This window comes from Pseudomonas sp. P8_241 (assembly GCF_034008315.1).
GTDB lineage: Bacteria > Pseudomonadota > Gammaproteobacteria > Pseudomonadales > Pseudomonadaceae > Aquipseudomonas.
In genome coordinates this window covers 692,059-749,729 of sequence record NZ_CP125377.1, presented here as the reverse complement: position 1 = coordinate 749,729, position 57,671 = coordinate 692,059, and the positions used below count along the sequence as shown (strand labels likewise).

Genomic DNA, 57,671 nt, shown 5'->3' with positions numbered 1-57,671 from the left:
TGGCCCTGACGTTCGAGTCGGGTAACCGGGGAATGATCGAATAATTGACCACCCAGGCCGATGGCCGCTTTGGCCAGCCCCGTGGTGTAGGCCATCGGGTTGAGCGTGCCGGCACGGCGATCGAGCAGCGCGGCGGCGATCTTTTTCGTGCCGGTGGCTTGCTCGCAGGCCTGGCCGGTGAGCAACTCTACCGGCGCACCGCGGCGTTTCCATTGTTCTTCACGACTGCGCAAGTCGGCTTCGCCACGGGCGTTATGCGCCATGTGCAGCGTGCCTTCGCGACGCAACTGGCAATCGATGTTGTACTTGTCCACAAGGCTGAACACCAGCGATGGCGCCGCGCCCAGCATGCGGTTGAGCTGGCTGCCCACCGCCTCGCCGAATCCGGCCTCGATCTCGTCCGGGGGAATCCACATCCCGGCGTTGACCAGTCCGACATTGCGTCCCGATCCGCCATGACCGGCGCGATGGGCTTCCAGCACACACACAGTCTTGCCCTGCTCCAGCAAATGCACTGCCGCCGACAGACCGGTGAACCCGGCGCCGATGACACAGACATCGGCGGTCACTTCACCTTTGAGCGCCGCGTTGTCAGGCCTTTGCGGCGTCAATTTTTCCCACAGACACTCTTCGCGTAACGGCATTGCCAGACTCCAACAGAATCCTAACTCACCTCGTGGTCGCCGCCAAAAGATCGCAGCCTGCGGCAGCTCCTACAAAATCGCAGCCAGTCACAGTCCCGTAGGAGCTGCCGCAGGCTGCGATCTTTCCAGCTTCACAATCAATACTTAATCGAACGTAATGCCCTGCGCCAACGGCAACTCCAGCGAGTAGTTCACGGTATTGGTCTGTCGACGCATGTAGCCGCGCCATGCATCAGAACCCGACTCTCGGCCACCACCGGTCTCTTTCTCACCACCAAATGCGCCACCGATTTCGGCACCGCTCGGGCCGATGTTGACGTTTGCGATCCCGCAATCGCTGCCCACCGCCGACATGAATTGCTCGGCTTCACGCACGTCGGTGGTGAAGATGCAGGAGGACAAGCCTTGAGGCACGGCGTTGTTCAAACGCAGGGCTTCCTGGAAATCGCTGTAACCGACCACGTACAAAATTGGTGCGAAGGTTTCGTGGCAGACCACTTCGCTCTGCTCCGGCATTTCGACGATGGCCGGCGATACGTAATAGGCGTTCGGGAATTTGTCTTCCAGCTGGCGCTTGCCACCGAACACTCGGCCGCCTTCGCTCAAGGCCTGTTCCAGAGCATCCTGCATGTTGTCGAAACTTTGCTTGTCGATCAGCGGGCCGATCAGGTTGCCTTCCAGCGGATGACCAATGCGCACTTTGGCGTATGCGGCCTTGAGGCGGGTGACGATTTCGTCCTTTACCGACTCATGGGCAATCAAACGGCGCAAGGTGGTGCAGCGTTGACCGGCGGTGCCAACGGCGCTGAACAGAATGGCGCGAACAGCCATGTCCAGATCGGCGCTTGGGCCGAGGATCATGGCGTTGTTGCCGCCCAGTTCGAGAATGCTGCGAGCGAAACGCGCGGCGATTTTCGGCGCCACTTCACGACCCATGCGGGTACTGCCCGTGGCGCTGACCAGCGCGACACGCGGATCGTCGACCAACGCCTCACCGGCATCGCGACCACCGATGATCACCTGACTCAGGTGTGGCGGCGCATCGCTGAAATTCTTCAGCACGCGGTCGAACAGCGCCTGGCAGGCCAGGGCGGTAAGCGGGGTTTTCTCCGACGGCTTCCAGATCACCGGGTTGCCGCAGACCAGCGCCAGCGTGGCGTTCCACGCCCAGACCGCGACCGGGAAATTGAACGCGCTGATCACGCCGACAACGCCCAGCGGATGCCAGGTTTCGCGCATGTGGTGACCAGGACGCTCGGAGGCAATGGTCAAGCCGTACAACTGGCGGGACAGGCCGACGGCGAAGTCGCAGATGTCGATCATTTCCTGAACTTCACCCAAGCCCTCCTGGGTGATTTTGCCGGCTTCCCACGACACCAGCTCGCCAAGGTCAGCCTTGTATTCACGCAGAATGTCCCCCAGTTGCCGGACCAGTTCGCCACGGCGCGGTGCCGGAACCTTGCGCCACAGCTCGAACGCATGATCTGCGCGACTGATGTGCTGCTCGACTTCAGCGGCGCCTTCCCAGTTCACGGCGGCGATCCTGCTGCCATCGATCGGCGAATGCACCGGCACTTTGCCGTTCTGGTACAGGGCCGGGTTCACACCAAGACGATCAAGCAATGCGGCAACCATGGGTCACTCCTCAAGCAAAAAACGGAACAGGTGCAGCCGGAATATCACGGCTGATCAGACCTGTAGTTTTAGCTCCCCGGAGGTTACTCAACAAACGACCTTTAAGAGAGATATCATTCCGTTTATTCATGCTGTGCATTGCTGGCAATAAAGAGACAAGAACAAAGGACCGCCCATGCTCAATAAACGCTACTTGCCATCGATCGCTGCGTTGCAGTGTTTCGAAGCCGTGACCCGGCATTTGAGCTTCACCCGGGCCGCCGAAGAACTGAACCTGACCCAGAGCGCTGTCAGCAAGCAGGTCGCGCAACTCGAAGAGCTGCTACAACACCTGCTGTTTCGCCGGGTACGCCGTCGCCTGCAAATGACTCCGGCCGGGGATTTGTATCTGGTTGAAGTACGAAAAATACTCACACAGGTCGAGATGTCGACCCATTACCTTCGCTCCTATGGCGGAGAGACCGAAGTCCTGCGTGTCTCGACGCCACCCACGTTCGGCGCACGGTGGCTGGTGCCGCGCTTGAAAGGCTGGCGCCTGCGTCATCCATCGATTCACCTGGACCTGTGCAGCGAGCAGGAAGCGGATGATCTGCTGCAAGGGCGCAGCGACCTGGCGTTCTACTTCGGTCAGGGTTCACGGCCGGGCACCGAATGCCTGAAACTGTTCGGCGAAGAGCTTGTTCCGGTATGCGCCCCGGGCAGCATGCCAACCCAACCGTTTACCGATCCGACGCAATTGGCCGACCTGGTACTGCTGCAGAACGCCTCCCGACCCCAGGCCTGGCACGACTGGTTCGAACATCAGGGCTACCACACCGAACACAGCTATCACGGTCCGCGCTTCGAAACCTTTTACATGTGCATCCGCGCCGCTCAGGTCGGCTGTGGCGTGGCGTTGCTGCCCCGCTTCCTGGTGGAAGAAGAACTCGCTGACGGCAAGTTAGTCATTCCCTGGCAGCATGCAATGCCCAGCAGCGACGCCTATTTCCTGGCGTATCCGGAGCACTCGGCGGAAGTGCCAAAGGTGCGCGATTTTGTGAAATGGATGCTGGAGCAGATCGATAGCCCGGAAGCAACCTGATGGGCGCCATCACCTTGTAAGAGCTGGCTTGCCAGCGAAGGCGGTCTTTCAATCGACATTCATATTGGATGTGCCTGCCTCTTCGCTGGCAAGCCAGCTCCTACAAGGGTCTGCGTTTGTCGAAAAAATGCTGGTAATCCCTGTCTGGGATATGCGCCACTAGCGCCACTGATCAATACCGCTGCAACGCTGGAGATTCCCGTTATGAGCGAGAGTGTATTTGCCGATCGCATCGTGCAGAACCTGCTCGACACCGACTTCTACAAATTGACGATGATGCAGGCGGTGCTGCACAACTACCCGAACGTGGAAGTCGAATGGGAGTTTCGTTGCCGTAACAGTGAGGATTTGCGTCCATACCTTGCGCAAATCCGTTTTCAGATCGAGCGCCTCGCCGAACTGAGCCTTAGCGCTGACCAGTTGAACTTTCTGGAGCGCATCAGCTTTCTCAAACCAGATTTCCTGCGCTTTCTCGGGCTGTTTCGCTTCAACCTGCGCTACATCCACACGGGCATCGAAAACGGTGAATTGTTCATCCGCCTGCGTGGCCCGTGGCTGCATGTAATCCTGTTCGAAGTACCACTGCTGGCGATCGTCAGCGAAGTGCGCAATCGCTATCGCTACCGTGAAATTGTCCTGGAGCAGGCTCGCGAACAGCTCTATCGCAAGTTCGACTGGCTGAACGCCAACGCCAGCAGCGATGAATTGGCGGAACTGCAGGTAGCCGACTTCGGTACGCGCCGTCGCTTTTCGTATCGCGTACAGGAAGAAGTGGTCAACGTGCTCAAGCACGACTTTCCCGGCCGCTTCGTCGGCACCAGCAACGTGCACCTGTCCCGGGAGCTGGACATGAAGCCGCTGGGGACCATGGCCCACGAATGGATCATGGCGCATCAGCAACTTGGCCCGCGTCTGATCGACAGCCAGATTGCCGCCCTCGATTGCTGGGTTCGCGAATACCGTGGCTTGCTGGGGATCGCTCTGACCGACTGCATCACCATGGATGCATTTCTCGGCGATTTCGATCTGTTTTTCGCCAAGCTTTTCGACGGTTTGCGCCATGACTCTGGTGATCCGGTGGTGTGGGCGGAAAAAGCCATCGCGCACTATCACAGGCTCGGCATCGAACCGATGAGCAAGACGCTGACTTTTTCCGACAGCCTGACTCTGCCCAAGGCGCTGGAGATATTCCGCGCGCTGCGTGGTCGCATCAATGTCAGCTTCGGCATCGGCACCAACCTGACGTGTGACATTCCGGGTGTCGAACCGATGAGCATCGTGCTTAAAATGGCCGCCTGCAATGGCCAACCGGTAGCGAAAATCTCCGACGAGCCCGGCAAGACTCACTGCAAGGACCCGAATTTCGTCGCTTACTTGCGACACGTTTTCCAGGTTCCTGCCGCCCTTTCCAGTCCATCAAGCAAGGAGTGAATTCATGCAAGCCGTACAGCGTGAGATTGCTGAACAGCTCAAGGTCCAGCCGCCGTTCGCCGATGAGGCCGCCCTTGAGGTCGAAATCGCTCGCCGAGTGACCTTTATCCAGGATTGTCTGGTCAATTCCGGATTGAAAACCATGGTGCTGGGCATCAGTGGCGGCGTCGACTCCCTGACCGCTGGCCTGCTGGCCCAACGTGCCATGCGCGAATTGCGCCAACGCACGGGCGAAGAAGGCTACAAGTTCATTGCCGTGCGCCTGCCCTACGAAACCCAGTTCGATGAACACGACGCCCAAGCTTCGGTGGATTTCATCAAGCCGGATGAGCGTCACACCGTGAACATCGGCCCGGCAGTCAAATCCCTGGCCAATGAAGTAGCGGCGTTTGAAGGCAAGCATGCCGTCTCGGTGGACTTCGTCCTCGGCAACACCAAGGCGCGGATGCGCATGGTTGCCCAATACACCATCGCTGGTGCGGCTCATGGCCTGGTGATCGGCACCGATCATGCGGCAGAAGCGGTGATGGGGTTCTTTACCAAGTTCGGTGATGGCGCTTGCGACTTGGCGCCACTGAGTGGCCTGGTGAAAAACCAGGTGCGGGCTATTGCTCGCAGCTTCGGTGCGCCTGAATCCCTGGTGGAGAAAATCCCGACGGCGGACCTTGAAGACCTGTCCCCCGGTAAACCGGACGAAGCGTCCCACGGCGTGACCTACACCGAGATCGATGCGTTCCTGCACGGCGAAACGGTGCGTGAGGAAGCATTCAGGATCATCGTCGACACGTACAACAAGACGCACCACAAGCGTGTGATGCCGTTTGCGCCTTGAGGCGTGAATGAATGAAAAAGCCCGCTGAAGTGTTGAGCTTCAGCGGGCTTTTTCTTTGGCCAAAACATGCGTTGATGCTTTTGGCCCATTCGCTGGCGAGCCAGCTCCTACAGTGACTTGTGTCGTTCACAAAACCTGTGGGAGCTGGCCTGCCAGCGATGAACGATGACGCGGTGTGCCTGATTACTTCAGGGTCACAGTGCCTTTCATCATCGAGATGTGGCCTGGGAACGAGCAGAAGAAACCGTATTTTTCAGCGGCATCCAGCTTGGATACATCGAAGGTCACCGAATCGGTTTCCTTGGCGCCGATGACCTTGGTGTGGGCAATGACGCGGGCATCACCTTCTTTCAGGTAGTTCTTGTCGATGCCGGCGCTCAGGCCATCCGTCGCGATTGGCTGCATGTCGGCTTCTTTGCTCAGCACCCAGTTATGACCCATGACGTTTTTCGGCAGGCTGCCGGAGTGGGTCAGTTCGACGGTGAACGTCTTGCAGCTCTTGTCGATTTCAATGGCCTTGGTGTTGAAGGTCATTTGGTCGGTGGAGTCGATAGTAGTCTTGCACTCGGCAGCCATCAGTTGGCTGCTCGCCAGTGTCAGCAGGGATACCGCAACAAGTTTGGCAAACATGGTGAATCTCCAAGGCAGGGTTTAAGAAAACGCTAATGGACAGAAGACTGCCTGAAAACTTCGCAAGTTCATATGACTTGAATCAAAAATTGTATACAACTTTTGGGCTATGACACCTATCGAAAGAATCTACCAGCCAGGCGTCTAATCCGGCCCTATGATCCGACGGACATCATTTATCGGAGCATCTGCCATGTCCGTCAATAGCCTGTTGTGCAGTTTGCTGGCCGCCTACGCCTGCGGTGCCAGCGGAACGTACGAAACGTTCAATCGCGAAGTTTAGCGCTTGGAGCGTTGCACGCCTGCCTTTACTCTGTGGCCCTGATCTAGCATGGAGTAAGGCATGTCTTTAGCATCCGTTTGTGTATTTTGCGGTGCCAGCACCGGCACCAATCCGGCATATCGTGAAGCCGCCATTGCGCTGGGCCAGGCATTGGCCCAGCGCAAGCTGACCCTGGTGTACGGCGGCGGTGCCGTAGGACTGATGGGTATCGTCGCCGATGCAGCCTTGGCGGCCGGCGGTGAAGTGATCGGCATCATTCCGCAAAGCCTCAAGGACAAGGAGATCGGTCACAGCGGTCTGACTCGCCTGGAAGTCGTCGATGGCATGCACGCACGCAAAGCGCGAATGGCAGAACTCAGCGACGCCTTTATCGCCCTGCCCGGCGGACTTGGCACGCTGGAAGAGCTATTCGAAGTCTGGACCTGGGGTCAGCTCGGTTACCACGGCAAACCACTGGGATTGCTGGAAGTGAACGGTTTCTACGACAAATTGACGTCTTTTCTCGATCATATCGTCGGCGAAGGCTTCGTTCGCGGGCAGCACCGTGACATGCTGCAAATGAGCGAATCACCGCAAACCCTGCTCGACGCCCTGAATGCCTGGCAACCTTCTGTAGCGCCTAAATGGGCCGAGCAAAAACCCAGCTAACGGCTCGGCACCGATACAGGGCAGAATATGCGCCGCTCAACCTCACCTTCGACCCCAGAGGATCGCCCATGGCTAAACCCAATTATTCCTTCGCCAAACGTCAGAGAGACTTGGCCAAGGAGCAGAAGAAAGAGGAAAAGCTTCAGCGCAAGAAAGCTACAGCTGAAGAAACGGCACTGAACCCAGAGGGTGAAGTGGCAGCGGAAGATGATGTTGATGCACCGAAAGATCAGGCGCCCGACGCCTGAGACCCTCCGGGCCCGATAACCTGATCAGGCCCACCGGATCTGTGTCCAGGGTTGGCAGTTTTGCTGCCGGCCCTCTTCTGTAGGAGCGAGCTTGCTCGCGATGGTCGTTAACGATAACGCTGCAAGCCTGACACCCCGGCGCTCTCGGGTTCTTCGCGAGCAAGCTCGCTGCTACAGGGGACCTGCGTTAATTCAGTGGCATCACGGTGACGCGGACTTCCGGGTCATGATTCCCTCCTCCCAGAATGACGCCCCGCAACGGCGACACATCGGAAAAATCCCGCCCCCACGCCAAAGTGATGTGCTCCAGCGCCGGCTGCACGTTGTTGGTCGGATCAAAGTCCACCCAGCCCAACTCGGGGCAAAAAACCGACACCCAGGCATGCGACGCATCGGCCCCGATCAAGCGTGGCTGACCGGGTGGCGGCTGCGTCAGCAAGTAACCACTGATGTACCGCGCAGCCAAACCACGAGAGCGTACGCAGGCGAGCATCAGGTGGGCGAAGTCCTGACAGACACCACGCCGACGCTCCAGCACTTCAACCAGCGGCGTCGCCACCTGAGTCGCTTCGGCATCAAAGGTAAACTCGCTGAAGATTTTCTCCATCAAGGCCTGAACGCCCAGTAGCAGCGGCCGCCCCTCCGGGAAACAACTTTCGGAAAACTCGACGAAGTTACGTTTCAGGTGCACATAAGGTGATTCAAACCGATAACGGCAAGCTTCTAGCCGTTCGGGCGACAGAGGCTGACTGTTGTAAGTCAATGTACTGCAGGTGTCTTCCCATGCTGGAGACTGGCTGAAATCCAACGCCGGCCGAGGCAACACTTCGATCGTGAGACTCGCATTGACCAGCAGCTCATCATGCGGACGCTCGAACGCCAGCCGCGTCAGCGGGTTACCAAAGACATCCAGCTCATCGCGGCGCGACGTCGGCTGCGGGCTGATCTGCAATTGCCGGTCGGTGCAGCGCTGCCACGCACACTCACGTGGCCACAAATGGGCCAGTTGTTGGGCAAGGGAAACCGGCGTGTCGTAGTGGTAGTGAGTGTCGTGAAAAATCTGATAATGAGCACTCATCAGACGGACACCGTACGTTGGCTGACATCATCGACATGGGCGAAATGCCGCAGCGCAAGGCGATCCGAGACCTGGCTGCTGGCGTCGGCGATTTCTTGCAGCAGTTCGGCCAGCCCTTCGATGGCAGCGTGAACGCTCGCTTCACCAAACAGCGAGTTCTCAAGACAGCCCAGGTCGAACCGCGCCAGGCGTTCAGCCAAATGCGGCAACACCGTTTCACGCGGTGCGCCGAAATCGTCGTTCAGGCGCTTGACGGTTCGGGTCACCAGTTTCAATTGAAACAGCACGGCGTGTGGGTTCTGTTCGTCGAGCAACAACAGGTCAAGCACCGGGATCAATTGCGCCACCGCCAGATACCGTGAGCGGTAGGTGATGCTACTGTTCCCCAGCTCCAGCAGCCACTCCAGCCCAACCTGATCGAAGGTTTCGGTCCCACGAAGGAACGCCGCCAGACTGCCGCTGAGAAATTGCAGGCGCTCGATCCGCCGACCAATCATCAGGAATCGCCACCCCTCATCCCGAGTCATGTCATCCAGCGCAAACCCGGACAGTGCAGCCAGTGACATCACCAATCGATTGAGAAAATCCAGCAACTCGCCGAAATCCGGCTCTTCGGTTTCCAGCTCCATGGCCTCGCGTTGCAACTCCACCAGTGCCTGCCAGTTTTCCCTGGAAAGTTTGCCGCGCACCTGGGACGCCGCCCACTGCAAGCGTTGCAGATTGGAACGCAGGCTGAACGGCCAGTCATCGCCAAGCAACGCCGCCAGCAGTCGTTCAGGAAGCTCGCCTTCATCCGGCAACAACATCAGTCGCTCGCCGAGATCGACCGCGGCTTGCAGGGCTTGCGGGTCATCACCATCCACATAGCGCGCGAGCATGATGCGCAACAAACGGGCACTGTCATCGCAGCGTTCGCAGTAGCGGCCAAACCAGAACAGGTTTTCCACTACCCGCGACGGCAGATACGGATCGCGCCGCACCAGGTCATGCACGCCAATATTGCGCTGGGCTTTCCATTGTTCGCCGCTGGGTGGACGATCACCCAACACCCAAGTGTCTTTGCTTGCACCGCCGCGTTGCATCGACACCACTTCGGCATCCGCTTCGGCGGCCACGCGAGTCAAACCGCCCGGCAGCACCCGATAGCCCTCCCGACTCGCCACCGCATACATGCGCATGCCAATGGCCCGGGGTTGCAGCTGACCGTCGTCAGCCTGCCAGATCGGCGCGTGGGACAATTGCGCGAGTTCTTGCGCGACGTAGGCATAAGGCCGTGCCTGCATGCGCAGGGTGAGCTCCTGGCGCTGTTTTTCACTCAAGTCACGCCCAAAGACCGGCGCGAAGCTCTGGGAGGGGAACGCGGGCTTGATCAGCAATTCCGGGAGTTTTTCCAATGCTTGGGCCAACACGGGCGCTTCACCGCACCACCAGGTTGCGATAGACGGCAGGATCAGATCTTCGCCGAACAGGAACTGATTGATCTTCGGCAAAAAACCCAACAGCGCTGGGGACTCCAGCACGCCACTCCCAAGAGCATTGGCTACCAGCACCCTGCCCTGCCGTACAGCGTCAAGCAGGCCAGGAACGCCCAGGGCCGAATCGGTACGCAGCTCCAACGGGTCGCAGAAATCATCATCCAGCCGACGCATGACTGCGTGCACCCGACGCAGGCCACTCAATGTTTTCAAGTAGACCGTGGCATCGCGAACCGTCAGATCGCCACCTTCCACCAGCGGGTAACCGAGCTGGCGGGCCAGGTACAGATGTTCGAAATAGCTTTCATTGAAGCGCCCCGGTGTCAGCAATACCACCAAGGGTGACTCATCGCCACAGGGCGCTTGCCGGACCAGCGTTTCCTGAAGCGTGCGGAAGAATCCAGCCAGATGCTGCACCTTCAAATCACGGTACAACTCGGGAAACGCACGGGACACGATGGTGCGGTTTTCCAACGCATATCCGGCTCCGGACGGCGCTTGCGTGCGGTCCGCGGTCACCCACCAGCGGCCGTCGGGCGAGCGCGCCAGATCCACGGCATACAGATGCAGAAATGCCCCGTCAGGCGGTTTTATGCCCTGACAGGGCCAGAGGAAGTTGTTGTGTCCGAATATCAGCTCAGCCGGCAACAGACCTTCGGCGATCAGCCGTTGCGGGCCATACAGGTCCGCCAGAACCGCATTGAGCAATTGCCCCCGTTGAGCAATACCGGCGGACAAATGATCCCACTCATCCGCTGCAATCACATGGGGCAGCAGGTCCAGTTCCCACGGTCGGTCTGCGCCTTTGGGATCGGCGTAGACGTTGTAGGTCACACCGTTTTCCTGAATCTGCCGGGTCAACAATGCCTGACGCTGCACCAGTTGCGCCGGTGTGCTGCGCTGCAATTGGTCGAACAGCCGGCGCCAGTGCGGGCGCACAGCGCCGCTGTCGTCGAGCAGTTCGTGATAGGTGCCCGCCGTCAGCGGGTAGCGGTCTAGCAGGTCAGGCATGGAAAGCTCGGCAGACAGCAATGAACGGTCAGACTAACGCAGGCTCGTGACGCCCGGATATACGAAAAATCCGAACGTCGCGTACGGTTTAGAAACGTCGTAAATCGAGAGTCATCGGCAGCTCGTCGTTGATTTCCAGATTGGGGATAGGAAGTTTCCCAGGCGTGTGTCCGATACGGAAAAAACGCGCCATGCGCCGGCTCTCGGCCTCGTTGGCATTGACCGGCAGGCTGTCGTAATTGCGTCCCCCGGGATGGGCGACGTGATACTGGCAACCGCCCAGCGACCGTCCCATCCAGGTATCGAGCAAGTCGAATACCAAGGGCGCATGCACCGCAATAGTCGGTTGCAGACAGTTCGCCGGTTGCCAGGCGCGAAATCTCACGCCCGCGACGAATTCACCTACACGTCCGGTGGGTTGCAAGGGCACGGGAATGCCGTTGCAGGTCAACAGATAACGCTGGGGTGGCAGACCGGTGAGCTTGACCTGTAAACGTTCAAGCGAAGAATCCACGTAACGCACCGTGCCACCGACCGCGCCTTCCTCGCCCAACACATGCCACGGTTCCAGTGCCTGGCGCAGCTCCAGTGCGATGCCACTGACGGCGTAGTCGCCGACCTTGGGAAAGCGAAACTCAAGGTGCGCGGCGAACCACTCGGCCCGCACAGGATACCCGGCGGCGTTGAGATCGACGATAACGTCGGCGAAATCCTGTTCGATAAAGTGCGGCAACAGGAAACGATCGTGCAGTTCGGTGCCCCAGCGCGCCAGTTTTGGCGGCGCATAGGGTTCACGCCAGAATCGTGCGACCAGTGCCCGCAGCAAAAGCTGCTGAGCGAGGCTCATGCGTGCATGGGGAGGCATTTCAAAAGCGCGCAATTCCAACAGGCCGAGACGGCCGGTGGCGCCGTCCGGCGAGTAGAGTTTGTCGATGCAAAACTCGGCTCGGTGGGTGTTGCCGGTGACATCGATCAGCAGGTTGCGCAGCAATCGGTCCACCAACCATGGAGGACATTCCTCACCGGGTTCGGGCATCTGCGCAAAGGCGATTTCCAGCTCATATAAGGCGTCGTTGCGCGCTTCATCGACACGCGGCGCCTGGGATGTCGGGCCGATGAACAATCCGGAAAACAGGTAGGACAATGACGGGTGGTTATGCCAATAACTGATCAGGCTGCGCAGCAGATCCGGGCGACGCAGAAACGGTGAGTCAGCCGGTGTCGCGCCCCCCAGTACGAAATGATTACCTCCGCCGGTTCCGGTGTGCCGGCCGTCGATCATGAATTTCTCGGTGGTCAGGCGGGTCTGCCGCGCTTCTTCATAGAGAAATTCGGTGCGCTCCACCAACTCATCCCACGACGCGGATGGTTGTACGTTGACCTCGATCACACCGGGGTCCGGCGTGATGCGCAAGTTACTCAATCGCGGATCGCTCGGCGGCTCGTAACCTTCAAGCAACACCGGGCAACGCAGTTCTTCAGCGGTGGCCTCGATGGCGGCGACGAGCTCGAGATAATCCTCGGCGCGTTCCAGCGGCGGCATGAACAGGTACAACCGCCCTTCCCGAGCTTCGGCACACAGCGCGGTGCGGGTCAGCCAGTCTGCCGACTCATCGATCTTTGGCGCTCGATCTTCAGTTTCAGCAGCCGCACCCTGGCTTTGAAGTTGCGCCGTATCCGGCAGCGGCGGGAAATCCTGATTCGGATCCTGCGGATGAATGAACGGATACTCTGCCGCTTTCACCCATGGCTGCGAACCCAGCGGCAAACGATAGCCCAACGCAGAATCCCCGGGCACCAATCGGCAATGCTCGTCACGCAGGTACCAGCGACCGCTCTGCCATTGATCACCCTTGGCGGTACGCGCCAGCGGCAGGACCTGGCCGATGACCTTGTCCAGGCCCTGGCTAAAGACTTTACGCAGCCGCGCACGCTCCAGCGGCTCTTCCAGCCGAGAGTCTTCGGCGCTGACGTTCTGCGGTAACGTCCCTTCGCGCCAGAGGTAGTAGAAATTGTCTTCGTAGGCCGGAAATACAAAGCGCGTCGGAATTTTCAGTCGTTCGGCAACGCTCGCCAGAAAACGCCCGGCCAGCACCCCATCGGCGCCGTAATCTTCCTGTTCATCGGCGACCAACGCATTGTTTTGCCAGATTGGCACGCCATCACGGCGCCAATAGCAGTTGAGAGACCAGCGTGGCAATTGCTCGCCCGGATACCATTTGCCCTGACCGAAATGCACCAGGCCCTGCGGTGCATAACGCTTGCGCATGCGCTGGAACAGTTCGGCGGACAGCTGCCGCTTGTTCGGCCCCAGTGCCGCTGTATTCCACTCGGCACCATCCGGGTCGTCGATGGACACGAAGGTCGGTTCGCCGCCCATGGTCAAGCGCACATCGCCTTCCAGCAGGTCGGCATCGATCTGCCGACCCAGGGCCTGGATCGCCAGCCATTGGTCGTCGGTGTAGGGCTTGGTAACCCGCGGCGCCTCCCAAATCCGCTCCACGGACATTTCGTGGCTGAATTCACACTCACAAGGTTCCACCAGGCCACTGATCGGTGCCGCTGACGACGGATCGGGACTACAGGCCAACGGAATATGTCCTTCGCCGGCAAACAGCCCGGAAGTCGCATCCAGGCCGATCCAGCCGGCGCCGGGCAAATACACTTCGCACCAGGCGTGCAGGTCGGTGAAGTCCACTTCAGTGCCGGACGGGCCGTCGATACTTTTGACATCAGCGGTCAACTGGATCAGGTAACCGGAGACGAAACGTGCCGCCAATCCCAGATTGCGCAGCAACTGAACCAGCAACCAGGCGGAATCGCGACAGGAACCGGACGCCTGCACGAGGGTGTGTTCAGGCGTTTGTACGCCCGGTTCCATGCGGATCAGGTAATCAATGTCATCGCTCAGGCGCTGATTGAGCGCGACGAGGAAATCAACGGCCGGCAGAGGGGTGCGATCAATGCCATCCAGATAGGCCTTGAACGTCGGCGTCAGCGGCAAGGTTTCCAGATACGGGGCCAGCTCTTTGCGCTCATCGGCGGCATAAGCAAAGGGGATTTTCTCTGCATAAGGTTCGAGGAAGAAATCGAACGGGTTGAAGATCGCCATTTCGGCCAGCAGATCGACCTCAATGCGCAGCTCCTCGGTTTTCTCCGGGAACACCAGCCTCGCCAGGTAATTGCCCTGCGGATCTTGTTGCCAGTTGATGAAGTGCTGTTCGGGCGAGACCTTCAGCGCATAAGACAGAATCCGCGTGCGGCTGTGAGCGGCGGGACGCAGACGAACGATCTGCGGGCCGAGCTCGACAGCGCGGTCATAGCGGTAATGCGTGACGTGGTGCAATGCGACATGAATCGACACGGCGTGCCTCCTGCGAGCCCTAAGCGTATTCGAAAGCGCGCAAGACTTATGCCACCCAGCAGCGCTGGCGCTTTCTCCGGTTACTGGAGGCAGTACAGCACCAAAATCGGGCGATGCGAGGAAATGGATTGAGGTAGTTGCGCCTTAATGTGGCGAGCAGTTGCTGAAAGGTTGAATGAACCGGCCTCATCGCGGGCAAGCCAGCTCCCCCCGGTTTATCTGCCGTTCACAAAACTGTGGCGATTGAAGCTCCTTGTGGGAGCTGGCTTGCCAGCGATGAGGCCTATGGCTTCAACACCTTTCTTATGCCAGAAATGCAAAACGCCAACCCGAAGGTTGGCGTTCTTTTCAGCTCAAGTGCGGATTAGCGCGGAACGACCGGTTTGCGGGTCGGCTTGGGGCCTTTGCCCTTGGCGGCGTCCTTGCGCTCTTTGGCTGCCTGCTGGTTGCGGGCAAACGCCGCCGCCTTGGCCTGTTCGCGCTTGTCCCACGGGTTGCCGCCATCGCTGGCACGCGGCGGAAGGCCGGTGTGCTGGGTCAGGATCTTGGTGGTCTTTTCCCCTGCAACCTTGTGGCTGCCGGCCGGCGTCGAATTCTTGCGACGGGCGCTCTGGTAGCTGTCAGTTGACGGCTGATGCAAAGGAATCAACTGGTTCTTGCCCGGCCCGATCAGGTCCGCGCGGCCCATGCGTGTCAGTGCCTCACGCAGCATCGGCCAGCCTTTAGGGTCGTGATAACGCAAGAACGCCTTGTGCAGACGACGCTGCTCTTCGCTCTTGACGATAGTCACCGCGTCACTCTTGTAAGTGACCTTGCGCAGCGGGTTCTTGCCCGAGTGGTACATCGCAGTGGCGGTGGCCATCGGCGACGGGTAGAACGCCTGCACCTGGTCGGCACGGAAGCCGTTGCCCTTGAGCCACAGCGCCAGGTTCATCATGTCCTCATCGGTGGTGCCCGGGTGGGCGGCGATGAAGTACGGAATCAGGTACTGCTCCTTGCCCGCTTCCTTGGAGTACTTCTCGAACATGCGCTTGAACTTGTCATAGCTGCCGATGCCCGGTTTCATCATCTGGTTGAGCGGACCTTCCTCGGTGTGTTCCGGGGCGATCTTCAGGTAACCACCGACGTGGTGAGTCACCAGCTCTTTAACGTATTCCGGCGACTCGACCGCGAGGTCGTAACGCAAGCCGGATGCGATCAGAATCTTTTTCACGCCCGGCAACTCACGGGCGCTGCGGTACAGCTGAATCAGCGCCGAGTGGTCGGTATTCAGATTCGGGCAGATGCCAGGGAACACGCAGGATGGCTTGCGGCACGCGGATTCGATTTCCGGGCTCTTGCAGGCGATGCGGTACATGTTCGCGGTCGGGCCGCCGAGGTCGGAGATGACGCCGGTGAAGCCCGGGACCTTGTCACGAATTTCTTCAATTTCGCGAATGATCGACTCGTGCGAACGGTTCTGGATGATCCGGCCTTCATGCTCGGTGATCGAGCAGAAGGTGCAGCCGCCAAAGCAGCCACGCATGATGTTCACCGAGAAACGGATCATGTCGTAGGCCGGGATTTTTTCCTTGCCGTACGCCGGGTGCGGAATGCGCGCATAAGGCATGCCGAACACGTAGTCCATTTCTTCGGTGGTCATCGGAATCGGCGGCGGGTTGAACCAGACGTCGACTTCGCCGTGCTTCTGTACCAGCGCGCGGGCATTGCCCGGGTTGGTTTCCAGGTGCAGTACCCGGTTGGCGTGGGCATACAGCACCGCATCGCCACGGACTTTCTCAACCGACGGCAAACGGATCACAGTCTTGTCACGGGTCATGCGTGGGCTGGCCAGAATCTGTACGACCTTGGCTTCCTGCGGATCTTCGACCGGACCCTTTTCCTGCTCGATGGCACAGGCCTGGGTGTCCTGGGTGTTCACGTACGGGTTGATGATCTTGTCGATCTTGCCCGGACGGTCGATGCGCGTGGAATCGACTTCGTACCAGTCTTTCGGCGTGTCGCGACGAATGAACGCGGTGCCGCGCACATCGGTGATGTCTTCGATCTTGTGACCGTAGGACAGACGCTGGGCGACTTCGACGATCGCACGTTCGGCGTTGCCGTAGAGCAGGATGTCGGCGCAGGCGTCGATCAGGATCGAGTTGCGAACCCTGTCTTGCCAGTAATCGTAGTGGGCGATGCGACGCAGGGAAGCTTCGATGCCACCGAGTACGATCGGCACGTTCTTGTAGGCTTCCTTGCAGCGCTGGCTGTAAACCAGGCTCGCGCGGTCCGGACGTTTGCCCGCCATGCCGCCGGGAGTGTAGGCGTCATCGGAGCGGATTTTTTTGTCGGCAGTGTAGCGGTTGATCATCGAATCCATGTTGCCGGCCGCGACGCCGAAGAACAGGTTCGGCTCGCCGAGCTTCATGAAGTCGTCTTTGGACTGCCAGTTCGGCTGGGCAATGATCCCGACGCGGAAGCCCTGGGACTCCAGCAGCCGGCCGATGATCGCCATGCCGAACGACGGGTGGTCGACGTACGCATCACCGGTGACAATGATGATGTCGCAGGAATCCCAGCCGAGCTGATCCATCTCCTCCCTGCTCATGGGCAGGAACGGCGCTGGCCCGAAACATTCGGCCCAGTACTTGGGATAGTCAAATAACGGCTTGGCTGCTTGCATGTCGATAACCGGTGTTGGCTTTCATTGAATTTCGCGGGCGCGGAATATAGCACATTTTTTGACCAATTCCGACGGCTATGGTCGGAAATTGCGTCGCCCCTATCGCGAGCAAGCGTGCTGCTACAGGTACGACGCCCCCCCCTGTAGGAGATGGCTTGCCGGCGATGGGGCCTTTCAGGACACTAAATACCTTACTCGTCATCATCGAAGTTATAGCTACCCGGCGCCAGGTTCTCGAATCGGGTGTACTTGCCGATAAAGGCCAGACGAATAAAACCGATCGGCCCGTTCCGCTGCTTGCCGATGATGATCTCGGCAATGCCTTTGTGCTCGGTCTCCGGGTGATACACCTCGTCACGATAAACGAACATGATCACGTCGGCGTCCTGCTCGATCGCCCCGGATTCCCGGAGGTCGGAGTTGATCGGCCTTTTGTTCGGTCGCTGCTCGAGGGAACGGTTGAGCTGGGACAGCGCCACCACCGGGCAGTTGAACTCCTTGGCCAAGGCTTTCAAGGAGCGCGAGATTTCAGAAATCTCGTTGGTTCGGTTGTCGCCGCCGGAACCTGGAATCTGCATCAACTGAAGGTAGTCGATCATGATCAGGCCGATCTCACCGTGCTCACGCGCCAGACGCCGGGTACGCGCACGCATTTCCGACGGACTGATACCGGCGGTGTCGTCGATGAACAGCTTGCGGTCGTTGAGCAGGTTCACCGCCGATGTCAGGCGCGGCCAGTCGTCATCTTCCAACTGACCGGAACGCACCTTGGTCTGGTCGATCCGACCGAGGGACGACAACATACGCATGACCAGCGATTCGCCTGGCATCTCGAGGGAATACACCAGAACAGCCTTGTCGCTGCGCAGTACGGCGTTTTCCACCAGGTTCATCGCGAAGGTGGTTTTACCCATCGACGGACGACCGGCGACGATGATCAAGTCAGCCGGCTGCAGGCCGCTGGTCTTTTCATCAAGATCGGTGTAGCCAGTGGACAGGCCGGTAATGGCGTTGTCAGTGTTGAACAGCGTGTCGATGCGATCAATGGCCTTGGTCAGCAAATCGTTCACACCCACCGGGCCACCGGTTTTCGGCCGGGCCTCGGCAATCGCGAAGATCTGGCGTTCCGCTTCGTCGAGGATCTCCTCGGCAGTGCGACCTTCCGGGTTGAAAGCGCTGTCGGCGATCTCGGTGCTGATGCCGATCAGCTGGCGCAACGTCGCGCGTTGACGGACGATCTGCGCATAAGCCTTGATGTTGGCGACGGACGGTGTGTTTTTCGCCAGCTCGCCAAGGTAACCGAGGCCACCGACCTGCGACGTCTGACCTTCCTTGTCCAGTTGCTCGGCAAGGGTCACGACGTCAATCGGGGAGTTCTGATCGGCCAGTTTGGCGATCGCACGGAAGATCAGGCGGTGGTCATGTCGATAGAAATCGCCGTCGGAGACTTGATCGAGCACACGCTCCCAGGCGTTGTTGTCCAGCATCAGACCACCGAGTACAGCCTGTTCGGCTTCGATGGAATGCGGCGGCACTTTCAGCGCGGCGGTTTGCAGATCGTATTGCTCAGGAGCGGAGATTTCGTTCATGGCCACTTGAAATTGGAGGAATCAGAAAGACAAAGGGCACGACCTGTAAACAGGATCGTGCCCGATGTTACCGGCAAGCACCCGAGGGTGCCAGCCGACAAGTGCTGCTTAAGCTGCTACCACGACAACGCGTACGGTGGCTTCAACTTCGGCGTGCAGGTGCACGGCCACGTCGAATTCGCCTACGTTGCGGATGGTGCCGTTCGGCAGACGAACTTCGCTCTTCTGCACTTCAACGCCGGAGGCGGTCAGTGCGTCAGCGATGTCGTGAGTACCGATCGAACCGAACAGCTTGCCTTCGTCGCCAGCGGTGGCAGTGATAGTCACTTCCAGCTCGGCCAGTTGGGCAGCGCGGCTTTCAGCCGACGATTTACGATCTGCTGCTGCTTTTTCCAGCTCAGCACGACGCTCTTCGAACGCAGCCAGGTTGGCTGGGGTCGCAGCGGTAGCTTTGCCGTAAGGCAGCAGGTAGTTACGACCGTAACCAGCCTTAACGTTCACTTTGTCACCCAGGTTGCCCAGGTTGGTGACTTTTTCCAGAAGGATCAGTTGCATGTGAAAATCCTCTTAACTTTTAACCTTCACCGTTCGCGCTATCGGCATCTTTCGGTGCCGAACGACCGCGAAAATCAATCAGGCTGTCGACGATGGCCAGGACCACCAGCAACGGATAGATCAGCTGCATGAACAGCAACAGCGTGACGTACAACCCCACCAGCCAGAACCTGGCCAGTCGCTTTTGCGCCACCAGCCCGTGAATCAGGGCCAGCCCGGCAAACATCAGCGGTACACTGCACAACGGCGTCAACATGGCCATCTGCGAACCAAGATTGGGCCCCAGAAGCATGCACGCCAGCAGCAACATCGCCGGCAAAAGCGGGAATCGGATGGCGCGAAACTCGCGACCAAAACCACCCGGGTTGTACAACAACGCCTGCCAGTAGCGCCCGGCAAGCAGGCTCAGCACACTGACGATTTGCAACAAGGCCGCAATCAGGCCGGTCAGGACTGGTGCAATCAGGGACGCGAAACGCGCTTGCTCGTCTACCGACAACTTCTGGTAGACATCACCGAGTAGCGAAGGCATGACCTTGATCAAAGCCTGCGCCAGCATCTCGATCTGAGGACCAAAAGCCGTCCCCAGCACCACTGAAAACACCACTCCCATCGCTATGCTGACCAGCAGCACGCGGTTCCAGGACTCGCTTGCGCGCAAAACCAACGCAAGGCTCGCAGACCCCAGCAGCACCAGAAGTGCCCGTGGGTCGTCGGAGTAGAGCCACCAGGCCAAGGCCGGCAGCATTCCCAGAGCAAGAACGCCTATGGCGTCCTTCAATCCGCGCCGCAGGAGCACAAGGCATCCAGCGGCAGCACCCAACCAATACAACAACGGCAATGCCGCGCATCCAGCCACTACGAGAGTGGCCTGCATACGGCCGCGCATGATGAACTCAGCTATGGCACGCATGCATTCAATCCTTTGCTACGTGTCGACTGCCCGGTCTCAGCGGCCGTGGCTGTCGGTGTAGGCCAGCAGGGCCAGGAAGCGGGCGCGCTTGATAGCGGTGGCCAGCTGACGCTGATAACGAGCTTTGGTACCGGTGATGCGGCTTGGAACAATTTTGCCGGTCTCGGATACGTAAGCTTTCAGAGTGTTGAGATCTTTGTAATCGATCTCTTTCACGTCTTCAGCGGTGAAGCGGCAGAATTTACGACGACGGAAGAAACGTGCCATTTGATAGGCTCCTTAAAAGGTCCGTGGATTACTCGTCAGCGTTATCGCTGTTGTCGCTGTCATCACTATCAGCGCTTTCAGCGCCTTCGTGCTCAGGACGGTCGCGACGCTCACGGCGCTCACTGCGGTTTTCTTCAGCCTTGAGCATCTCGGATTGGCCGGTAACGGCTTCTTCGCGACGGATGACCAGGTTACGGATCACTGCATCGTTGTAGCGGAAGTTGTCTTCCAGCTCGGCCAGGGCCTTGCCAGTGCACTCAACGTTCAGCATCACGTAGTGAGCCTTGTGAACATTGTTGATTGCGTAGGCCAGTTGACGACGGCCCCAATCTTCCAGACGGTGGATTTTGCCGCCGTCTTCTTCGATCAGCTTGGTGTAACGCTCAACCATGCCGCCGACTTGCTCGCTTTGATCCGGGTGGACCAAAAAGATGATTTCGTAATGACGCATGAATGCTCCTTACGGGTTGTAGCCTGCCGCTCAAAAGCGGTCAGACAAGGAGTGAATGACACTTATGGACTTGCGGACGCTAGACACGTAGGTGCCTGCCATCACAGCAAGGGGCGCAATTGTAGAGAAGGGGCGAAGGAGGCGCAAGGTAATTGGTGATTATTTGAGCAGTCACCGAGACGACACAGCACAGTAGGAGCGAGCATGCTCGCGAAGGTCGTCAACGATCACGCGGGGAAACTGATTCTCCGCGGCGATCTTGAGTCCTTCGCGAGCCGGCTCGCTCCTACAGTGGGGCGTGGATCAGGACTTCTTGGCAGCCGTCTTGGCTTTGGCACTGCGCTGACGCTGCGCCTCGAACAGGCATACGCCCGTCGCCACGGAAACGTTGAGACTGCTGACGCTACCGGCCATCGGCAGGTTCACCAGATAATCGCAATGCTCACGGGTCAGGCGACGCATGCCCTTGCCTTCGGCGCCCATGATCAGGATGGTCGGGCCAGTCAGGTCCTGGTCATAAATGCTGACCTCGGCCTCTCCCGCCGTACCCACTACCCACAAACCGCGCTGCTGGAGTTTTTCCAGAGTGCGCGCCAGGTTGGTGACCGCAACCAGCGGAATCACTTCCGCTGCACCGCAGGCGACTTTTCGTACAACCGGAGTCAGCGTCGCTGATTTGTCCTTCGGCACGATCACCGCCAACGCACCCGCCGCATCGGCAGAACGCAGGCAAGCGCCAAGGTTGTGCGGATCGGTCACGCCGTCGAGCACCAACAGCAGCGGCGCGCCATCGGTGCGATCCAGCAGCTCGTCGAGCATCGCCTCACCCCAGACCTGACTCGGACTGACGTCCGCAACCACGCCCTGATGCACACCTTCTACCCAGGCATCCATTTCGCGACGCTCAGCCTGGCCGACCTGAACACGATTTTCGTTGGCCAGTTCGATCAGGGTCTGAACCCGCGGATCACTGCGACCTTCGGCCAGCCAGATCTGCTTGACGCGTTTGGGGTGGTGACGCAGCAACGCTTCTACAGCATGTACTCCGTAGATCTTTTCCAACTGACTCATGACTTGGCCTTAGGTTTACGCGCCCCGCCGCTTTTGGCTGGGGCCGAGCCCGCTTTTGGCGGGCCTTTACGATGCTTGCTCGGTTTGGCTGGCTTGCCGCCGACAGCGTTGTCAGCCGCCGACCGACTGGTCTTTCCCCCAGACGCCGCTTTACCGCCGCTTTTCGCACCGGCGAGCAACGCCTGTTTCATTTCACGACTTTTGCGCACTTCGGCGTTTTTCGCCGCTGCATCGCTTGGACGATAGGCTTCGACAGCCTTTTCCTTGACAGGACGACGACCGGTTTTCGCCGGCGCCGGTTCTGCGGCGGACTTGGAAGCAGGTGCCGCGGTTTCGGCGCCACGCTTCTTGCGACCGATCGGTGCGTTGATGGTGTTTTCAGCCATCTCGAAGTCGATTTTGCGCTCGTCGAGATCGACGCGCATGACCCGCACTTCAACTGTATCGCCAAGGCGGAAGCTGCGACCGGTACGCTCACCGGCGAGGCGGTGGTGCACAGGGTCGAAGTGATAGTAATCACCCGGCAGCGCGGTGACGTGCACCAGGCCTTCGACGTAGATATCGGTCAACTCGACGAACAAGCCAAAACCGGTTACCGCCGTGATCACACCCGGGAACGACTCGCCCACACGATCCTTCATGAACTCGCACTTGAGCCAGTTCACAACGTCGCGGGTCGCCTCGTCGGCACGGCGCTCGCTCATCGAGCACTGCTCGCCGAGCTGCTCCAGGGCCGCTTCGTCGTACGGATAGATGCGCGCCTTCGGAATGGTCATCGCACCGGCACGGCGAACGTGCGGGGTGTTCTGCTTCGAGTGGATCACGCTGCGAATCGCCCGGTGCGTGAGCAAGTCAGGGTAGCGGCGGATCGGCGAAGTGAAGTGGGTGTACGCCTCGTAATTCAGGCCGAAGTGGCCCTGGTTGTCGGCGCTGTACACCGCCTGGCTCAACGAACGCAGCATAACCGTCTGGATCAGATGGAAATCCGGACGATCCTTGATGCCGGCCAACAGTGCCTGGTAATCCTTCGGCGACGGGCCGTCCTTGCCTTTATGCAGGGACAGGCCGAGTTCGCCGAGGAAGGCGCGCAGCTTTTCCAGACGCTCAGGTGGCGGACCATCGTGAACGCGGTACAACGCCGGAATTTCATGCTTTTTGAGGAATTCGGCGGTGGCCACGTTGGCCGCCAGCATGCATTCCTCGATCAGCTTGTGGGCATCGTTGCGCACGGTCGGGCGGATTTCGGCGATTTTGCGCTCGGTACCGAAGATGATCCGGGTTTCCTGAGTCTCGAAATCGATTGCACCACGCACGTGACGTGCGGCCAGCAACACCTTGTACAGCGAGTAGAGCTGCTTGAGGTGCGGCACCACGTCGGTGTACTCGCCACGCAGCTTGCGCGCCTCGGTGGCTTTCGGCGTTTCCAGCATGGCGCTGACCTTGTTGTAGGTCAGACGGGCATGGGAGTGAATAACCGCCTCATAGAAGCAGTAGTCAGTCATTTCGCCGGATTTGGAGATGGTCATCTCGCAAACCATGGCCAGACGGTCAACTTGCGGGTTCAGCGAGCACAGGCCGTTGGACAGCTGCTCAGGCAGCATCGGGATCACGCGCTCGGGGAAGTACACCGAGTTGCCGCGAACCTGGGCCTCGGCATCGAGTGCCGAACCTAGCTTCACATAGCTTGATACGTCGGCAATCGCCACGTACAACTTCCAGCCGCCGGAGAACAGGCGCAGCTTGCCCGGACGGGCTTCGCAATAGACCGCGTCATCGAAGTCGCGAGCATCTTCGCCGTCAATGGTGACGAACGGCAGATGGCGCAAGTCGATGCGCTTCTCTTTGTCTTTCTCTTCGACTTCCGGCTTGAGCTTGGCAGCCTCTTTGAGCACGGCATCAGGCCAGACGTGAGGAATGTCATAGGTACGCAGGGCGACATCGATTTCCATGCCCGGCGCCATGTAGTTACCCACGACTTCAACCACGTCGCCTTGCGGCTGGAAGCGTGGCGTCGGCCAGTGGGTGATCTTCACCTCGACGAACTGACCGATCTGCGCGTTGGCGTTACGACCCGGCGTCACCAGCACTTCCTGCTGGATCTTCGGATTGTCGGCAACGACAAAACCGATGCCGCCCTCTTCGAAGTAACGGCCGACGATGGTTTCGTGAGCGCGGGACACCACTTCGACGATCATGCCTTCGCGGCGACCGCGTCGGTCCAGGCCGGAAACGCGGGCCAGCGCACGGTCACCGTCGAATACCAGGCGCATTTGCGCCGGGCTCATGAACAGGTCGTCGCTGCCATCGTCCGGCACCAGGAAACCGAAACCGTCACGGTGACCGCTGATACGACCGAGGATCAGGTCGAGCTTGTCCACCGGCGCATAAGTGCCACGACGGGTGTAGATAAGTTGAGCATCGCGCTCCATGGCGCGCAGACGGCGGCGCAGGGCTTCGATCTGGTCTTCTGTGGTCAGACCAAACTCTTCGACCAGCTGCTCGCGGTTAGCAGGCGAACCCCGATCAGCAAGGTGCTGAAGGATCAGTTCGCGGCTAGGAATAGGGTTTTCATATTTTTCCGCTTCACGAGCGGCCTCGGGATCGAGGGACTGCCAATCGGCCATTAGAGAGTTTTCACCTTGTCTATATACGGGTTAGTTTGGCATAGGCGTAATGAAACGGGAAATTTCAGGCTAAGACGCCCCTTCTGAAGCCCATTATCGACACCGCAATGCTGGTTTGAAGACCGCTGGCGAAATTTTCCAGGTTTTTTTGATCCCGGGGGTTTACAGTTAAAAGGACCCTCCGTATAGTGCGCGCCATCGACGACGGATACGTTGTTGATACTGCCCAGATGGTGAAATTGGTAGACACGCCAGCTTCAGGTGCTGGTGACCGCAAGGTCGTGGAAGTTCGAGTCTTCTTCTGGGCACCAATTTCGAGCTTGAGATTAGATCAATTTCAAGGCTCACACAAAAACCCGCGAAAGCGGGTTTTTTGCATTCTGAACCTTTGTTTTATTAATTTTAAAATCAGGGGTTTACAGATCAAAACACGCTCCGTATAGTGCGCCACATCAACAGCGGCAACGCTGAAGATGATTGCCCAGATGGTGAAATTGGTAGACACGCCAGCTTCAGGTGCTGGTGACCGCAAGGTCGTGGAAGTTCGAGTCTTCTTCTGGGCACCAATTCAAATCCAAGGTTACGACCCTGGATTTCACAAAAACCCGCGAAAGCGGGTTTTTGCGTTTCTGGCCCCCCTGCTAGACCTGTAGGAGCTGCCGAGTGAAACGAGGCTGCGATCTTTTGACTTTTAAAATCAAAATAAAAAGATCGCAGCCTTCGGCAGCTCCTACAATGAGCCCGCCTCGCCTTGCAATGCGCATGTGAGAAACAATATCGTTTATCATTGTTACTAGTTTTTGCAATGTGACAGTGAGGAACCCTGCGAATGATGTTTCGAAATACCCTGCGCCGCGGCCTGATCACCACCCTCCTCGGCCTGGCACTCGCCACTCCCCTCACCCAAGCCGCCGACCCGGTCTCCCTGACGCTCTACAACGGCCAGCACAAAGAAGTCGGCGACGCGGTCGCCAAAGCCTTCGAAGCCAAGACCGGCATTCACGTCAATGTACGCAAAGGCAGCAGTAATCAGCTCGCCAGCCAGGTCGTAGAAGAAGGCGACCGCTCCCCCGCCGACGTGATCTACACCGAAGAATCGCCACCACTGAACAAACTCGGCGAGCAAGGCCTGCTAGCCAAGACTGACGAGTCCACCCTGGCTGTTCTGCCCAAGGAATACGTAGCCAACAACGGCACCTGGATTGGCGTCACCGCCCGGGTGCGGGTCGTCGCATTCAACCCCAAACTGATCGAGGAAAAAGACCTGCCGACATCGGTGATGGAGTTCTCCGATCCAAAATGGCAAGGCAAGGTCGGCTTTGTGCCCACCAGCGGCGCCTTCCAGGAACAAGCCGTAGCGATCATCAAGGTCCACGGCATGGATGCAGCCGAAGAATGGCTGACCGGCTTGCGCGCTTTCGGCAAGACTTACAGCAACAACATGGTCGCGCTCAAAGCCGTGGAAAATGGAGAAGTGGCCACCGTACTGGTGAACAACTACTACTGGTTCGCCTTGCAACGGGAAAAAGGCCAGCTCGACTCGAAGCTGCATTACTTCACCGGCGGCGACGTCGGCGGGCTGATCACCGTGTCCAGCGCTGCGGTCCTGAAATCCAGCAAACATCCACAAGAAGCCCAGCAATTGCTCGCCTACATGGCCAGCGAAGAAGGTCAGCGTGTGATCACCCAGACCACCGCCGAATACCCACTGCACAAGGGTATGGAGTCGGATCGCGGGCTCAAGCCGTTCAGCGAACTGCAAGCCCCCAAAGTCACGCCCGCCGACCTCGGCAACGCTGAAGAAGCACTCGATCTGGAACGTGACGTTGGCCTGAACTGATGGGCACCTCACTGTCCGGGCATCACGCGTACGTGCCAAGGCGTAAACGGCCGTCCATCTGGCTGATACTGCCCGTACTGCTACTTGTCGTGCTCAGCCTGCTGCCCCTGCTCTATGTCGGCCTGAAAGCCTGGCAGGCGGGCTGGGCACAAGCGCTGCACTTGCTGTGGCGACCTTATGTATTCGGCCTGCTGCGCAACACACTCGCACTGATGATCGGCGTCACGCTCGCTTGCGGCGTAATCGGTTTGTCGCTGGCCTGGCTGCTGGAGCGTAGCAATTTGCCGGGCCGACGATTGTGGGGCGTGATCCTCTGCCTGCCGTTCGCCGTGCCGGCTTTTGTCAGCAGCTTCACCTGGGTTTCGCTAAGCGCTCATTTTGAGGGACTTGGCGGGGCCATCCTGGTGATGAGCCTCTCCAAATACCCGCTGATATTCCTGCCCGTGGCTGCAACGCTGCGTAACCTTGACCCGTCCCTGGAAGAATCCGCGCGCACGCTGGGACAGAATCGTTGGGGCGTGTTCTTCAAGGTCACCCTGCCCCTGCTCTGGCCTTCGCTGCTCGCCGGGTCATTGCTGATCGCTTTGCACATGCTGGTGGAGTTCGGCGCGCTGTCGATCATTGGCCTGAAAACCTTCACCACAGCGATCTATCAACAGTTCGAGCTGGAATTCAGCAACGCCAACGCCGCCATGCTATCAGCGGTACTGCTGGCGCTGTGCCTGATACTGCTATGGCTGGAGCTGCGCGTTCGCGGCAAGGGTCGACACGTGCGTACGGGGCAGGGCGCGGCGCGACAGGCAGAGCAAGTTCGCCTTGGACGATGGGCTTTGGCCGGACAGCTTTACTGCCTTTTGTTGGCGATTATCGGAAGCGGGATTCCCCTCGGCATGCTGGCGTACTGGCTGGCTGTGGGTTCGTCTGCGGCATTTCCGGTAGCTGCAATCGGTGAAGCACTGCTTTCATCCCTTGCACTGTCTCTTGGCGGCGCTGCGCTCTGCCTGGTATTGGCGGTACCGGTGGGCCTGCTGGTGGTTCGCTACAAAGGCCAATTGGCGATCTGGGCCGAGCGCCTGCCCTATCTGCTGCATGCGCTGCCCGGACTGGTGATTGCACTGACGCTGGTGTATTTCGCCCTGCACTATGTACCGGCGCTTTACCAGACATCGACGCTGCTGCTGATCGCTTATGCACTGCTATTTCTGCCGCTGGCGCAGGCGCCAATTCGCACCGCCCTGACCAAGGCCGCTCCGCAACTGGAAGAAGCGGCACGCACGCTGGGCGCTTCGTCGTTCAGCGCGTTTTGCCGGGTTACGCTGCCGATTATCTTCCCGGCACTGGGCGCGGCGTTTGCATTGGTGTTTCTGGATGCAATGAAGGAGCTGACGGCGACTTTGCTGCTGAGTCCGACAGGGCTGAATACGCTGGCAACGGAAGTGTGGGCGCATACCGCGAATGTGGAATTTGCGGCGGCGGCGCCTTATGCGGCGTTGTTGATTGTGGTGTCGGGGTTGCCGGTCTATCTGCTGACGACTCGGATGTATTTGAGTCGCTGACAAGCAAAAGATCGCAGCCTTCGGCAGCTCCTACAGGTGGCTTTACGCTTCTCTGCAGGAGCTGCCGAAGGCTGCGATCTTTTGATCTTTTACGCCCTGAACTGCCCCAGACTAGCCTTCAGCTGCGCCGCCAACCCATCCAGCACCTTGCCGCTGACCGTGGTTTCCACCACCGCCTGGGCGGCTTTCTCGGCCTGCGCATGAATGGTCTCGACCCGACCGCGCACAGCTTGCGCCCCTTTCGCCTGATGCTCGGCGGCCTGGGTCGCCAGACCAATCGCCGCATGCACCTGCTCGACCGACGCCTGTACCGATTGCTGCAACCGCGCACTGTCACGCAATACCAGCAATCCTTCACTGGCCTGGCGCCCAGCCTGACCAATCGCTGCCACCGCCTCCCGTGCCCCCTGCTGCAACGCCACGATGTGCGCCTGAATGTCGCCGGTGGAGCTTTGCGTCTTGCTCGCCAACGCCCGCACCTCATCCGCCACCACGGCGAATCCGCGCCCCGTCTCACCGGCACGCGCCGCTTCGATCGCAGCGTTCAGCGCCAACAGATTGGTCTGTTCGGCAATACCGTGTATCACCGTCAGTACCACCTCAATCTGTTCACTCTGCTGTGCCAGGCGCTCGATGACTTGCGCTCCGGTATTGACCTGACCGGCCAACTCCCCGATCAGGTTGCCGACTTTCTCCGAAGTCCGGGTGTTTTCATCGGTGGCCTGTCGAATTTCGACAACCTGCTTCAACGCAGCCTGCATCGCATGACTTTCGGACTGGGCTTCGTCAGCCATTTGCGACAGAGCCCGCAGACTTGCAGCAACCTCATCACGCTGCATGCCTGCCGCCGCATCGGCACCGGCATTGCGCAAGGTCATGGCACCAATTTCTACACCGGTACGCTGAGCCACATCACCCGCCTCGCGCACGATTGGCTGCAACTTATCCACAAAGCGATTGACCGCCGAAGCCATGTCGCCGATTTCGTCTTTGCTGTTGATCTGTACGCGCTTGGTCAGATCACCCTCACCCGCCGCCAGATCATCCATGGCCACAATCAGCATTTTCAGACGATTGACCACTCGACGACCGAGCACTACCGCCAGCAACAACAACACGCCACAGCCGACCACCGCCAGACTCAAACCAATGCGCCAACGCAAGGTGGCCGCTGCCTCCTGCACCGTACTGGTGGTGTTGGCCTTCATTTCAGATGCCATGGCCTGAGCCGACTGCAGACGCGCACCCATGACCGCCGCACTGTCCGCCGCCGCGCCCTTCAAGCTGTCGCCCACGAGCTGGTCGCTGCTGGCGATCAATGCGGAGAAACGCTTGTCCAGAGCCGCCAGATCGGTTTCCACCGAGGCCGTCGATACACCCATCAAGACCTTGCCGATTTCCACGCCATTGGGGTTGATCGAGGCTTCGATATAGAAGACCGACGGATCGTGCTTCGCCGCATCCAGCACCTTGTCCAGCGCACGCTCACCCCGACCCTTCTCCAAAAGGGCTTTGTTGATCGGGTTTTCCCGATTGAGATAGCGAGTCAGATGCTGGCCGGTGGCGTCGTCGTAGACCACGAACAGCACGTTGGGGTTGCGCTGGGCGCGACGGGCGAATTCGGACAGAGTCGGGACGTCGTTGTCCCACATGGCGCGCGGTGCAACCGAGGCCAGAAGCTGCGCCATGTCGTTGGCGGAATCCTTCAGGTCCTTTTCCAGCGTTGAGCGCAACTGCGCCTGCTCATCCTTCAGCCGAGAGGACAAACCAGCCGTCAGTCGCTGACGCGTACTGGTGGAGAGGCTGTCGAGGCTCGACGTGACTTCGCGCCCCGCCTGCTCAAGCTCACCAGAGAGTTTTTGGCTGTCCGCACCCAGGCGCGTGCCCAGATCAGCTTCAAGCGCCGTCACCGTGCTCCGGGTCAGCGCAACAGCGACCAGCACCTGCACCAAAAGGGCGATACCAAGAGTAACGAACACGGGCCGCAACAAACGGCTCTGTAACAATGAGAGAACAGCCGACACTTGATATCCCTCTGCAAAAGCGCCATTAAATTGATGGCACGCCAAAAGTGACGTTTTAAGCAAAGCTGATAGCAAAGGTCATGCCGTCCAGCAGACATAAACGACAAAGGCCCCTATCAAGGGGCCTTTGTTTTTTACATCAACAGCTTATCAAGCGAACGGATGACGCAGAACGATGGTTTCGTTGCGGTCCGGGCCCGTCGAAATAATGTCGATCGGCGCACCGATCAGCTCTTCAACGCGCTTGATATACGCACGGGCGTTGGCCGGCAGCTCTTCCAGGGTCTTGGCACCCACGGTCGACTCGGTCCAGCCCGGCACTTCTTCGTACACAGGCTGCAGGCCCACGTAGCTGTCAGCGTCAGTCGGGGCAACGGCATTGCCTTCTGCATCTTTGTAGCCGACGCAGATGTTGATGGTTTCCAGGCCGTCGAGCACGTCCAGCTTGGTCAGGCAGATACCCGAGATGCTGTTCACATCGATAGCGCGACGCAGGATGACGGCGTCGAACCAGCCACAACGACGGGCACGGCCAGTAGTCGCGCCGAACTCGTGACCTTGTTTGGCCAGGTGTGCACCGACTTCGTCGAACAGCTCAGTCGGGAATGGACCCGAACCTACACGAGTGGTGTAAGCCTTGGTGATGCCCAGGATGTAGTCCAGGAACATAGGACCAACACCCGAACCGGTAGCAACGCCGCCAGCGGTGGTGTTGGAGCTGGTCACGTACGGGTAGGTACCGTGGTCGATGTCCAGCAACGAACCCTGGGCGCCTTCGAACATGATGTCTTTGCCAGCGCGACGCAGGTCGTGCAGCTCGGCAGTCACGTCCAGCATCAGCGGCTTGAGCAGCTCAGCGTATTCTTTGCATTCGGCCAGGGTCTTGTCGAATTCGATGGCTGGCTCTTTGTAGTAACCCACCAGCATGAAGTTGTGGTAATCCACCAGTTCACGCAGTTTGTCTTCAAAGCGCGGCATGTTGAGCAGGTCGCCCACACGCAGGCCACGACGAGCGACCTTGTCTTCGTACGCCGGGCCGATGCCGCGACCGGTGGTACCGATCTTCAGCTCGCCACGGGCCTTTTCACGGGCCTGGTCCAGCGCGACGTGGAAGGACAGGATCAGCGGGCAGGACGGGCTGATGCGCAGGCGCTCGCGCACCGGCACACCTTTTTCTTCCAGCTTGATGATCTCGCGCAGCAGGGCGTCAGGTGCAACCACCACGCCGTTACCGATCAGGCACTGCACGCCTTCGCGCAGCACGCCCGACGGGATCAGGTGCAAGACGGTTTTTTCGCCGTCGATCACCAGCGTGTGACCAGCGTTGTGGCCACCCTGGTAGCGCACTACGGCGGCAGCATGTTCGGTCAGCAGATCAACGATCTTGCCTTTGCCCTCATCACCCCATTGGGTGCCCAGGACTACGACATTCTTACCCATAACACTTGTCCTCATTCGCGCAAACTTGGTGCCGGCGGCAGCCGGCAGGAAAACTCAAGAAGCCAGTGGCGATACTTGCCAAAGCCCGTTCTGCTGGATCAATTGCCGGTCGCAGTCCGCTTCACGGGCGGCGGCCAATGGTTGCCCAGGCAATGCCTGAACGACACGCTGACCCTCACTGCGCAACTGGCAAACCTGCTGCCAGAGTGCCGCATCCGTACTGTCAGGCATCCAGATACCGCCAGACGGTAGCTCGATCTCAGCACGCCCCAGGGTCACCAGGGTTTTCAAATCGGTGGAGAAGCCGGTAGCCGGACGAGCGCGACCGAAGTCGGCGCCGATATCGTCGTAACGACCGCCCTGGGCAATGGACTGGCCAACACCCGGTACAAACACCGCGAACACGACGCCGGTGTGGTAGTGATAGCCGCGCAACTCGCCCAGGTCGAAGTACAGCGGCAATTGCGGGAAACGCACGGACAAACGCTCGGCAATCGCCAGCAGATCGTCCAGCGCCGCCAGAACCGGGGCTGGGGCCTTGGCTAGACGCTCACGGGCAGCGCTCAATACTTCGCGGCCGCCACACAGGTCGACCAGGGCTCGCAGCATATCGGAAAGATCGGCAGGCAAGCCTTCGGTCAAGATAATGACCTCGTCGATGGCCTTACGTTGCAGCGCATCGAACAACTGCTGCTCGACTTCACCGGACAAACCGGCGGCGCGAGCCAGGCCACGGTAGATGCCAACATGACCGAGATCCATGTGCACATCCGGCACATCGGCCAGTTGCAGCATGGCCAGCATCAGGCTGATGACTTCCACGTCGCTGCTCGGACTGGCGTCGCCGTACAACTCGGCACCCAGTTGAATCGGGCTGCGCGAGGACGACAATGCGCGAGGCTGCGCGTGCAGCACGCTGCCGGCATAACACAGGCGGCTTGGACCTTCGCGACGCAGGGTGTGCGCGTCGATGCGCGCCACTTGCGGCGTGATGTCGGCACGGAAACCCATTTGCCGGCCCGATTGCGGATCGATGACCTTGAAGGTCCGCAGATCCAGGTCCTGACCCGCGCCGGTCAGCAGGGATTCCAGGTACTCGATATGGGGAGTCACGACAAACTCGTAACCCCAGCTCTGGAACAGATCCAACACCTGACGACGCGCGACTTCAATGCGCGCCGCTTCCGGTGGCAGTACTTCTTCGATGCCATCTGGCAGAAGCCAGCGGTCTACCGTTGCCATTACGCCTTCCCCTATATCCGGGCAGCCAGCCTGTCGGCGAGCCTTGAGTGAAGCAGAAAATGGTCAGCTCATATACAAACCACGCGCATGAGCGACGGAGCGAAAAGCCCTCTAACCGGCTTCGCCAACCACGTTCCTCGAAAAACTGTCAGGCCGTTCGGCCCGTCGTCTGCTCAAAAAACAGCAATCAAACATGCAGACGCAAAAAAGCCGGGAATTTCCCGGCTGCCGCATCATACACACGTTTTCCCAAAGGATCACCCCGCCAGAGGTTTTAGCCGCCCGGCGGGGTGATTCAGGTCAACGCCGTATCAAGGCTTGGCTTTTTCCAGGTAATGGAAGAAGTCACTACTTGGGTCGAGGACCATGACGTCGGATTTGTTCGCAAAGCTTTCACGGTACGCACGCAGGCTGCGGTAGAACGCGTAGAACTCCTGGTCTTGACCGTACGCCTTGGAGTAAATCGCTGCGGCCTGGGCATCACCGTCACCGCGAACCTCTTCAGACTCACGATAGGCTTCAGCCAGCAGTACGCGGCGCTGACGATCGGCGTCGGCACGGATGCCTTCGGCCAGCTCGTTACCCTTGGCGCGGTGCTCGCGAGCTTCACGCTCACGCTCGGTGCTCATACGTTCGAACACACTGCGGTTCACTTCTTTGGGCAGGTCGATGGTCTTGACCCGAACATCGACTACTTCGATACCCAGTTCTTTCTCGGCCATCTTGTTCAGCGATGCCGTGATATCCGCCATCAGCGCATCACGTTCACCCGACACCACTTCGTGCAAGGTACGCTTACCGAACTGGTCACGCAGGCCCGATTCCAGACGACGGGACAGACGTTCATCGGCAATCTGCTTGAGGCCGGAAGTCGCGGTGTAGAAACGCTCTGCGTCCTTCACACGCCACTTGGCGTAGGCATCGACCATTACAGCTTTCTTTTCCAGCGTCAGGAAGCGCTGCGTCGGTGCATCCAGCGTCATCAGGCGTGCGTCGAATTTACGCACCTGGTTAACGTAAGGCACTTTCACATGCAGGCCCGGCTGAACATCGGCCTGAACCACGCGACCAAACTGCAGCAACACCGCGCGCTCGGTCTGAGCCACGATGTAGAAGCAGTTCCAGGCAGCGATCGCCACGACGACGCCGACAATAAGGGCGATCAGCGATTTATTGCTCATCAGCGACTCTCCCTGGTACGTGCTTGCTGTTGCTGCAGATCAGCTGCGGCACGCGCATTCGCTTCATTGCTGGTGGCTGCCGCACTGTTCACCGGAGTGCTAGTGCTGCGGCCACTTTCGACCATTTTGTCCAGCGGCAGGTACAACAGGTTGCTCTGGCCATTTTTGTTGCCGGTCACGAGCACCTTGCTGGTGTTGCTGAAGACTTCCTGCATGGTGTCCAGGTACAGACGCTGGCGGGTGACTTCAGGTGCCTTGCGGTACTCGGCGACCAGTTTGGTGAAGCGATCAGCCTCACCCTTGGCACGCGAGACGGTTTCGTCACGGTAGCCGTTGGCGTCTTCGAGGATACGCTGAGCCTGACCACGAGCTTCCGGCACGACGCCGTTGGCATAGGTTTCAGCCTGGTTACGCGAACGCTGCTCGTCTTCACGGGCACGGATCACGTCATCGAAGGCTTCCTGGACTTCACGCGGTGCCGCTGCGCTCTGAACGTTGACCTGGGTAACGGTGATGCCGGTGCGATAGGTATCCATGAAGCGTTGCAGGCGCTCCTTGATCTCGCTGGCCATCAATTCACGGCCTTCGGTCAGCACCTGGTCCATTGCGGTGGAACCCACCACGTGGCGCAAGGCACTGTCGGTCGCGTGCTGCAGGCTGATTTCTGGCTGATCGACGCTCAGCACGAAGTCCTGCAGGTTGCTGATCTTGTACTGCACGGTCAGCGGCACTTCGACGATGTTCTCGTCTTCAGTCAACATCTGGCCCTGCTTGGTGTACGCACGCTCACGCGTTACGTTTTCCATGTACTTTTTATCGATCGGCGGGAAATAGATGTTCAGACCCGGGCCAACCGTTTCGTAGTACTTGCCGAAGCGCAGCACCACGGCTTGCTCCTGCTCGTCGACGACGTAGACCGCGCTGTACAGCCATACGGCCGCCAGGACAACCAGGCCGATGCCGAGCAGGCCGCCAAAGCCGCCACTCTTGCCCGAACCACCGCCATCATCACCGCCACGTTTCTTACCACCACCGAACAACCCGTTCAGGCTTTCCTGCAGCTTTCGGAAGGCCTCGTCGAGATCCGGTGGTCCCTTGCGGTCGCCGTTATTACGACGTTTGCCACCCCAAGGGTCCTGATTATTCGAGTTGCCACCCGGCTCATTCCAAGCCATAGCGCTCTCCATCTGATAAAGCAAAGACGCACCCACGGCGCGCCGACCAATGCTACAGAATGCCTGTCACCACGGCACAACCGCTTTCTCAGGCTTTTATTGCAAAGTGTGTTGCTCGATGAATTCCATCGGCTGCAATCCTTCGCGGCTTACCAGTCGATTCAACTCGACCCGGGGCAAACGAACGGCCAGCAAACTGATGCCTTCTTCGTCGTGCTCTTCTTTCTGCACCGCACCGAGTTCGAAAAACTGCGCACGCAGTCGAGCGAATCGTTGCGGCAAACGCAAGGTACCGATAAACAAATCACTGCCAAGTAATTCAGCAATGGCTTGCTCAAGCAATTCCAGCCCCGAGCCATCACGCGCCGATAGCCAGACCCGCTGGGGCTTGCCGTTTTCGTCGCGCTGGATTTGTGGCTCAACGCCTTCAAGCAAATCGAGTTTGTTATAGACCTCGAGGATCGGCAAGTCCTGGGCACCAATCTCGCCCAGCACCACCATCACCTGCTCGATCTGCAACAGGCGATCCGGTTCGGCCGCATCGATCACGTGCAACAACAGGTCGGAATTGCTCGACTCTTCGAGGGTAGACCGAAATGCCTCGACCAGCTTGTGGGGCAAGTGACGAATGAAACCCACAGTGTCTGCCAGGACAATCGGCCCCAGGTCGTCCAGTTCCAGACGACGCAAGGTCGGATCCAGCGTGGCAAACAACTGATCAGCCGCGTACACGTCGGATTTCGTCACGTTGTTGAAGAGTGTGGATTTACCGGCGTTGGTGTACCCCACCAGGGACACGGTTGGAATATCCGCACGCGATCGGCCACGTCGCGACTGTTCGCGCTGGCTACGCACTTTTTCCAGCCGCCCCTTGATCTGTCGCAGGCGAACCCGCAGCAAACGGCGGTCGGTTTCCAGCTGGGTTTCACCCGGACCACGCATACCGATACCGCCACCCTGGCGCTCAAGGTGAGTCCAGCCACGAACCAGCCGGGTGCTCATGTGGTCGAGCTGGGCCAGTTCTACCTGGAGCTTGCCTTCATGGGTTCGGGCGCGCTGGGCGAAAATATCGAGAATCAGACCGGTACGGTCGATCACGCGACACTCGAAAACCCGCTCGAGGTTACGTTCCTGACTGGGCGTGAGGATGTGATTGAAAATCACCAGATCGGCTTCTTCGGCTTTGACGAGGTCGCGCAACTCCTCGACCTTGCCGCTGCCAATCAGGAATTTGGCGGTTGGCCGATGACGCGGCACGTTAAAAAACGCAACGGTCTCGGCGCCGGCCGAATTAGCCAATTCCTGAAACTCCTGCGGATCTTCGCGCGCCTCAGGGTCCTGTCCATCCAAGTGAACGAGAATTACTCGCTCACCACCACCGTGGCGCTCAAAGAACAAAGGAGACTCCTATCAGGCGTTACCTGGCTCAGCGTCACCCGCTTCGGATTCGGTTGCGCTAGGCAGACGAATTGGACGAACCGGCACCACTGTCGAGATAGCGTGTTTGTAAACCATTTGGCTGACGGTGTTTTTCAACAGGATAACGAACTGGTCGAAAGATTCGATCGTACCTTGCAGCTTGATACCGTTGACCAGGTAAATGGACACCCCAACTTTTTCTTTACGTAAAGTATTCAAGTAAGGGTCTTGTAGCGAATGCCCTTTTGACATGTGCCGCACTCCTTTAAGGATTCAATATAAAAAATAGATAATCAGATGGCTTCAGCCGCCCCACCCCCAAGGATAGACGGCAATTGCAAGGACTCAGCTCAATATGGAGATGGTCCCCAAGTATTTCAAGGCGCGTGGCAGATTGTCGCAATCCAGACTGTCCAGCCAATGTAAATCAGCCCAACTGCGCAACCAGGTGAACTGGCGCTTCGCCAACTGGCGCGTGGCAATGATTCCACGCTCCTGCATCTCGGCTGACGTCAGCTTGCCATCCAGGTAATCCCAGACTTGTCGGTAGCCTACCGCACGTATAGACGGCAACCCGGCATGCAGGTCACTTCGCTTACGCAGGGCTACGACCTCGTCAATGAATCCCTGTTCCAACATTAAAGTGAATCTTTGTTTAATTCGCTCATGAAGTACCTGCCGATTTGCCGGAGCAATGGCCAAGTTCGCGACAGTATAGGGCAATTGTTGCCGTCCCGAAGCGGCTGCTTCAGTACTTTGCGCAGATTGTCTCAAACGCAGGTCGGTCATGCTTTGACCGCTGACACGATAAACTTCCAGCGCTCGACTGAGACGCTGAGGATCGTTCGGATGTATTCGCGCGGCGGACACCGGATCGATCAACGCCAACTGGTCGTGCAAGGCTTGCCAGCCAAGGCGCGTGGCCTCTTCTTCGATTTGCGCACGGACTTCGGGGTCGGCCGCGGGCATTTCTGCCAAGCCTTCGACCAACGCCTTGTAGTAGAGCATCGTGCCACCTACAAGCAGCGGGATTTTTCCGCGCGCGGTGATCTCGGCCATGGCCTGGAGGGCGTCACGACGGAAATCCGCAGCCGAATAGCTCTCTGCCGGGTCGAGAATATCGATCAGTCGATGCGGATATTGCGCCAACAACTCTTTGGAAGGCTTGGCTGTACCGATGTCCATGCCACGATAAACCAGTGCCGAATCGACACTGATCAACTCGCAAGGCAGGACTTTAGTGAGCTCGATGGCCAGATCGGTCTTGCCGGCGGCGGTCGGGCCCATCAGGAAAATCGCAGGTGGGAGCTGGCTCATCAACGACCGCGCAAGAACAGTTTGTCCAGATCGTCCAGGCCCAATTGGGTCCAGGTCGGTCGGCCATGGTTGCATTGACCGCTGCGCTCGGTATTTTCCATGTCTCGCAGCAGACCGTTCATTTCCGGCAAGGCCAGGCGCCGATTCGCACGAACCGCGCCATGGCAGGCCATGGTCCCGAGCAGTTCGTTGATGTGCGCCTGAATACGATCACTGGTGCCGTACTCCATCAGGTCAGCCAACACGTCAGCGACCAGCCGGTTGGCTTCAGCCTGCTTGAGTAGCGCCGGAATCTGCCGGATGGCCAGGGTTTCCGGCCCAAGGCGTTGCAATTCAAAGCCCAGGCGCTGGAACCAGGCAACGTGCTCCTCGGCGCAATCGGCTTCGCGCTGACTGACCGCCAGGGACTCCGGCACCAGCAAAGGCTGGCCGCTCAGACCTTCGCTGGCCATGGCGACCTTCAGGCGTTCGTACATGATCCGCTCGTGGGCGGCGTGCATGTCTACCAACACCAGACCCTGGGCGTTTTCCGAAAGAATGTAGATGCCCTTGAGCTGGGCCAGTGCGTAACCCAGCGGCGGAATGTCGTCTTGCCCTGCGGGCAACGCTACCGCATTCGCTTCAGGCAACGGCGCAAAAAACTCGCGATACGCCGCTTGCGCTTCAGCCGCCGGGACAGCCGACTGCGGACGCGGAGTGTACTGATACTGATAGCCCGCACCAGCACCCGAACCTGCGGGCGGATTGAATGCAGGCTGAGCCTGGGGCTGCTCCAGCAGCGCATTGGCTGCCAGGCGCATTTCGCCCTGGGGTCCGAACTCGCCGGCCTCAAGGCCAGTCGGCCGGACAATGGCCGTCGCAACCGGAGCCGCCTGATGATCATCCGGCCGCACATCGCCCAAGGCACGGTGCAAAGTGCCATACAGGAAGTCGTGAACCATGCGCCCCTCACGGAAGCGCACTTCGTGCTTGGTCGGGTGCACGTTGACGTCCACGCCCGTCGGATCGACCTCGAAAAACAACACGAAGGTCGGATGCCGGCCATTGAACAGCACATCGCGATAAGCCTGGCGCACCGCGTGGGCCACCAGCTTGTCACGCACGGCACGGCCATTGACGAAGAAGTACTGCAAATCTGCCTGACTGCGGTTGAACGTCGGCAAACCGACCCAACCCCAGAGGTGCAAGCCGTTGCGCTCGATTTCGATCGGCAGCGCTTGCTCCAGGAAGCCAGGGCCACAGATTGCCGCCACACGCCGGGCGCGGGCCGCATCATCATGGGCTTCATGCAGGCTGAGAATGGTCTTGCCGTTGTGGCGCAAGTGAAACGCTACGTCGAATCGCGCCAAGGCCAGGCGCCTGATCACTTCTTGCAGGTGATCGAATTCGGTTTTTTCGGTCTTGAGAAATTTGCGCCGCGCCGGCGTGTTGAAGAACAGGTCGCGCACTTCCACCGAGGTACCGACCGGATGGGCCGCAGGCTGCACACGGGGCGCCATGTCGCGCCCCTCGGTTTCCACCTGCCAGGCCTGATCGGCGTCGCGAGTGCGTGAGGTCAGTGTCAGGCGCGCAACGGAACTGATCGACGCCAGCGCCTCGCCACGAAAACCCAGGCTCATGACCTGCTCAAGGTCTTCCAGGTTGCGAATTTTGCTGGTGGCGTGCCGCGCCAGGGCCAGCGGAAGGTCATCAGCCGAAATGCCACTGCCATCGTCGCGCACCCGCAGCAGCTTGACGCCGCCCTGCTCCACATCCACATCGATGCGCCTGGCGCCGGAGTCGAGGCTGTTTTCCAACAGCTCCTTGATCACCGAAGCCGGGCGTTCTACCACCTCACCCGCGGCAATCTGGTTCGCCAGTCGCGGACTGAGCAGTTCGATGCGAGCGCTGTTGTTCACCACCTGATTCATTCTTTGGCCGCCAGGTCGGTGCCTGGAATGGTCAGGTGCTGACCCACCTTGAGCTCATCACTCGACAGATTGTTAGCGCTGCGCAGGACAGCCGGTGATATCTGGTAACGCACGGCGATCATCGCCAATGTTTCGCCCGGATTTACGCGATGGTCACGGGGACCTTGGGCAATTTTGCCCGAATCACGCAGCCAGGCAATGTAAGTGCCCGGTGGCGGGTTCTGCTGGAAGAACTGGCGCACGCCGCTGCTGATGGAACGTGCCAGCGCCTGCTGGTGGTTCGATGCTGCAAGCTTGGACGCTTCGTTGGCATTGGAGATAAACCCGGTTTCCACCAGGATCGACGGAATATCCGGCGACTTCAACACCATGAACCCGGCTTGTTCAACGCGCTGCTTGTGCAATGGCGTGACACGGCCGATGTTGCTCAAGACTTTTTGACCGACGTTCAGACTGGAGGTCAGGGACGCCGTCATCGACAAATCGAGCAATACGCCCGCGAGCATGCGGTCTTTGTCATCGAGGCTGACGTTGCCGGCGCCACCGATCAAGTCGGAACGGTTTTCACTGTCGGCCAGCCAACGGGCGGTCTCTGAAGTCGCGCCACGATCCGACAGGGCGAACACCGAGGCACCGAACGCGGCGGCCGAAGGTGCGGCATCGGCGTGAATCGAGACGAACAGGTCGGCACCCTTCTTGCGGGCGATTTCAGTACGGCCACGCAAGGGAATGAAGTAGTCGCCAGTCCGAGTCAGCTCGGCGCGGAAGCCTTTCATGCCGTTGACCTGACGCTGCGTTTCACGAGCGATCTGCAACACCACGTCTTTTTCGCGCTGACCGCGGGAGCCGGAAGCGCCCGGGTCTTCACCGCCGTGACCGGCATCGATCACCACAACGATGTCGCGCTTGCCTGCCGGTGCTGGCGGCAACTTGATAGCAGGCTCCGTTGGCGTAACCGGCACAGCCGGCACTGTAGCGACTGACGGTGTCGGCGCAGGAGACGGCGCAGCATCAGCCGGGTTGTCGAACAGGTCGACCACCAATCGGTTGCCATACTGGGCGTTTGGCGCCAGGGAGAAGCTTTTCGGCGTGACCGCTTTTTTCAGGTCAATAACCACACGCAGGTCAGTCGGCGTGCGTTGGGCCGAGCGCATAGCGGTGATTGGGGTGTTCGAGGTGTTGACGTTCAGCGGCGCGCCAAGGGTCGCACCATTGATATCGATCACCAGGCGATCCGGTGCCGTCAGGGTAAAGACGCTGTGCTGCACCGGTCCGGTCAGGTCAAACACCAGTCGTGTGTTGTCCGGCGCCCGCCACAAGCGAACGCTGTTGACCTTCGAGTCGGCCACAGCGTCGACGGTCACCGCCAAAAACAACATACCTACGGCAGCCACCAACGCGCGAAAGCGCATACCTAACCCCATCATCTAATTGGATTCCAATGCCAAAGCGGCACACCAGGTTTCGCCACGCGAGCCCTGGGACAAAATTTTCAGCGAACGCCCACTGTCTTGCGGGCTAATGGTAATGGTCAGGTCGGGCTTTGGCAAAAAGCCTGCACCTTTATCGGGCCACTCGATCAAGCACAAGGCATCATCCTCGAAGTAGTCGCGAATGCCGAGAAACTCCAACTCTTCCGGATCGACCAGTCGATACAGATCGAAATGAAAAGCGCGAATGCCGCCGATCTCGTAAGGCTCCACCAAGGTAAAGGTCGGACTCTTTACCGCCCCGACATGCCCCAAACCGCGAATGATGCCCCGCGACAGCGTGGTTTTCCCCATTCCCAGGTTGCCTTCCAGGAAGATCAGGCCGTGGCCTTCGGTGATACGGGCAATACGTGCGCCAAAGTCGCTCATGGCCTCTTCATCGGCCAGGTACAGGGTTACTTCAGACACGGTGCTTGCTCCTCCAACAACTGACGAATGGCTGGAATCAGATCACTGGCCGCCAGCCCGCGGCCCGATTTACCTTGTTGCTCTCCCGCATTGGCGTGCAACCAGACTGCCAGGCAAGCAGCGTCGAACGCCTCCATGCCTTGAGCCAGTAGCGCGCCGACCAGACCGGCCAGCACATCGCCCAAACCCGCAGTGGCCATGGCCGGGTGCCCCTGATGACATAGCGCCAGCCGCCCGTCCGGATGGGCGATCAGGCTGCCAGCCCCCTTCAAGATCACTACCGCTGTGTATTTTTTGCTCAGCGTACGGGCCGCCGCCGGACGGTCGGCTTGCAGCTCAGCCGTGCTGATCCCGAGTAACCGTGCAGCTTCGCCCGGATGCGGGGTTATCACACAGTCCCTGGGCAGGCTGACGTGCTCGTCGGCCAGCAGGTTCAACGCATCAGCGTCCCAGACTTGCGGCAACGATGCACTGGCTGCCGCCGACAGCAAGCTACGCCCCCAGGCAGCCTGCCCGAGGCCAGGGCCAACCACCAGCACAGAAATTTTTTCAAGCAGCCCCACCAGTTGATTGGCTGAAGATGCGCCCACCACCATGGCCTCGGGAATTCTTCCAAGGGCCGCTGACACATGCTCCGGGCGAGTGGCCAGCGAGACCATGCCCGCACCACTGCGCAGCGCACTTTGCGCACTCAGCAAAATCGCGCCGCCGAAACCTCGATCACCGCCAATCAGCAGCACATGGCCGAACTTGCCTTTATGGGAAGCAGGTAATCGGGGGGGCAGGCGTGGCAAATTGCTGGTCGTCAGCCGCAGCGCACTGCTCGGTGCGTCCAGCAACAGCTGAGGATCGGCGTGCAAGTTGTTGAATATCAGCTCACCCACGACATCCGCCGCATCGCCGGTGAACAACCCCAGTTTCAAGCCGATGAACGTAACCGTCAGATCGGCCCGCACTGCACAACCGAGGATACGGCCGGTATCGGCGCATAGCCCCGAAGGAATATCCACCGCCGCCACCGGCTGCTCGCTGGCATTGATCGAGGCGATGGCTGAAGCATACGGATCGCGGACATCGCCAGTCAGACCCGTGCCAAGCAGTGCATCCAGCACGATGCCACGCAATTCGGACTGTGCCGTCCAGGACTCGATGGTGACTTTTTCCGACACTGCCTCGGCATGGGCCAATGCCGCATCGCCCTGCAATCGCCGCGGTTCCCCAACCGCCAAGACCCGAACCGACCACCCGGCGCGCAGGGCCATTGCCGCCACCAGATAACCATCCCCGGCGTTGTTGCCATGGCCCGCGAGCACGCTGAGCTCATTCGCTGACGGCCACTGCCGAACCAGCGCGCGCCACGTCGCCCGCGCCGCGCGCTGCATCAATTCGAATCCCGGCGTGCCGGCCGCGATCAGGCTCGAATCGAGCCCTCGTACCTGCGCGGCGCTGTACAGCGCGTCGGGTAATTCATCTTTAGTGTGCGGCATGCGTCTTCGAGCTCCGATGTCTGGCAGAATTATACGCACCTCAGCTCCGGTTTCTCTCGCCTCATGCCCGCAATTACCCCAGACCTGCCCGCCCTCGCCCAATCCATCAAGGATTGGGGCCGTGAGCTGGGTTTCCAGCAAGTCGGCATCAGCGGCCTCGACCTGGCCGAACATGAGCAGCACCTGGAGCGCTGGCTCGCCGCCGGCTACCACGGCGAGATGGACTACATGGGCGCCCACGGCAGCAAACGCTCGCATCCGCAAGAGCTGGTGCCGGGCACGTTGCGCGTGGTGTCGCTGCGCATGGACTACCTGGCCGGCGACTCCCAAATGGCGAAAGTATTAGCCCAACCGGAAAAGGCCTACGTCTCCCGTTATGCCCTGGGTCGTGACTATCACAAGCTAATCCGTAAGCGCGTGCAACAATTGGCAGAAAAAATTCAGGGGCAGATCGGTCCGTTTGGCTATCGCGCCTTCGTCGACAGTGCTCCGGTGCTGGAAAAGGCTATCGCCGAACAGGCCGGCCTTGGCTGGATCGGCAAAAACACCCTGGTCTTGAATCGCAAGGCCGGCAGCTATTTTTTCCTCGCCGAACTGTTCGTCGACTTACCGCTGCCGGTTGACCCGCCCCATGCCACCGAACACTGTGGCCGTTGCAGCGCGTGCCTCGACATCTGCCCGACCAACGCCTTCGTCGCCCCCTACGTGCTGGACGCCCGGCGTTGTATTTCCTACCTGACCATTGAATTGAAAGGTGCCATTCCCGAAGATCTGCGGCCGCTGATCGGCAACCGAGTGTTTGGTTGCGATGACTGCCAGATCGTCTGTCCGTGGAACCGTTTTGCACGTCCGACCGGCGAAAGTGACTTCAAGCCGCGACACAACCTGGACAACGCCCAACTCGCCGACCTGTTCATGTGGGATGAAGAAAAATTCCTGAGCAGCACCGAAGGCTCGCCACTACGCCGGACCGGTTATGAGAACTGGCTGCGCAACCTGGCAGTGGGATTGGGGAATGCGCCTTCAACGATTCCGGTTATCGAGGCGTTGAAGGCACGGCAGGATCATCCGTCGGACCTGGTACGCGAACACGTCGAATGGGCATTGCGCCAACATGCCGAACGTCAGGCTTCGTCGTTGTAAACGAACTTGGGCATTTCCCAGTGGAAGCGGATCGCCAGCAAGCGCAGCAGAAAGCCGCCGAACAGTGTGATCAGAATCGCCTGTTCGCCCGGCAAGTTCAGGTAAAGACAGAGCATGTAGCACCACGCCGCCGCGAACGAGACGCTGGCGTAGAGCTCTCGCCGGAAGATCAGCGGGATATCGTTGCAGAAAATGTCCCGCAGGATGCCGCCGAACACGCCTGTGATCACACCGCTGACCGATGCGACCAACATGCCATGTCCCATTTCCAGAGCGGTCATGCAGCCGATCAGGGTGAATGCCACCAGACCAACGGCATCAAGCACCAGAAACAGTGAGCGCAGATGACGCATCCAGCGGGCAGTGAACACGGTGAACATCGCTGCAATGCTTGTCAGGACCAGATACTCAGGGTGTTTGACCCAGGTCAGCGGATAGTGGCCGAGCAGGACATCGCGCACCGAACCGCCACCCAGTGCCGTGACGCAAGCAATCAGCACCACGCCAAACCAGTCCATGCCACGACGCCCGGCAGACAGGGCACCGGTCATGGCTTCGGCAGTGATTGCGATCAGGTAGAGCATCAGCAACATGGGAAGCGGTCCTTGCAGAAAAGGCGCGCAGTCTACTCACTTCACCCAAGCACCAAAAGAGGGCGACATCATTTGCAGGAGCCGGCTTGCTGGCGATGGCGTCCTCAATTGTGCCATCGCCAGCAAGTCGGCTCCTACAGATCGGATTCCAGGCTTAGAACTTGATGAAGTGCTTGCGGTAATGCTGCAACTCGGCGATAGACTCGCGGATATCGTCCAGCGCCAGATGGGTACTGCCTTTCTTGAAGCTGTCACGCACGTCCGGCGCCCAGCGTGCAGCCAGCTCTTTGAGCGTGGACACGTCGAGGTTGCGGTAGTGGAAGTAGCTTTCCAGGGATTTCATGTGGGTATAAAGGAAGCGACGGTCCTGGCAGATGCTGTTGCCGCAGATCGGCGACTTGCCCTTGGGCACCCACTTCTCCAGAAAGGCGATGGTTTCGGCTTCTGCTTCGGCCATGCTGATGCGACTGTCACGCACGCGCTGGGTCAGGCCCGAGTTGCCGTGGGTGCGGGTGTTCCACTCGTCCATGGTGGCGAGTACTTCATCGCTGTGGTGAATGGCAATCACCGGGCCTTCGGCCAATGTGTTCAGCTCACTGTCGGTGACGATGGTGGCCATTTCGATGATGACGTCGGTGTCCGGGTTCAGACCGGTCATTTCCAGGTCGATCCAGATCAGGTTCTGCGAATTTTGCATGTGTCGGCTCCTAGGCAATGCTGCGCAGTTTAGCCTAGGCCGGTGGCCGGGCGTGCTAAACTCGCGGCCGCTTTACCTAATCGCTGCATTCTTTATACGGAACACCCATGGCCAAACGCCAACTCAATCGTCGTCAAAACTGGCGCATCGAAAAGATTCAGGGCGAACGCGCTGCCCGCGCCGCCAAACGCGAATCCTCAGCTGTCGAGGCGCTTGAGGGCGGCGACCTGGGCCCGGAACAGCACGGCCTGGTGATCGCGCACTTCGGGGTGCAGGTCGAAGTCGAGGCCCGCGATGGCGACTTGGCTGGCCAGGTATTCCGCTGCCACTTGCGCGCCAACCTCCCGGCGCTGGTGACCGGTGACCAGGTCGTCTGGCGCGCTGGCAACCAGGGCATCGGCGTAATCGTGGCGCAACTGCCGCGCAACACCGAGCTGTGTCGCCCGGACAGCCGTGGTCAGCTCAAGCCGGTGGCGGCCAACGTCGACATGATCGTCATCGTCTTCGCGCCACTGCCCGAGCCTCACGCCAACCTGATCGACCGCTACCTTGTCGCAGCCGAGCACGCGGGCATCAAGCCGCTGTTGCTGCTGAACAAATTCGACCTGATCGACGAAATTAACGCCCCGGCACTGAATGCCTTGCTCGCGGTTTACCGCACCCTCGGTTACCCGGTGCTCGAAGTGTCGGCTCACCACGGCAACGGCATGGAGCAGTTGCAGAAGCAACTGGACGGGCGCATCAGTGTGTTCGTCGGCCAGTCCGGCGTCGGCAAGTCGTCGCTGGTCAACAGCCTGCTGCCGGAAGTGGAAACCCGTGTCGGTCCGTTGTCCGAGCTGTCCGGCCAGGGCACTCACACCACGACGACCGCACGCCTGTTCCACTTCCCCGGTGGCGGTGAGTTGATCGACTCCCCGGGTATCCGCGAATTCGGCCTGGGCCACGTCAGCCGCGCCGATGTCGAGGCCGGTTTCATCGAATTCAACGACCTGCTCGGCACCTGCCGCTTCCGCGACTGCAAGCACGACCGCGAACCCGGTTGCGCCCTGCTCAAGGCCCTGGAAGATGGCCGTGTGCAGCAACAACGGATGAACAGCTACCGCTCGATCATCGCCAGCCTGCCGGAAAACGGCTACTAAACAGCTGCACCCACCGCCCGGAACCCAACCGGGCAGTGGGTCGGCGGTTCTACTGCAACCACCCCTTCGACTTGAACGTCAGACCTTTCTGTAGGCACCTGCACATGTAGTTGTAGGGCATTTCTGTTTAAGCCCCGATCCCTTGTGGCTGCCGTCAAATTGCCTAAGTTCAAACCCTCTTCGCACTGCTGCGACATCGAGGGACACTCATGCAAACCTACCATTTGTTGATCAGCCATTCGTGCACCTGCCCCCACTCCCAGTGCAACCTCGTGCGCTTGCTTGACGCGCAATCAGACCTCACTTACGGGGATTTCTGCATGCGGCGGCCTGTTCATGCGTAAGGGTCTGTTTATCGGCATCAATGACTACACCCATGTATCGCACCTGAGCGGTTGCAGCAACGACGCCATGGCCATGGCTTGCGTATTGAAGACCGACGCCAATGGCGATCCAAACTTCAAGAACATCGTGCTGACTTCTGCCGAGGATTACCTGAGTCGGGGAAAACTCGAAGACCAGATCCGCGAACTATTTTCCGGCGAATGCAATGTCGCGCTCCTCTACTTCGCCGGTCACGGCAGCTTCGATAACGAAAACGACGAAGGCATGCTGATCCCACAGGATTACAAGTCTTCCAGGGACGGAATTCGCCTGAGCGACATTCTCAATTGGGCAAGTAAAGCCACCAAAATCAAAAACAAAGTGATCATTCTCGACTGCTGCCAGAGTGGCTCGGCTGGTGAGCTGCGCGCTTTGCGTAGTGAGGACAGCGTGGTGGGCGAAGGCATGACGATTCTCACGGCCTGCAAAAAGGACGAACCGGCCATGGAGGGCACGCACCACGGCGTGTTTACCGGGTTACTGCTTCAGGCCTTGCACGGCGGTGCGGCGAATATTCTGGGCAAGATCACCCCAGGCAGCCTCTATTCCTTCGTCGACAATGCCCTCGATGCCTGGGAGCAGCGCCCGGTGTTCAAAACCAACGTCTCGCAGTTCATTTCCTTGCGCGAAGTGTCGCCGCTGATCGCCAAGGAAATCCTGCGAAAACTTCCCGAATGGTTTGCCGAAGCGGAGTCGGTGTACCCCCTCTCCCCCAGCTTTGAGCCCACCGAACCCGAGTTCAACCCGGAACAGGGCGAGGTCTTCGCACAACTGCAAAAGTGCAACCGCCACAGCCTGGTCGAACCGGTGGACGCCGAACACATGTACTACGCCGCCATCCACTCCACCGGCTGCCGTCTCACCGCGCTCGGTGCCTATTACCGCGAACTCGCCATCAAGGGACATTTCTGATGCCAGTGTTTATCAGCTACCGCCACATGGACCGCGCCCATGCGGTCAACATCAACACGCGCCTCATTCAGGCCAACATCAAGACCTACCTCGACGTACTGGATGCCGAATCCCAGACCACCGACGACATCACCGGAGTGATTACCCGCAACATCAACGAATGCACGCACCTGCTGGCAGTGGTGTCGGAGCAAACCGCACGGTCCTGGTGGGTGCCGTTCGAAATCGGCGAAGCGACCATCACCAACCGGCGCATCTGCTCGTTCAAGACCGGTCCGGCAGAACTTCCGCTGTACCTGGAAAAGTGGCCGAAGTTGACCTGCGACAAAGATATTGAGTTCTTTATTGATGCTTATCGCAACGAATCAACGCTCAAGCGCTCGATGTCGCTGGAGTCGGTGACCGGTAGCGAGTCGGTGCGTAGCGTCAACAAATCCAATGCGGATCGCTTTCATGCCGACCTCAAGTCGCGAATCATCCGCGGGTTCTGACGTCACCCCAACCCTTCGGGTTTCTTGCGCCCAACATCTGTAGGAGCCGGCTTGCTGGCGATGGATTCAGATACGCCGGGGGCATCCAGACCGCACGCGTTATCGTTGACGACCATCGCCAGCAAGCCGGCGCCTACGGGGGGCGTGCCCCTAACCTAGAAAGCCGCATAAAAAAACCGACATCGCTGTCGGCTTTTTTGTCGGTCACTGCTTCGGCGGCTCTGCCGTTTGGACGGGATCACCCGGCTTTGGCGCCGGGTCGTCGAACAGGTTAAGACGCTCACGTACTTCGTGAGCCGGCAACGGTTCCTTGTCCGCCGGCAGCGCGTTCGGGTCGACCGGCGTGGCCGGCGCTGCGCCTGGTGCAGCAGAACCTTGCGGCGTCCCGGATGCCGGCTCCGCCCCTTGCGAACCTTCGATTGCACGTTGGGCTTTCTTGGTCAGCACCACGATGTCGATTCGACGGTTGACCGGGTTGAACGGATTCTCGCGATCAAACAACGCCGACGATGCATAACCAACCACGCGCGCCACCTGCGAGTCCGGATAGCTGCCCGCAACCAATGCACGGCGAGCCGCGTTGGCACGGTTGGCCGAGAGCTCCCAGTTACCGAAATCACCGGTGCCGGTGTAAGGCTTGGCATCGGTATGACCGCTGATGCTGATCTTGTTCGGCACCGCTTTGATGGTGTCGGCCATGGCCAGCAGGATGTCTTCGAAGTACGGTTTCAAGCGGGCAGAGCCTGAGTCGAACATCGGACGGTTTTCCGCATCCATGATCTGGATACGCAAGCCGTCCTGGGTGATCTCGAACAGGATCTGATCTTTGAATTTCTGCAGCTGCGGATTCTCTTCGACCTTGTTCTGCAACTCTTGCAGCAGCAATTCGAGGCGTTCCTTCTCGACCATTTCGGCCATACCTTCGACCTGCTCGGCGTCGACTGTCACCTTGTCCGGCTGCGGCTGGGACTTCACCTCGGGGTTGAGGGTGTTTTCCGGCGCCAGGGTCGGCGTGCCGCCCAGATCGATGATGTACGGCGTGCCGCTTTCGGAAAAGCCGATCGGGTCCTTGAAGTAACCGGCGATGGCGATCTTCTGTTCCGGCGTGGCGGTAGAGAGCAGCCATAACACCAGGAAGAACGCCATCATCGCCGTCGCGAAGTCGGCGAAGGCGATTTTCCACGCACCCCCGTGATGCCCGCCGGCGTAGCGCTTGACGCGCTTGATGATTATCGGCTGATTGTTTTCCATGACTTAACGACCGCGAACCGCTTGTTCAAGCTCGGCGAAGCTAGGGCGGTGCGCCGGGTACAGAACCTTGCGCCCGAACTCCACGGCCAGCGATGGCGGCATGCCGGAAGCCGAAGCCACCAGCGAAGCCTTGATAGCTTCGTAGACGTTGAGTTCTTCTTTGGCATCGTGGGCCAGGGAATGGGCCAGCGGGCCGAAGAAACCGTAGGCGGCCAGAATACCGAAGAAGGTACCGACCAGTGCCGCGCCGACGTGCAGGCCGATGGACTTCTGATCGCCTTCACCCAGTGAAGCCATGGTCACCACGATTCCCAATACCGCCGCGACGATACCAAAACCGGGCATGGCGTCGGCGATGCCGTTCACCGCGTGGGACGGATGCTCCAGGTCTTCCTTGAGGCTGTACAACTCCATGTCGAACAGGCCTTCCAGCTCATGGGGCGCCATGTTGCCGGAGGACATGATGCGCAGGTAATCGCAAATGAACGCGGTCATGCGCTCGTCCTTGAGGACCGTTGGGTACTTGGCAAAGATCGGGCTCGCGGCGGCATCTTCGATGTCCCCCTCGATGGCCATCATGCCTTCGCGGCGGCTTTTGTTGAGGATCTCGTAGATCAGGCCCAGCACTTCAAGATAGAAGGCGTGGTTGAAACGCGAACTGAACATGCTCAGGGATTTCTTGAGCACGTGCATCGTCATGTAACCGGGGTTGGCTTGCAGAAATGCGCCGAGGGCCGCACCGCCGATAATCATCACCTCGAAAGGCTGGATCAGGGCGGCAATCTTGCCGTGGGAGAGCACGTATCCGCCGAGCACGCTCGCGAATACGACGATGATGCCGATTATTTTAGCCATAGGTAGGAGAGTACTTACTGAGTCGGGTTCAAGGTCATATTCGGAAGTTAAAAAATCTCTTCTTCTACTTATCGGCAAAACTGCGCCAGACTATAGCCAGTTCAGGCGAAAAGCCAATTTGACCCACTCCGGGCTTAGGGAATGTTGACGATGATCGCCTTCAATCATGGCTAATGAAACGAACGTTCCAGCACCAAAACCGACCACACTCGAAGGCTGGGTCAAGCTTCTGGATGGCGTGCGCCTTCCGGTTCCACAGGCGAGCCACGACCGAGTTCGCAAGGCCATCAACGATGATCGCCGCTCGCTGCGCGATATCGCCGACTTGATACAGGACAGCCCGGCCCTGGCCCTGAGCGTGATTCGCGAAGCCAACCGGCACACCCATGGCGGCATGACCGAACCTGCGGAAAACCTTGAGGTCGCTATCAACCGCCTCGGTTTGAAGCGCACCGAAGAACTGCTCAGACGCCTGCCCACCCAGTCGCAGTCCGATATTCCGAGGGCCTTGCGTCAACTGCAGATGATCAGCCAGCACGCCACGCAACAGGCCAACGGCTTTTTTGCCAGTCGCCTGGCGCGACTGTGGCAGGACATCCATTGGGGCAGCCTGCTGTTTCTTTCACCGCTATGGCCCTTGGCGCTGACACATCCGAAATTGCTCGAAGACTGGGAGCTGCGGGTCATCCACAAAGGCGAGTCGGCGTCCAGCGTCGAGAAGCAACTGTTTGGCATGCGTCTGCTGGAAATCGGCCAGGCGCTGGTTGAAGTCTGGCGCCTGCCAATCTGGGTCCAGCAAGGCTATCGGCTGTTGCTGACCGAGCAGCGGGAACTCGTGAAAGTCTTGCGCATCGCCCGCGACAGCGAGCACCCACTGCGCCAGCAAAACCGCCTCGATGACGATCCGACCCTGCGTCGCTGGCTCAATCAGCCGGCCAACACTGTGTTGCTGGCCAATGGCCTGGCGCTGTCGGCGCAACACGCCTGGGACAGTCCGCACAGTGAGCGTTGGCAATACCTGACCAGCCTTTACCTGCAAATGCCGATCGACGAAGTCCAGCAGCAGTTGCATCAACAGGCTGCCAACAGCGCCCGTCATCACGCGATGCCCGATCTCTGGCACCCCGCCGAATCGCTGATCTGGCCGTGGGACACTCACCGTGTTCACGCCGGTTTACTGCCGGCGGCGGCACCCAGCGTCGAAAATCTGGCGAAGTGGCGCAAACAATGCGCCGAGCTGCTGGTCGAGCCCAGTCGTTTCACCAATGCCATGCATTTGACCATCGCTGCACGGGACGCGCTGGAGGCATGCGGCATGCGTCGGGGGATGATTTTGATGGCCGACCGCAGCCACGCCAATTTGCGCGTGCACCAGACAGTAGGACTGCCCAAAGAAGCAGCCGGGCTGAATTTTGTGGTCAGCCAAAGCACCGTGTTGCAGCGTCTGCTCGCGCAACAGGCCCAGGTGCGCCTGACACCGGTCAACAATGCGCAATTCTCAGCCTTGCTGCCCAACAGCCTGCGCGCACAATTTAGCGGTGAACATTTGTTGCTGCGCTCGTTAATCAATAATGGCCGGGTGATCATGATCATCGTGGCGGACCAGGGCGGTGGGCCGTTTTCGGAAACCACGGTCCAGGCCTTCGGCAAAACCGCGCAATGCATCGAAAAAGCACTGCACAGCTTTAGCCACCGTGGCCAATAAGCTGCGTTACAATCCCCCCTTTTGTGCTCTGGAGACCTCACATGTCTGACTTCTCTGGCTTGCCGCTGGTGATCGAACCGAGCGACTTGCTCGCCCGCCTCGACGCCCGCGAACTGATTCTGGTCGACCTGACCAGCAGCGCCCGCTACACCGCAGGGCATATTCCCGGCGCGCGCTTCGTCGACCCCAAGCGCACGCAACTCGGCCAGCCACCTGCGCCGGGCCTGATGCCAGCGCACGCGGCACTCGAAACCCTGTTTGGTGAGTTGGGGCACAATCGCGATGCGGTCTACGTTGTTTATGACGACGAAGGCGGCGGTTGGGCCGGGCGTTTTATCTGGCTCCTGGACGTCATTGGCCACAGCAAATACCACTACCTCGACGGCGGACTGCCCGCCTGGCTGGCTGAAGGGTCGCCAATGTCGATCCAGGTCCCGGCCCCCGTTGGCGGTCCGGTTGCGTTGACCCTGCACGACGAACCCACGGCCACCCGCGAATACCTGCAAAGCCGTCTCGGCGCCGCCGACCTGGCAATCTGGGATGCACGCGGGCCGCTGGAGTACTCCGGAGAGAAAGTCCTGGCGGCCAAGGGCGGGCACATACCTGGCGCGGTCAATTTCGAATGGACCGCCGGCATGGATCAGTCGCGTCAGCTGCGCATCCGCACGGACATGCCGCAGATTCTCGAACAGCTCGGCATTACACCTGACAAAGAAGTGATTACCCACTGCCAGACTCACCACCGTTCTGGCTTCACCTATCTGGTGGCCAAGGCTCTCGGTTATCCGCGGGTCAAGGGCTACGCCGGCTCTTGGGGCGAATGGGGCAACCATCCCGATACCCCTGTAGAAGTTTAAGATTTTTAAGGACCGTTAATGAACAAGCGTCTGTTTATCCTCAGCCAGTACCTGCTGCCCCATAACCTGCTCTCGCGACTGGCTGGCTGCATCGCCGAATGCCGCGTGCGCTGGTTCAAAAATGCCTTTACCGCATGGTTTGCCAAGCGCTATGAGGTGGATATGTCCCAGGCACTGGTCGAAGACCTGACCGCCTACGAGCACTTCAATGCGTTTTTCACCCGTGCCTTGAAAGACGGCGCGCGTCCACTGGACGAAACGCCGGGCGCAATCCTTAGCCCGGCCGATGGTGCCATCAGCCAACTGGGCCCGATCGAACACGGTCGCGTGTTCCAGGCCAAAGGCCACAGCTTCAGCGTGCTGGAACTGCTGGGGGGCGACACCGCCAATGCTGCGCCGTTCATGGGCGGCGATTTCGCGACTATTTACCTGTCGCCGAAGGACTACCACCGCGTGCACATGCCCCTGGCCGGCACTCTGCGCGAAATGGTCTATATCCCGGGCCGTCTGTTCTCGGTCAACCAGACCACGGCTGAAAACGTCCCGGAACTGTTTGCCCGCAATGAGCGAGTGGCGTGCATTTTCGATACCGAGCGCGGGCCGATGGCCGTGGTGCTGGTGGGTGCGATGATCGTTGCCTCGATCGAAACCGTCTGGGCCGGCCTGGTGACGCCGCCGAAGCGCGAGCTGAAAACCTTCCGCTACGACGAAGCTGCACGTGCGCCGATCCACCTGGAAAAAGGTGCGGAGCTGGGTCGCTTCAAATTGGGTTCGACCGCTGTCGTGCTATTCGGGCCGGATCAAGTGAAGTGGGCTGAAGAAATGACCGCCGGGACTGCGGTGCAGATGGGCCAGGGCATGGGTTCGCCAAAAGCATAAACCCATGCGCTGAACCTGTAGGAGCCGGCTTGCTGGCGATGGGGCCCTTGAGGACGCCATCGCCAGCAAGCCGGCTCCTACAGTGGATTTACGGGTTACAGCTGCCCGTCGCGGTCGCGAAAGCCCAGCAGATACAACACACCATCCAGACCCAGAGTCGAAATGGCTTGCTTGGCCGACTGCTTGACCAGCGGTTTGGCACGGAACGCCACGCCCAACCCGGCAATCGCCAGCATCGGCAAATCGTTCGCACCGTCGCCGACCGCAATGGTCTGCTCCAGACGCAACCCTTCCTTGTGTGCCAGCTCTTTCAGCAAATCAGCTTTACGCTGCGCATCGACAATCGGCTCTATCGCCACACCGGTGACTTTGCCATCGACCACTTCCAGTTCATTGGCGAACACATAGTCGATCCCCAGCTTGGCCTGCAATTGCTTGGCGAAGTAGGTAAAACCGCCCGACAAAATGGCGGTCTTGTAACCCAGGCGTTTGAGTTCAGCGAACAGCGTTTCAGCGCCTTCAGTCAGACGCAGCGATGCGCCGATGGAATCCAGCACGCCGACATCCAGCCCCTTGAGCAAAGCCAGACGCTCTTTGAAGCTGGCACGGAAATCCAGTTCGCCCGCCATCGCCCGCTCGGTAATTTCCGACACCTTGTCGCCGACACCCGCCGCTTTGGCCAGCTCATCGATGACTTCAGCTTCGATCAGGGTCGAGTCCATATCGAACACCGCCAGACGACGGTTGCGACGAAACAGCGAATCTTCCTGGAAGGCGATGTCGACGTTCAATTCCTGGGCGACGCTGAGGAATTCGGCCCGCAACGCTTGCGGATCTGCCGCCTCGCCACGCACGGAAAACTCGATGCAACCCTTGCCCTTGTCGGCCGGAGTGTCTAGCGGCATGCGTCCGGACAGGCGATCAATATGGTCGATGTTCAGACCATATTTGGCAGTGATCGAACTGACAGCCTGCAATTGACCGGCCGTTACCTTGCGGGTCAACAGGGTCACAATGTGGCGCTTCTTGCCTTGATTGCCGACCCACTGCTGGTAATCCTCTTCGGACACCGGCGTGAAACGAACCTGTTGATCGAGTTCATAACCCTTGAACAGGATGTCCTTGAGCACGGACTTGCCTTGTTCGGTGTCGGGAATTTCGACCAGGATGCCGAACGACAAGGTGTCGTGGATCACCGCCTGGCCAATGTCGAGAATGTTCACACCACCCTGGGCCAGAACACCGGTAATGGCCGCAGTCAGACCCGGACGGTCGACTCCCGTGATGTTTATCAGGACGATTTCGCGCAAGGCGCACCCCCGCAGGTGGAAAAAAACCGCATTCTACCCACTTTCAGTGACCATCGGGCACCGTGAGCGCTTTGACGGCCTAAGGCCTGTCGCTATACTGCGCGTCAACTTCACGGACAAAAGAGCCGAGCTCAAGTGAACCGGCCCACGCCAGTAAAAACCGATAACTTCTTTCTGCTGATCTTCCGGGCACTGCGCCACCGCCGTGTACCGATTGCATTGCGCATCGCCAGCCATAACGTGATCCTGGTCGCTCTGGCCCTGGTCATCTACGCCGGTGTGATGGGTTTGCAGTTCAAGCAGGCCATGCACGAGCAGGCGGATGCGCTGGGCGAAAGCCTGACCACGCAGACGGCCACCTCGGCCACCGAGCTATTGGTGTCCAACGACATCCTCAGTCTCAACGTGCTGCTCAACAACCTGACCAAGAACAAGCTGGTGGCCCACGCGGCCATCTACAGCATGGATAACCGCATCCTCGCCGAAGCCGGTCAGCGCCCTAAACACGGCCTGTTGGGCGAAGCCGAGGGCATCTACCAAAGCAAGATCACCTTTCAGGACGTGACTGCCGGGCAATTGCGCATCAGCCTGGACATGGATCAGTTCCAGCAGCCGATGACCATCAGCCTGCAAAGCATGGGCATTCTGAGTGCGATCCTGCTGGCCTTGTCACTGGCCTTGAGCCTGCGCATGGGCCGCTACCTCTCCACGCCACTGCTCCAACTGCGGGTGTGGCTGCGCAATATCGACGAACACACCCCGGCCACCGAGCGTAATGACGAGATCGGCGACCTGGCGCGCCAGCTTCACGCGAGTTTCGCGCCGGAACCCGCCGAGCCGGAGCCCGTGCCCGAGCCTGACCCCGAGCTCGACGACAGCGATGACGACGATGCCGAACCGGGTTTCGAAGTACGCAACCTGCGCGATCCAAGTTTCGATGAAAGCCGCCCGATGGCCGCGATGAAGGCTGCTCCACGGCGCGTTGTCAGCACCGTCGAAGACGATGAAGACGACGATGCCTTTGCCGACTTGCTCGATGACTCGACGGACAGCGCAGCCAAACCTGTCGCCAAACCTACGGTGTCCAACGTGCCGCAGCACAGCGCCGTACTGGCCGTACAACTGGGTTCCCAGGAACAACTTCGACGTTTGCCGCGTGCCCGACTCGAAGAGCTGCTCAAGCGTTATCGTGACTGCCTGGACCAGGCGGCTTCTTTGTATCAGGGCGAAGTGCAGACCTTGAACGATGGCAGCACCTTGATGCTGTTCCACACTGAAGACTGCGGCGACGACTATCTGACCAACGCGATCTGCTGCGGTGAGCTGCTGAGAGCGCTGGGCCATCAATTGCAAATCGAGGTCGCCGACAGCGGGATCACCCTGCAATTGCAACTGGGCCTGACCCTCGGTGAGGAACTGTGCGGTTTGAGCCAGATTGACTTGCTGCTGACCGACCCCGCCCAGGACGCACTGGCCCTGTCGCAGCACAGCCGCAACCTGTTGTTGGTTGAGCGCAAGATCAGTGACGATGCGCTGATTCGCCAGCGTGCACGGATCCGGCCGATTGCCAGCCCTGAAGGCGCATGTTGTGTGGAGCGGTTGATGGAGCCGTATCCGTCGATGCTTGAACGGCAACTGGCGCGAATGCATGACCGTCGAGCTTAAGCGGTAGGCGCTGCCGAAGGCAGCGATTGAGCCCTTAAACATTGAAGCCCGCAGATGAGCGATCACCTGCGGGCTTTTTAATGCCTATTCCGGCCTCATCGCGAGCAAGCTCGCTCCTACAGGGGATTTGCGAACGACACAGATCCAATGTAGGAGCGAGCTTGCTCGCGATGGCGCCAAGGCTGGCACCCGAGATTCAACCCGCAGAAACAACAAGGCCCGCATCAATGCGGGCCTTGTTCAGAAACCATCCAGGCTTAGAAGCGGAACACTTCCATATCCGTCCGGATAGGCGCAGCCATAGGGATTTTCGGCTGTTTTTCCTGCTCCGCTGCCGGGGCGACAGGCTTGGCTGCCGGTTTACGCGGCGCCTCGGCGATTGGCGGCTGATTGGCCAGCGGCTTGAGCGCGACTGACAGCTGTTCGGCCAGCTTTTGCAACAACACACCCTGAGCCTGAACCTGTGCAGCCGTGGTGCCCGCGTGCAGCTCCTGCAGATGAATGATGCGGTTGTCACGCACCTGTCCCCGACGGTCAATCAGGCGCCATTGCGCATCAAGGATCGCCGGTTGCTTTTCACCCGAGTCCAGACGCGTGATGGTCAGCAGTACTTGAACATCCGGGGTGAAGCCAACGGTGGCCGGGGCCAACACCACACGCTGGCTGTCGAGGTGGCCCGCGACCTGCCGCAACAGCAGTTGGTCGATGTCAGAAGACAGGCTGCCCGCCCAACGACCATCCGTCGCTGCTTGCAGGCTGCCATCGGGCTGGCGCTGCAACAGGGTTTCGCGTTGAAGGTAGTC

47 protein-coding genes and 2 tRNA genes (2 of these 49 only partly in view) are annotated in these 57,671 nt (G+C 59.4%); 17 read left to right on the top strand and 32 right to left on the bottom strand.

Going from position 1 to position 57,671, the window contains the following annotated elements; all coding sequences use genetic code 11:
- Together QMK58_RS03295 and QMK58_RS03290 are read right to left on the bottom strand one after the other, a co-directional pair.
- Positions 1–644 carry the 5' portion of an NAD(P)/FAD-dependent oxidoreductase gene (locus QMK58_RS03295; RefSeq protein ID WP_053153754.1) on the bottom strand. Its footprint begins 640 nt before the window's first position, so only the first 644 of its 1,284 coding nucleotides appear in the window; its start codon is at positions 642–644; its stop codon lies off the left edge, out of view.
- A gap of 144 nt (positions 645–788) precedes the next feature.
- Positions 789–2,279, bottom strand: coding sequence for an aldehyde dehydrogenase family protein (locus QMK58_RS03290; protein WP_053153751.1), 1,491 nt, complete (start codon positions 2,277–2,279; stop codon positions 789–791).
- Positions 2,280–2,454: 175 nt separating this feature from the next.
- Between QMK58_RS03290 and QMK58_RS03285 the strand changes: the two genes are divergently transcribed.
- From QMK58_RS03285 to nadE, 3 genes are all read left to right on the top strand, one after another.
- Positions 2,455–3,360 carry a LysR family transcriptional regulator gene (locus QMK58_RS03285; RefSeq protein ID WP_320395860.1) on the top strand — a complete coding sequence of 302 codons (906 nt, stop codon included), beginning with the start codon at positions 2,455–2,457 and terminating at the stop codon, positions 3,358–3,360.
- 204 nt (positions 3,361–3,564) lie between these two features.
- Positions 3,565–4,791, top strand: a complete 1,227-nt coding sequence (pncB, locus tag QMK58_RS03280) for a nicotinate phosphoribosyltransferase (protein WP_053153745.1) — start codon at positions 3,565–3,567, stop codon at positions 4,789–4,791.
- Positions 4,792–4,795: 4 nt separating this feature from the next.
- Complete coding sequence (gene nadE, locus QMK58_RS03275) at positions 4,796–5,623, top strand: ammonia-dependent NAD(+) synthetase (RefSeq protein WP_320395859.1); 828 nt, start codon at positions 4,796–4,798, stop codon at positions 5,621–5,623.
- Between the two features lie 183 nt (positions 5,624–5,806).
- On the opposite strand, the gene azu is transcribed toward nadE, so the two are convergent.
- Entirely contained in the window at positions 5,807–6,253 is a 447-nt protein-coding gene (gene azu, locus QMK58_RS03270) for an azurin (protein WP_053153739.1), read from the bottom strand.
- Positions 6,254–6,596: 343 nt separating this feature from the next.
- Here azu and QMK58_RS03265 point away from each other — a divergent pair, with 343 nt between their 5' ends.
- Both QMK58_RS03265 and QMK58_RS03260 read left to right on the top strand, forming a co-directional pair.
- Entirely contained in the window at positions 6,597–7,184 is a 588-nt protein-coding gene (locus tag QMK58_RS03265; protein ID WP_053153737.1) for a TIGR00730 family Rossman fold protein, read from the top strand.
- 68 nt (positions 7,185–7,252) lie between these two features.
- Positions 7,253–7,432: a hypothetical protein gene (locus QMK58_RS03260; protein WP_053153734.1), complete on the top strand. Its 180-nt coding sequence runs from the start codon at positions 7,253–7,255 to the stop codon at positions 7,430–7,432.
- A gap of 187 nt (positions 7,433–7,619) precedes the next feature.
- On the opposite strand, the gene QMK58_RS03255 is transcribed toward QMK58_RS03260, so the two are convergent.
- The 11 genes from QMK58_RS03255 to rnr form a co-directional block, all read right to left on the bottom strand.
- Positions 7,620–8,510, bottom strand: a complete 891-nt coding sequence (locus QMK58_RS03255; protein ID WP_053153732.1) for a transglutaminase family protein — start codon at positions 8,508–8,510, stop codon at positions 7,620–7,622.
- Positions 8,510–10,996 carry a circularly permuted type 2 ATP-grasp protein gene (locus QMK58_RS03250; protein WP_053153729.1) on the bottom strand — a complete coding sequence of 829 codons (2,487 nt, stop codon included), beginning with the start codon at positions 10,994–10,996 and terminating at the stop codon, positions 8,510–8,512. Before QMK58_RS03250 ends, QMK58_RS03255 begins: the two co-directional genes overlap by 1 nt.
- Positions 10,997–11,084: 88 nt before the next feature.
- Entirely contained in the window at positions 11,085–14,360 is a 3,276-nt protein-coding gene (locus tag QMK58_RS03245) for a transglutaminase family protein (RefSeq protein WP_320395858.1), read from the bottom strand.
- 364 nt (positions 14,361–14,724) lie between these two features.
- Positions 14,725–17,028, bottom strand: coding sequence for a YgiQ family radical SAM protein (locus tag QMK58_RS03240; RefSeq protein WP_053153723.1), 2,304 nt, complete (start codon positions 17,026–17,028; stop codon positions 14,725–14,727).
- Between the two features lie 191 nt (positions 17,029–17,219).
- Positions 17,220–18,617 (bottom strand): replicative DNA helicase, encoded by a 1,398-nt coding sequence (dnaB, locus tag QMK58_RS03235; protein WP_053153720.1) that lies wholly within the window; start codon positions 18,615–18,617, stop codon positions 17,220–17,222.
- A gap of 108 nt (positions 18,618–18,725) precedes the next feature.
- Entirely contained in the window at positions 18,726–19,172 is a 447-nt protein-coding gene (gene rplI, locus QMK58_RS03230; RefSeq protein WP_034149636.1) for a 50S ribosomal protein L9, read from the bottom strand.
- A 19-nt stretch (positions 19,173–19,191) separates the two neighbouring features.
- Positions 19,192–20,085, bottom strand: a complete 894-nt coding sequence (locus tag QMK58_RS03225) for a hypothetical protein (RefSeq protein WP_053153717.1) — start codon at positions 20,083–20,085, stop codon at positions 19,192–19,194.
- Positions 20,086–20,121: 36 nt separating this feature from the next.
- Positions 20,122–20,352 carry a 30S ribosomal protein S18 gene (rpsR, locus tag QMK58_RS03220; protein WP_002551829.1) on the bottom strand — a complete coding sequence of 77 codons (231 nt, stop codon included), beginning with the start codon at positions 20,350–20,352 and terminating at the stop codon, positions 20,122–20,124.
- A gap of 28 nt (positions 20,353–20,380) precedes the next feature.
- Positions 20,381–20,803 carry a 30S ribosomal protein S6 gene (gene rpsF, locus QMK58_RS03215; protein WP_003217491.1) on the bottom strand — a complete coding sequence of 141 codons (423 nt, stop codon included), beginning with the start codon at positions 20,801–20,803 and terminating at the stop codon, positions 20,381–20,383.
- A gap of 303 nt (positions 20,804–21,106) precedes the next feature.
- Positions 21,107–21,874, bottom strand: a complete 768-nt coding sequence (gene rlmB, locus QMK58_RS03210; RefSeq protein ID WP_053153714.1) for a 23S rRNA (guanosine(2251)-2'-O)-methyltransferase RlmB — start codon at positions 21,872–21,874, stop codon at positions 21,107–21,109.
- Positions 21,871–24,498 carry a ribonuclease R gene (rnr, locus tag QMK58_RS03205; RefSeq protein WP_053153711.1) on the bottom strand — a complete coding sequence of 876 codons (2,628 nt, stop codon included), beginning with the start codon at positions 24,496–24,498 and terminating at the stop codon, positions 21,871–21,873. Before rnr ends, rlmB begins: the two co-directional genes overlap by 4 nt.
- A 224-nt stretch (positions 24,499–24,722) precedes the next feature.
- On the opposite strand from rnr, the gene QMK58_RS03200 reads away from it, so the two are divergent.
- The 4 genes from QMK58_RS03200 (at position 24,723) to QMK58_RS03185 (ending at position 27,894) form a co-directional block, all read left to right on the top strand.
- A tRNA-Leu gene (locus QMK58_RS03200) sits at positions 24,723–24,809 on the top strand.
- A 168-nt stretch (positions 24,810–24,977) separates the two neighbouring features.
- Positions 24,978–25,064 (top strand) — tRNA-Leu (locus QMK58_RS03195).
- A 263-nt stretch (positions 25,065–25,327) separates the two neighbouring features.
- Positions 25,328–26,338 (top strand): extracellular solute-binding protein, encoded by a 1,011-nt coding sequence (locus tag QMK58_RS03190; protein ID WP_053153707.1) that lies wholly within the window; start codon positions 25,328–25,330, stop codon positions 26,336–26,338.
- Positions 26,338–27,894, top strand: a complete 1,557-nt coding sequence (locus QMK58_RS03185; RefSeq protein ID WP_320395857.1) for an iron ABC transporter permease — start codon at positions 26,338–26,340, stop codon at positions 27,892–27,894. Before QMK58_RS03190 ends, QMK58_RS03185 begins: the two co-directional genes overlap by 1 nt.
- Positions 27,895–27,983: 89 nt before the next feature.
- Here the strand turns inward: QMK58_RS03185 and QMK58_RS03180 are convergent, their stop codons facing one another.
- The 12 genes from QMK58_RS03180 to QMK58_RS03125 form a co-directional block, all read right to left on the bottom strand.
- Positions 27,984–29,918 carry a methyl-accepting chemotaxis protein gene (locus QMK58_RS03180; protein ID WP_053153701.1) on the bottom strand — a complete coding sequence of 645 codons (1,935 nt, stop codon included), beginning with the start codon at positions 29,916–29,918 and terminating at the stop codon, positions 27,984–27,986.
- A 150-nt stretch (positions 29,919–30,068) separates the two neighbouring features.
- Complete coding sequence (locus QMK58_RS03175) at positions 30,069–31,358, bottom strand: adenylosuccinate synthase (RefSeq protein WP_053153698.1); 1,290 nt, start codon at positions 31,356–31,358, stop codon at positions 30,069–30,071.
- Between the two features lie 54 nt (positions 31,359–31,412).
- Positions 31,413–32,600 (bottom strand): ATP phosphoribosyltransferase regulatory subunit, encoded by a 1,188-nt coding sequence (locus QMK58_RS03170; protein WP_053153695.1) that lies wholly within the window; start codon positions 32,598–32,600, stop codon positions 31,413–31,415.
- 311 nt (positions 32,601–32,911) lie between these two features.
- Positions 32,912–33,781 (bottom strand): protease modulator HflC, encoded by an 870-nt coding sequence (hflC, locus tag QMK58_RS03165; RefSeq protein WP_053153692.1) that lies wholly within the window; start codon positions 33,779–33,781, stop codon positions 32,912–32,914.
- Positions 33,781–34,956: an FtsH protease activity modulator HflK gene (gene hflK / locus QMK58_RS03160; protein WP_053153689.1), complete on the bottom strand. Its 1,176-nt coding sequence runs from the start codon at positions 34,954–34,956 to the stop codon at positions 33,781–33,783. Before hflK ends, hflC begins: the two co-directional genes overlap by 1 nt.
- 96 nt (positions 34,957–35,052) lie before the next feature.
- On the bottom strand, positions 35,053–36,354 hold the full coding sequence (hflX, locus tag QMK58_RS03155; RefSeq protein ID WP_053153686.1) for a ribosome rescue GTPase HflX: 1,302 nt from the start codon (positions 36,352–36,354) through the stop codon (positions 35,053–35,055).
- A gap of 12 nt (positions 36,355–36,366) precedes the next feature.
- The gene (gene hfq / locus QMK58_RS03150; protein ID WP_007902656.1) at positions 36,367–36,627 is read right to left on the bottom strand and encodes an RNA chaperone Hfq; all 261 of its coding nucleotides are present in this window, start codon (positions 36,625–36,627) and stop codon (positions 36,367–36,369) included.
- Between the two features lie 93 nt (positions 36,628–36,720).
- Positions 36,721–37,692 carry a tRNA (adenosine(37)-N6)-dimethylallyltransferase MiaA gene (miaA, locus tag QMK58_RS03145; protein WP_053153684.1) on the bottom strand — a complete coding sequence of 324 codons (972 nt, stop codon included), beginning with the start codon at positions 37,690–37,692 and terminating at the stop codon, positions 36,721–36,723.
- Positions 37,692–39,602, bottom strand: coding sequence for a DNA mismatch repair endonuclease MutL (gene mutL / locus QMK58_RS03140; protein ID WP_053153681.1), 1,911 nt, complete (start codon positions 39,600–39,602; stop codon positions 37,692–37,694). The genes miaA and mutL overlap by 1 nt, the downstream gene beginning before the upstream one ends.
- Complete coding sequence (locus QMK58_RS03135; protein ID WP_053153678.1) at positions 39,599–41,029, bottom strand: N-acetylmuramoyl-L-alanine amidase; 1,431 nt, start codon at positions 41,027–41,029, stop codon at positions 39,599–39,601. Before QMK58_RS03135 ends, mutL begins: the two co-directional genes overlap by 4 nt.
- The gene (gene tsaE / locus QMK58_RS03130) at positions 41,030–41,500 is read right to left on the bottom strand and encodes a tRNA (adenosine(37)-N6)-threonylcarbamoyltransferase complex ATPase subunit type 1 TsaE (RefSeq protein ID WP_053153675.1); all 471 of its coding nucleotides are present in this window, start codon (positions 41,498–41,500) and stop codon (positions 41,030–41,032) included. It lies immediately after the preceding gene.
- Positions 41,488–42,987, bottom strand: coding sequence for an NAD(P)H-hydrate dehydratase (locus QMK58_RS03125; protein WP_053153673.1), 1,500 nt, complete (start codon positions 42,985–42,987; stop codon positions 41,488–41,490). Before QMK58_RS03125 ends, tsaE begins: the two co-directional genes overlap by 13 nt.
- A 63-nt stretch (positions 42,988–43,050) precedes the next feature.
- Between QMK58_RS03125 and queG the strand changes: the two genes are divergently transcribed.
- Positions 43,051–44,130 carry a tRNA epoxyqueuosine(34) reductase QueG gene (queG, locus tag QMK58_RS03120; protein ID WP_053153670.1) on the top strand — a complete coding sequence of 360 codons (1,080 nt, stop codon included), beginning with the start codon at positions 43,051–43,053 and terminating at the stop codon, positions 44,128–44,130.
- Here the strand turns inward: queG and QMK58_RS03115 are convergent.
- Entirely contained in the window at positions 44,112–44,723 is a 612-nt protein-coding gene (locus tag QMK58_RS03115; protein ID WP_053153668.1) for a trimeric intracellular cation channel family protein, read from the bottom strand. The two genes, queG and QMK58_RS03115, sit on opposite strands and share 19 nt — an antisense overlap.
- Before the next feature lie 154 nt (positions 44,724–44,877).
- Positions 44,878–45,420: an oligoribonuclease gene (gene orn, locus QMK58_RS03110; protein WP_053153665.1), complete on the bottom strand. Its 543-nt coding sequence runs from the start codon at positions 45,418–45,420 to the stop codon at positions 44,878–44,880.
- A 107-nt stretch (positions 45,421–45,527) separates the two neighbouring features.
- On the opposite strand from orn, the gene rsgA reads away from it, so the two are divergent.
- The 3 genes from rsgA (at position 45,528) to QMK58_RS03095 (ending at position 48,346) form a co-directional block, all read left to right on the top strand.
- The gene (rsgA, locus tag QMK58_RS03105) at positions 45,528–46,559 is read left to right on the top strand and encodes a small ribosomal subunit biogenesis GTPase RsgA (RefSeq protein ID WP_053153662.1); all 1,032 of its coding nucleotides are present in this window, start codon (positions 45,528–45,530) and stop codon (positions 46,557–46,559) included.
- Between the two features lie 336 nt (positions 46,560–46,895).
- On the top strand, positions 46,896–47,855 hold the full coding sequence (locus QMK58_RS03100) for a caspase family protein (RefSeq protein ID WP_053153660.1): 960 nt from the start codon (positions 46,896–46,898) through the stop codon (positions 47,853–47,855).
- Positions 47,855–48,346 carry a toll/interleukin-1 receptor domain-containing protein gene (locus tag QMK58_RS03095; protein ID WP_053153658.1) on the top strand — a complete coding sequence of 164 codons (492 nt, stop codon included), beginning with the start codon at positions 47,855–47,857 and terminating at the stop codon, positions 48,344–48,346. The genes QMK58_RS03100 and QMK58_RS03095 overlap by 1 nt, the downstream gene beginning before the upstream one ends.
- Before the next feature lie 204 nt (positions 48,347–48,550).
- Here the strand turns inward: QMK58_RS03095 and motB are convergent, their stop codons facing one another.
- Positions 48,551–49,597, bottom strand: coding sequence for a flagellar motor protein MotB (gene motB, locus QMK58_RS03090; RefSeq protein ID WP_053153655.1), 1,047 nt, complete (start codon positions 49,595–49,597; stop codon positions 48,551–48,553).
- Positions 49,598–49,600: 3 nt separating this feature from the next.
- Positions 49,601–50,452 carry a flagellar motor stator protein MotA gene (gene motA, locus QMK58_RS03085; RefSeq protein ID WP_053153652.1) on the bottom strand — a complete coding sequence of 284 codons (852 nt, stop codon included), beginning with the start codon at positions 50,450–50,452 and terminating at the stop codon, positions 49,601–49,603.
- A gap of 166 nt (positions 50,453–50,618) precedes the next feature.
- Here motA and QMK58_RS03080 point away from each other — a divergent pair, with 166 nt between their 5' ends.
- Genes QMK58_RS03080 through asd form a run of 3 tightly spaced genes read left to right on the top strand, consistent with a single transcriptional unit; the run spans position 50,619 to position 53,893 of the window.
- Positions 50,619–52,157: an HDOD domain-containing protein gene (locus QMK58_RS03080; protein ID WP_320395856.1), complete on the top strand. Its 1,539-nt coding sequence runs from the start codon at positions 50,619–50,621 to the stop codon at positions 52,155–52,157.
- A 41-nt stretch (positions 52,158–52,198) separates the two neighbouring features.
- Positions 52,199–53,014, top strand: a complete 816-nt coding sequence (gene rhdA / locus QMK58_RS03075; RefSeq protein ID WP_053153646.1) for a thiosulfate sulfurtransferase — start codon at positions 52,199–52,201, stop codon at positions 53,012–53,014.
- Positions 53,015–53,032: 18 nt separating this feature from the next.
- Positions 53,033–53,893 (top strand): archaetidylserine decarboxylase, encoded by an 861-nt coding sequence (asd, locus tag QMK58_RS03070; RefSeq protein WP_053153643.1) that lies wholly within the window; start codon positions 53,033–53,035, stop codon positions 53,891–53,893.
- A 95-nt stretch (positions 53,894–53,988) separates the two neighbouring features.
- On the opposite strand, the gene serB is transcribed toward asd, so the two are convergent.
- The gene (gene serB, locus QMK58_RS03065) at positions 53,989–55,203 is read right to left on the bottom strand and encodes a phosphoserine phosphatase SerB (RefSeq protein ID WP_034148725.1); all 1,215 of its coding nucleotides are present in this window, start codon (positions 55,201–55,203) and stop codon (positions 53,989–53,991) included.
- A gap of 135 nt (positions 55,204–55,338) precedes the next feature.
- On the opposite strand from serB, the gene QMK58_RS03060 reads away from it, so the two are divergent.
- Positions 55,339–56,868, top strand: coding sequence for an AhpA/YtjB family protein (locus QMK58_RS03060; RefSeq protein WP_053153640.1), 1,530 nt, complete (start codon positions 55,339–55,341; stop codon positions 56,866–56,868).
- Between the two features lie 257 nt (positions 56,869–57,125).
- On the opposite strand, the gene QMK58_RS03055 is transcribed toward QMK58_RS03060, so the two are convergent.
- Positions 57,126–57,671 carry the 3' portion of a membrane integrity-associated transporter subunit PqiC gene (locus QMK58_RS03055; protein ID WP_053153637.1) on the bottom strand. 168 nt of this gene lie beyond the right edge of the window, so only the last 546 of its 714 coding nucleotides appear in the window; its start codon lies beyond the right edge, outside the window — the gene reads right to left on this strand; the stop codon is at positions 57,126–57,128.

Excerpts from the sequence above, each read along its gene's own strand:
- miaA (WP_053153684.1), bottom strand. The coding sequence starts at position 37,692 with ATGAGCCAGCTCCCACCTGCGATTTTCCTGATGGGCCCGACCGCCGCC.
- rpsF (WP_003217491.1), bottom strand. The coding sequence starts at position 20,803 with ATGCGTCATTACGAAATCATCTTTTTGGTCCACCCGGATCAAAGCGAG.
- queG (WP_053153670.1), top strand. The coding sequence starts at position 43,051 with ATGCCCGCAATTACCCCAGACCTGCCCGCCCTCGCCCAATCCATCAAG.
- QMK58_RS03240 (WP_053153723.1), bottom strand. The coding sequence starts at position 17,028 with ATGCAAGCAGCCAAGCCGTTATTTGACTATCCCAAGTACTGGGCCGAA.
- asd (WP_053153643.1), top strand. The coding sequence starts at position 53,033 with ATGAACAAGCGTCTGTTTATCCTCAGCCAGTACCTGCTGCCCCATAAC.
- hflC (WP_053153692.1), bottom strand. The coding sequence starts at position 33,781 with ATGAGCAATAAATCGCTGATCGCCCTTATTGTCGGCGTCGTCGTGGCG.
- hfq (WP_007902656.1), bottom strand. The coding sequence starts at position 36,627 with ATGTCAAAAGGGCATTCGCTACAAGACCCTTACTTGAATACTTTACGT.
- mutL (WP_053153681.1), bottom strand. The coding sequence starts at position 39,602 with ATGAATCAGGTGGTGAACAACAGCGCTCGCATCGAACTGCTCAGTCCG.
- hflK (WP_053153689.1), bottom strand. The coding sequence starts at position 34,956 with ATGGCTTGGAATGAGCCGGGTGGCAACTCGAATAATCAGGACCCTTGG.
- rlmB (WP_053153714.1), bottom strand. The coding sequence starts at position 21,874 with ATGAGTCAGTTGGAAAAGATCTACGGAGTACATGCTGTAGAAGCGTTG.
- QMK58_RS03100 (WP_053153660.1), top strand. The coding sequence starts at position 46,896 with ATGCGTAAGGGTCTGTTTATCGGCATCAATGACTACACCCATGTATCG.
- motA (WP_053153652.1), bottom strand. The coding sequence starts at position 50,452 with ATGGCTAAAATAATCGGCATCATCGTCGTATTCGCGAGCGTGCTCGGC.
- pncB (WP_053153745.1), top strand. The coding sequence starts at position 3,565 with ATGAGCGAGAGTGTATTTGCCGATCGCATCGTGCAGAACCTGCTCGAC.
- QMK58_RS03095 (WP_053153658.1), top strand. The coding sequence starts at position 47,855 with ATGCCAGTGTTTATCAGCTACCGCCACATGGACCGCGCCCATGCGGTC.
- QMK58_RS03255 (WP_053153732.1), bottom strand. The coding sequence starts at position 8,510 with ATGAGTGCTCATTATCAGATTTTTCACGACACTCACTACCACTACGAC.
- QMK58_RS03185 (WP_320395857.1), top strand. The coding sequence starts at position 26,338 with ATGGGCACCTCACTGTCCGGGCATCACGCGTACGTGCCAAGGCGTAAA.
- QMK58_RS03250 (WP_053153729.1), bottom strand. The coding sequence starts at position 10,996 with ATGCCTGACCTGCTAGACCGCTACCCGCTGACGGCGGGCACCTATCAC.
- QMK58_RS03285 (WP_320395860.1), top strand. The coding sequence starts at position 2,455 with ATGCTCAATAAACGCTACTTGCCATCGATCGCTGCGTTGCAGTGTTTC.
- QMK58_RS03170 (WP_053153695.1), bottom strand. The coding sequence starts at position 32,600 with ATGGCAACGGTAGACCGCTGGCTTCTGCCAGATGGCATCGAAGAAGTA.
- nadE (WP_320395859.1), top strand. The coding sequence starts at position 4,796 with ATGCAAGCCGTACAGCGTGAGATTGCTGAACAGCTCAAGGTCCAGCCG.
- QMK58_RS03175 (WP_053153698.1), bottom strand. The coding sequence starts at position 31,358 with ATGGGTAAGAATGTCGTAGTCCTGGGCACCCAATGGGGTGATGAGGGC.
- QMK58_RS03290 (WP_053153751.1), bottom strand. The coding sequence starts at position 2,279 with ATGGTTGCCGCATTGCTTGATCGTCTTGGTGTGAACCCGGCCCTGTAC.
- QMK58_RS03135 (WP_053153678.1), bottom strand. The coding sequence starts at position 41,029 with ATGATGGGGTTAGGTATGCGCTTTCGCGCGTTGGTGGCTGCCGTAGGT.
- motB (WP_053153655.1), bottom strand. The coding sequence starts at position 49,597 with ATGGAAAACAATCAGCCGATAATCATCAAGCGCGTCAAGCGCTACGCC.
- rpsR (WP_002551829.1), bottom strand. The coding sequence starts at position 20,352 with ATGGCACGTTTCTTCCGTCGTCGTAAATTCTGCCGCTTCACCGCTGAA.
- dnaB (WP_053153720.1), bottom strand. The coding sequence starts at position 18,617 with ATGAACGAAATCTCCGCTCCTGAGCAATACGATCTGCAAACCGCCGCG.
- rplI (WP_034149636.1), bottom strand. The coding sequence starts at position 19,172 with ATGCAACTGATCCTTCTGGAAAAAGTCACCAACCTGGGCAACCTGGGT.
- QMK58_RS03260 (WP_053153734.1), top strand. The coding sequence starts at position 7,253 with ATGGCTAAACCCAATTATTCCTTCGCCAAACGTCAGAGAGACTTGGCC.
- rhdA (WP_053153646.1), top strand. The coding sequence starts at position 52,199 with ATGTCTGACTTCTCTGGCTTGCCGCTGGTGATCGAACCGAGCGACTTG.
- azu (WP_053153739.1), bottom strand. The coding sequence starts at position 6,253 with ATGTTTGCCAAACTTGTTGCGGTATCCCTGCTGACACTGGCGAGCAGC.
- QMK58_RS03125 (WP_053153673.1), bottom strand. The coding sequence starts at position 42,987 with ATGCCGCACACTAAAGATGAATTACCCGACGCGCTGTACAGCGCCGCG.
- rnr (WP_053153711.1), bottom strand. The coding sequence starts at position 24,498 with ATGGCCGATTGGCAGTCCCTCGATCCCGAGGCCGCTCGTGAAGCGGAA.
- QMK58_RS03265 (WP_053153737.1), top strand. The coding sequence starts at position 6,597 with ATGTCTTTAGCATCCGTTTGTGTATTTTGCGGTGCCAGCACCGGCACC.
- rsgA (WP_053153662.1), top strand. The coding sequence starts at position 45,528 with ATGGCCAAACGCCAACTCAATCGTCGTCAAAACTGGCGCATCGAAAAG.
- QMK58_RS03115 (WP_053153668.1), bottom strand. The coding sequence starts at position 44,723 with ATGTTGCTGATGCTCTACCTGATCGCAATCACTGCCGAAGCCATGACC.
- orn (WP_053153665.1), bottom strand. The coding sequence starts at position 45,420 with ATGCAAAATTCGCAGAACCTGATCTGGATCGACCTGGAAATGACCGGT.
- QMK58_RS03225 (WP_053153717.1), bottom strand. The coding sequence starts at position 20,085 with ATGCGTGCCATAGCTGAGTTCATCATGCGCGGCCGTATGCAGGCCACT.
- QMK58_RS03190 (WP_053153707.1), top strand. The coding sequence starts at position 25,328 with ATGATGTTTCGAAATACCCTGCGCCGCGGCCTGATCACCACCCTCCTC.
- QMK58_RS03080 (WP_320395856.1), top strand. The coding sequence starts at position 50,619 with ATGGCTAATGAAACGAACGTTCCAGCACCAAAACCGACCACACTCGAA.